We start from the raw sequence: 56620 nt of genomic DNA on the forward strand, positions 1-56620 counted from the left end.
CACACCCGTCGCCTCGGCGATGTCCTGCAGACGCGGCCGGCGCCGAGGGGCGCGGGGACCCGCCGGAGGCTCACCGTTGCTCATGTCCCGATGGTAGTGCCAACGATGACATGCCTCCCGGCCCCCGGGAGGCCGCGGTCAGGGGCCCGCGAGGAACACCGCGGGCCCCCAGCGACGCTGAGGGCCCGCGGTGTGCATGGGGTGCCGCGTTGCGATCAGCCGCCCGGCCGCCCGGGCGTTCCTACACTGGTGCGATGCCGATGACCCGCGCCGAGCTGGAGGCGTTCCGCGGCGTCCCGCTGCCGGACGAGATCGGACCTGGCGTCCGGCTGTTGTTCGTCGGGGTCAACCCGGGCCTCCGGAGCGCCGCGGTCGGGGCGCCCTTCGCGAACCGTGGCAACCGGTTCTGGAAGGCCCTGCACGCTGCGGGGATCACCGGCCAGGTGTTCGACACGAGCGCCGGGTTCGCCGCGGCGGACCGTGACGAGCTGTACGGCCGGGGTGTGGGGCTCACGACGCTGGTGCCGGGCGCGACTGCCCGTGCCGACGAGCTCGCCGACGACCAGCTCCGTGCGGGTCGCGCGGAGCTCGTCACGAGGGTGACCGCCGTGCGGCCGGCTGTCGTCGCGATGCTCGGCATCACCGCGTTCCGGATCGCGTTCGACCGCCCGCGCGCGGTCCCCGGCGAGCAGCCGGACCCGATCGGACCCGCGCGGCTCTGGGTGGTGCCGAACCCGTCCGGCCTGAACGCCCACGCGACCGTGGAGTCCCTGGGCACGGCGTACCGCGCGGCTGCGGCCGCTGCGGGGGTGCCGCTCCTGACACCCGAGGGGCCGCCGCGACCGCCGTCAGGACGACCGCCGCGACCGCCGTCAGGACGACCGCCGCGACCGCCGTCAGGACGACGGCCGTGATCGGGCCGGCCCTCAGCGGTCCGCGAACCCGCCGAGCATCCCCGAGATGAACCGCTTCTGCAGGAAGAAGTACAGGACCACGATCGGCAGCGCGACGATCACCCCCGCGGCGGACAGCAGCGAGTAGTCCGTCAGGTGGGCACCCTTGAAGAACGCCAGGCCGAGGGGTGCGGTGCGGTGGTCCTCGCTGGTGATGAGCACGAGCGGCAGCAGGAACTCGTTCCACGTCCACATCGTGATGAGCAGGGCCATCGTCATGATCGGGGCGATGGCGGCCGGCACGATCACCTGCCAGAGGAGTCGCACGTCGCGCGCGCCGTCGAGTCGGGCGGCCTCGATGACCTCGCCCGGGAAGGACCGGAACTGGCTGCGCATCCAGAAGATGCCGAAGGCCAGGGACTGCGCGGTCTGCGGCAGGATCAGGCTCGTGTAGGTGTCGGTCAGCCCGACCGATCGCAGGTTGAAGTACAGCGGGATGATGAACGCCTCGGCGGGGAGCATCAGGCCGGCGAGCATCACGAAGAAGATCACGTTCGAGCCGAAGAAGTCGAGCCGACCGAACGCGAAGCCGGCGAAGACGGCGAGCACGGTGGTGAGGACGACGACCGACACCGTGACCAGGACGCTCGAGAGCATGTACGACGCGAAGTGCCCCTGGTTCCACGCGGCGCCGAAGTTCCCGAGGTCGATGGTGGTCGGGACGCTGAAGCCGCCGGAGTTCTGCGCGGACGGGGTGACCGAGGACAGCAGCACCCCGATCAGCGGGATGATCGCGAACAGGGCGAAGAGCGTCAGGATGACGTAGTTGACGGTCTTCTCGCGGACGGAGATCCTCATGCGACGTCCTTCGGCTGAAGGCGGTTGATGAGGGCCGTGACGATCATGATCACGATGGTGAGGGACACCGCGACGGCGGCGGCCGAACCGACCTGCCCCGTCTGGAACGCCCGGTTGTAGGCCTCGAACGCGGGGACCGACGTCGAGTTGCCGGGCCCGCCGCTGGTCGTCACGTAGACCAGGTCGAAGGTCTTCAGCGCCGACACCACGGTCAGGGTGAGCGCCGCGGCGATCTGCCCGCGGAGCGAGGGGAGCGTGATCGAGAAGAACTCCCGCACCGCGCCGGCACCGTCGATGCGGGCGGCCTCGAACAGGCTCGGGTGGATGTTGCCCACGCCGGAGAGGAACAGGACCAGGCACAGGCCGACGTTCAGCCAGGTGCCGACGAAGCCGATCGCGGGCAGCGCGGTGTCGTACCCGCCGAGCCAGACCTGCGCGAGGTGCCCGAGTCCGACCAGCCGCAGCCCGTCGTTGAGGAGGCCGTCCGCCGAGTAGATCGAGACCCAGATCGTGGCGACGACGACCGACGCGATGACCTGGGGGAGGAACAGCACCGTGCGGAAGAACGACATCCCTGGGAGGCCGTTGGCCCGCGAGATGAGCGCCGTCAGGAAGAGCGCCACGACCACGGGCACCGCGGCGTAGAACACCATGAGCACGAGTGCGTGCCCGAACGACGCCCGCAGCTGCGCGTCCGCGAACACGTCGACGTAGTTGGAGAACCCGGCCCACGTCGCCGCGGACAAGCCGTCCCAGTCGTAGAACGAGTACTGGATGCTCTGCAGGAACGGCACCCCGAGGAACACGGCGAACACGACGAACGCCGGGAGGACGTAGAGGTACGGGACGAGGCTGCGGCGGCGCTTCCGGGCGCCGCCCGCCGTCGTGCCGGCCCGCCCACGGCGGGTGCTGCGGTCGGCAGCACCCGCCGTGGTTCCGGTGAACTGGGTCACTGGGGAGCCCTCGCTACTTCTTCACGAAGCCGGAGTAGTCGTCCTGGAGCGTCTTCGTGTACTGCTCCGGGGTCGCCTTGCCCGCAACCAGGTCCTGCATCGCCGCCGTGATCGTGTCGTAGAAGGTCGGCGTCGCGTAGTCCAGGTACGGGGTGATGCTGTTGGCGCTGGAGATCGTCTTGTAGTTGCTCGTGATGTCGCCGGCGATCGTGCCCGACGCGGGGGTGTCGTCGTCCGGCACGACGGTCGGCAGGTTGCCCTTGTCGACGAGTGTCTCCGCGGCCTTCGCGTTCGTCACGAAGTCGACGTACGCGGCGGCCGCGTTCGCGTTCTTCGTCTTCGAGGTGATGGCCCATGCCAGGCCCTCGCCGCCCATCGTGACGGGGGAGTCCGCGCCGGCCGGGGTCAGTGCGGTGAAGCCGATGTCCTTGGCGCTCGCCGCGGCCTCGAGGGTGGCCTGGTACCAGGTGCCCGTGATGAGGAACGCCGACTGGCCCTTGCCGAACGAGGCGACGGCGTCGTCCCGCGAGACGCCGTTCGCGCCGTCGGTGACGTAGCCCTTGTCGACCCAGTTCGTGATGGTCTGCGCGGCCTTGACCTCCTCGTCACCGGTCCAGCTGCCGGACTTGCCGGCGACCAGGTCGTTCACGGCGTCGTGGCCGGCGAGTGCGGAGAGCACCAGGCCGTACAGGTGGATGCCCGGGCTCTTCTCGACGTCGCCGTAGCTCAGCGGGAGCGACCCGGCCGACTTGACCTTCGCCATGTCCGCGGTCAGCTCGGCGACGGTGGTGGGCGGCGCGTCGATCCCGGCCTCCTGGAGGACCTCCTTGTTGTAGTAGAGGCCCACGAGCTCGCCGGTCTGCGAGACGCCGTAGAGCTTGTCGCCCTGCCAGGTGCTGCCGTCGGAGGAGAAGGAGTTGAGCTTGAGCAGGCTCGACGGGTAGTAGTCGTCCCAGCCGTAGAGCTTGGAGTAGTCGTTCACGGGGCGCAGGAAGCCGGCCTTCACGAAGGCGCCCATGTCCGGGTAGCCCTGGTTCGCCTGCACGACGTCCGGCGGGTTGTCACCGGAGAGCGCGAGCTTCAGCGTGGTCTTGAGGTCGGCGAAGGACCGGGACACCCGCTTGATCGTGATGTTCGGGTGCGCCTTCTCGAACTCGTCGTTGAGCACCTGCTGCGCGTCGTTGATGCCGGTGTCGGTGTTCTGGTCCCAGACGGTCAGGGTCGTCTTGCCCGAACCGACGTCCTTCGACACCGGCCCGAGGCTCTGCGACGCGGCGGGGGCAGCCGAGCCGCCCGGGGTGCACGCGGTCAGCCCGAGTGCCAGGGCGGCGGCGACGCCGATGACCATCGTCGCCTTGCTGGAGTGCTTCATGGTGGTCCAGTCCTTCGAGTGGGTGGAGGGGGAGTCAGGAGGTCAGGGCGGCCGCGTCGAGGAACGACCAGTCGCCGGGGGCGGCCGTGCGGCGGAGGAAGGCGCGGAGCTGGTCGGGGTGCGGTGCGCTCGCGGCGCCACCGAGACCGGTCACGGCGTACGCGGCACTGGCGGCGGCGAAGCGCAGCCGCGTCGCCAGGTCCCAGCCGTGGTGGCCGCCGGCCATGAAGGACGCGACGAACACGTCGCCGGCGCCGGTCGGGTCGACGACGTCGACCGGGATGGTCTCGGCCGTGACGACGACCCCGTGCGCGGAGTCGACCGCGATCACGCCCGACCCGCCGCAGGTGACGACGGCCAGCGGGACCCGCTCGGCGAGGGCCTTCGCGGCGTCGAGTGCCGAGTCGGTGCGCGTGTACCGCATCGCCTCGACGTCGTTGGGGACGAAGACGTCGATCTCGGCGAGCCGGTCGAGCACCCCGCCGGACCACTCGCCGGTGTGGTCCCATCCGACGCCGCCGACCACGGTCGTGCCGGTGGCGCGGAGCTCCGCGACCCATCCGGGCAAGGGGTGGGCGATGCCGACGTGGGTGGACGCGACCGCGCCGAGGTCGTCGGGGACGCTCAGCGCGTCGAGGTGCTCCTCGTAGGTGATGAAGCTCCGGTCGTCCGGTCCCGTGAGTGCGACGGACACCGAGCTCTGGTGCCCCGGGACGACCTCGAGCAGGCTCGTGTCGAGCAGTGGTTCGGCGGTGAGCGTCGCGTACACGTGCGCTCCGAGCACGTCGTCGCCGAGGCGGCTGAGCAGCATGGTGGGAGCGCCGGCGCGGGCGGCCGCCACGGCGCGGTTCGCGACACCGCCGGGGGTGACGGTGAACGCGTCTGCGTAGACCTCGGCGCCCTGCTCCGGCGCGGTGACGCCGGCGAAGACCAGGTCGCAGAACACGTCCCCTGCGAACAGCAGTGCGGTCACGGCTTCTCCTCATCGTTGCGGATCGTCCCGTCGCAGGTGTGCGCAATCCCGGGGCGGTACCGCTGGTGATGCTCAAGCCTGCGTGCTTGGTGTTGCGAGGACGTTACTCGATTGCGCCAGATTTGTTAAGTCTGCGCAGAACGCAAACTGCACTGCACGAGTTTGCGTGACAGTGCGCGAGTTCGGATACAGTGGCGCCATGATCCTGCGAGAGCGGCAGAACCGCATCATCAAGGCGCTGCGCGTCGAGGGCGCCGCCTCGGTCCAGGAGCTCGCCGACGCCCTGTCCGTGAGCGCAGCGACGATCCGCCGCGACCTCGAGATGCTCGACCGCAACGGCGAGCTCGTCCGCACCTGGGGCGGCGCCGTGCTCGCGCCCGGCCAGACCGCGCAGGACGGTGACGACGGCGAGCCGATCGAGACCCCGTTCGAGCAGGCCGGCGACCTCGACCTCAAGCGCCGGATGGCGGTGGCCGCTGCCGCGATGGTGCAGGACGGCCAGGTCGTCATCCTCGACATCGGGACCACCACGCCGCAGATCGCCGAGCTGCTCCGCGGCCGCGACATCACGGTCATCACGACGAACCTCGCCGTGTTCGACGTCCTCCGCGACGACGAGGCCGTCCGCCTGGTCCTGCTCGGTGGCGTCGTCCGCCGCAACTACCGGACGCTCGTCGGCTCCCTCGCCGAAGCGGCCCTCGAGCACGTCAGCGCCGACCTGCTCTTCCTGTCGTGCACGGGCGTCCGCGCCAACGGGCACGTCGTGGACAACATGGCGGTCGAGGCCCCGATCAAGCAGTCGATGATCGCCGCCGCCGAGCGGGTCGTCCTGCTCGCGTCCGAAGCGAAGTTCCCCGGGACCGGGGCCCTCCGGCTCTGCTCCCTCACCGATGTCGACACGCTGATCACCACGACCGGCGCCCCCGACGAAACACTCGCACACAGCCGGAACGCCGGCGGAGAGGTCATCACCACATGAAGCTCTGCATCCTCGGAGGCGGCGGGTTCCGCACGCCGTACGTGTACCAGGCACTGCTCCGCGACACCGGCTCGCCGCGCGTGGAAGAGGTCGCGCTCTACGACGTGGACGAGGCCCGGCTGCACGCGATGGTCGCGATCCTGACCGAGCTCGCCGCCGACTTCCCGGACGCCCCGGTGCTCAAGCCCACGACCGACCTGCACCGCGCGGTCGAGGGCAGCGACTACGTGTTCGCCGCCCTGCGTGTCGGCGGGCTCGAGGGGCGCCGTTGCGACGAGCACGTCGCGCTCGACCTGGACGTCCTCGGGCAGGAGACCACCGGTCCCGGCGGGTTGGCCTACGCCATCCGTACCGTGCCCGTCATGGTCGAGGCCGCGAAGGTCATCCGCGACCTCGCCCCGAACGCGTACGTGATGAACTTCACGAACCCCGCCGGCATCATCACCGAGGCGATGCAGACCGTCCTCGGCGACCGCGTGCTCGGCATCTGCGACACCCCGTCCGGCCTCGGTCGCCGGGTGGCCGGCATGCTCGGGCTCGACCACACCCGCGTCCAGATGGACTACGTCGGCCTGAACCACCTCGGCTGGATGCGCCGCGTGATGTACGACGGCCGCGACGTCCTGCCGGAGTTGATGGCCGACGACGAGCGCCTCGGGGCGATGGAAGAGGGACACGTCTTCGGCCTGGACTGGATCCGTTCGCTCGGCTCGATCCCGAACGAGTACCTCTTCTACTACTACTTCAACCGCGATGCCGTGCGCTCGATCGTCGGCTCCGGCAAGACCCGCGGTGACTTCCTGGCCGAGAGCCAGTCCGCGTTCTACGACCGGGCCAGCGCGGCCGGCAACGGCGTCGCCGACCTCTGGCGGGAGACCGTCGCCCGCCGCAGTGCGTCCTACATGGCCGAGGCCAAGGGCGGCACGCAGGACGAACCGCTCGACCCGAAGGAACGCGAGACCGACCCGTCGCACCAGGGCTACGCGGGCGTCGCGCTCGGCGTGATGGCAGCGATCAGCCGCAACGAGCGCCAGACGATGATCCTCAACGTCCGGAACAACGGCACCATCGCCGGGCTCCCGCGCGACGCGGTGGTCGAGGTGCCGACCATGGTCGACGCGAACGGCGTGCACCCGATGACGACCGACCAGCCGGACCTGCACCAGATCGGCCTGATGAGCCAGGTCAAGGCCGTCGAGCGGCACACCATCGCCGCCGCGCTCACCGGCTCCAAGGACGAGGCCCTCAAGGCGTTCGCCCTGCACCCCCTGGTCGACAGCGTCACCGTCGCGCGGGACCTGGTGCGCGGGTACATCGACGCGATCCCGGAGGTCGCAGCGGTCCTCACGAAGTAGCGGCGGTTCCCGTCGGGTCGATACATCGTCCACCCGACGGGAAACCTGGGGGTCTGGTAACGATCGTTGCGAACGCATGCGTACGCTCGTGACGGATCAGACCCGAGGGCATCACCGTCGATGTGCCACCACCGCACATCGAAGGACGACAATGCCCCTGCCAGCCCGCGCCCCGCGGACCCGCACCCCCGAGGACCGCAGCGCCTACGAGCCCGGCATCGAGACGACGCACATCCCGGTGCTGCCGCCGGACGCCCGCGCGCGGAAGCGCTTCGTCCGCGTCGTCGCCGCGGTCGCCGCAGTGGGCGGAGCGCTCTTCGGCTACGACACCGGCGTGATCTCCGGCGCGCTGCTCTACGTGTCCTCGGACTTCGACCTCGGCGTCTTCGAGGAGGGCATGGTCACGAGCGTGCTGCTCATCGGCGCCGCGGTGGGCGCACTGGCGGGCGGCCGGGTCGCCGACCGCGTCGGCCGCCGGCTCGCCCTGGTGCTCGCCGGTGCGGTGTTCATCGTCGCGACGATCGGGTGCGCCTTCGCCCCGGACTACGCCGTCCTGCTGGTCAGTCGCGTGGTGCTGGGGCTGGCGGTCGGGGTGTCCTCGATCATCGTCCCGCTCTACATCGCCGAGATGGCGCCGTCGGACATCCGCGGACGCCTGGTCTCGCTCAACTCGCTGATGATCGTCACCGGGCAGCTGCTCGCCTACCTGGTGAACGCGTGGCTCGCGCAGTACGGCGCGTGGCGCTGGATGCTCGGGCTCGCGGCGGTCCCGGCCGTGGTCCTCGTCGTCGGCATGTTCCTGCTGCCCGACACCCCGACGTGGTACCGGATGCGGGACCGCGCGGGTGACGCACTGCAGGTCCTCCGCCGTACCTACCCCGAGCGTGAGGCGCACCGGGAACTCCGCACCATCCGCCAGGCGCAGGAGTCGCAGTCGTCCGAGAGCCAGGGGTGGAGCGGGTTCCGGCAGCCGTGGATCCGGCGCTCCGTGCTCATCGCCGTCGGGGTCGCGATCCTGCAGCAGGCGACGGGTGTCAACACCGTGATCTACTTCGCACCGACCCTGTTGGTGGACACCGGGCTGCCGTCGTCGACCGCCGTGGTCGCGACGATCGCGATCGGTGTCATCAGCGTCGTCGCGACGCTCGTCGGGTTGCGCCTGGTCGACCGGGTGCCGCGCAAGAAGCTGCTGATCGGCGGCTCCCTGGGCGGGGTCGTGTCCCTCGTCGCGCTCGGTGCCACCTTCCCGCTCACGGAGCGCGGTCCCGGCTTCAGCTACCTGACGCTCGGCGTGATGGTGCTGTTCCTGGCGTTCCAGCAGTCCGCGGTCGCGACGACGACGTGGCTGATCATCTCCGAGCTGGTGCCGTCAGCGGTGCGCGGCATCGGCATGGGCGTCGCCGGGGTGTTCCTGTGGCTCGCGAACTGGGCGGTGTCGCTGGCGTTCCTGCCGGTGGTCCACGCGATCGGCGGGTCCTGGACGTTCATCGCCTTCGCGGTCATCGGAGTGGCCGGCGTCGTGTTCGTGTGGCGCGCGGTCCCGGAGACCGGCGGCAAGTCGTTGACGGACATCGAGCACGAGATGCAGGACGCGACGGCCTAGGACGTCGGCCGGCGGCTCGCGACGTCACCAGCAGACCGGCCTGGAGGCTCGTGGCGGGGCCGCCACGAGCCTCCCGGCCGTCATCTGGTCACCGCCCACCCGTGGAGACCCACGCGCCGAGCGGTGCGTCCGGAACGTCCTCGTCGCTGTGTGCGGTGTCGCAGAGGACGAGGCCGCGGGCCTCGTAGTTCGGGCGGGCCGCCGGTCCGTCGAGGTCGCACGTGTGCACCCAGACGCGCACCGCGTCGGGGAGCGACCAGGCGGTCGCGATCGCGTGTTCGAGGAGCGGGCCGCCGAGCCCGCGTCCGAGGCCGGGCGCGGCCAGGCCGAAGTAGCGGATCTCGACGTGGACGCCGTCGTCGTGCGGGACGGGCTGGAGCTGGACGTAGCCGAGGGGGACGCCGTCGGCGCTCGGGAGCAGGAACACCGTGCCGGGGACCGCGAGCTCCTCCGCCCACTGCTCCCGGGTCCAGTCGAGCCGATCGGTCCACCGCCAGGCGCCGCCGACGTACCCGTAGAGGAACCGGGCGTACTCGGGGTCGACCGCACTCGTCCGGTCGAGCCGCACCGGAGCCGGGACGGGCCGGGGCGGAGCGGTCGGAGGTGTGCGCGACTCGAGGGTCCAGGTGACGACGTCCATGCGTCCGATCCTGCCGCACACAACGGGACGGGCCCCTCGGCTGCTGCCGAGGGGCCCGTCCCGTGTCGTGGTTCCGGTCAGGCGGCACCGTGACTCGCCCGGGAGCGACGCGAGAGCGAGTCGATGATGACCGCGAGGAGCAGGACGGCTCCGGTGACGATGTACCGGGTGTAGTCCTCGAAGTTCAGCAGGTTCAGGCCGTTCGCGATGGACTGGATGACGATCACGCCGAGCAGTGCCGACCAGATGTTGCCGCGGCCGCCGAAGAGGCTGGTGCCGCCGATCACAGCCGCAGCGATCGCGTTGAGGTTGACGTCACCGCCGCCCGAGCTGAGGGTCGCGGCGGACAGGTGGGCGGACGCCAGGAGCCCACCGATGACGGCGAACACCGAGCAGAGCATGAACACCGAGATGTACACGAGCCGCACCTTGATGCCGGACCGGCGAGCGGCCTCGACGTTGCCACCCACGGCGTAGATCGACCGGCCCCACTTCGTGCGCTTCACGAGGTAGTTCATGATGACCACGAGCAGGACGAAGAACACGAAGGACGTCCCGGTGCCGCGGTCGGTCGAGAGGTACCAGCCGATCGCGGAGAGCCCGACGAGGAGCAGCACCGCCTTGGTGATCACGAGCGACTTGGCGCCCGTCGACAGGCCGGCACGGCTCCGCCGGGCATCGCGACGGAGGTCGGCGAACAGCGTGCCGCCCGCGGCGAGCACCGCGAGTGTGTAGACGAGCCACGGCGGCAGGTAGGAGAAGAGCGCGAACTGCACGATGAACGACTCGGTCGGCAGGTTGATCGAGCCGTTCTGGCCGAGGACCAGCAGCTGCACGCCGAGGAACGCGAGCAGCCCCGCGAGCGTGATGACGAAGCTCGGGACGCCGAACCGCGTGTACAGCAGGCCGTACAGCAGGCCGATGAGTGCACCGACGCCGAGCGCGACGGCGATCACCGCGATCAGCGGCCAGTGCAGCTGCGTGAGTCCGACTCCGAGGATCGCCGCGGCGAGGCCGCTGACGGAACCGACGGAGAGGTCGATCTCGCCGAGGAGCAGGACGAGGACGATGCCGATCGAGATGGTGCCGGCCGCCGCACACTGCACGGCGAGGTCGACGAGGTTCGTCGCGTAGAGGAAGCTCCCCCCGGGTGTCAGGATCCCGAACGCCACCCAGATGACGACGAGTCCGACGACGACGGGCAGACTGCCGAGGTCGCCTGCGCGGACCCGACGGGTGAAGCTGGTGACGGCACCGCGGATGCCTTCTTCGCGGAGGAGCCGCTCGTCCTGGAGGTCCGCTGCAGCGCGGGAGGTCGGCGTGCTCATGGTGACGGGGTCAGGAGAGGTGCCTCGTGGCCGCTTGCTCTGGCGGGTGCTGCTCATTGGTCGGTCTCTCGTTCGGATTGCGCGGCGGCGCGACGGGTGACTGCGTTGTCTGTGGCACCGGTGATCGCGGCGATGATGTCCTCGTAGCTCACGTCGGCGACGGCGAAGTCGCCGTTGTTGCGGCCGAGGCGGAGCACGACGACGCGATCCGCGACTGCGCGGACGTCGGCGAGGTTGTGGCTGATGAGCACCACACCGTGCCCTCGGTCACGGAGACGTTCGACGAGGTTCAGGACCTCGGCGGTCTGCGCGACGCCGAGGGCGGCGGTCGGTTCGTCGAGGATGACGACCTTCGGGTCCCCGATGAGTGATCGGGCGATCGCGACGGTCTGTCGCTGCCCTCCCGAGAGCGATGCGATCGGGATGCGCACCGACGGGATCCGCGCCGACAGCTGTCGGAGCAGCTCCCACGACTTCGCCTCCATCGCCTCCTCGTCGAGGACGAAGGTCGAGATCTCGCGCCCCAGGAAGAGGTTGGAGACGACGTCGAGGTTGTCGGCGAGTGCGAGGTCCTGGAAGACCGTCGCGATGCCGAGCGACTGCGCAGCGGCCGGGGAGCCGATCTGCACGTGTTCGCCTTCGAACGTGATCGTGCCTTCGTCCGGGGTGTAGACGCCGGCGAGGATCTTGACGAAGGTGCTCTTGCCGGCGCCGTTGTCCCCGACGATGGCGACGACCTCACCGGCGTGCACGTTGAAGTCGATGCCCGAGAGGGCCTGGACGGCGCCGAAGCGCTTGCTGATGCCCTGGAGGGACATCACCAGGTCCTTCTGGACGGTGACGGGGGTGGGTTCCGCGATGGTCACGAGGACTCCTTGCATTCAGGGGAGGGGGAGTGACCCCCCTCCCGGCGGATCACTTGATGCCGTACTTCGTGCAAGCGGCGGCCAGCTGCGCGGTGCAGATGTCCTTCGCGGTGAAGAGTCCGTCCTTCACGACGGTGTCCTTGATGTTGTCGGCGGTGACGGCCACCGGTGTGAGGATCACCGACGGGACGCTCTTGCCGCTGGCGGTCTTCACGGTGCTCGTCGTCGAGGCCTTCTTGCCGGCGGCCAGTTCGAGGGCGAGGTCCGCCGCTCCCTGCGCTTCGGGCTTGAACGCCTTGTACACGGTCATGTACTGCTTGCCGGCGAGGATCCGCTGGAGCCCGGCGAGCGTCGCGTCCTGGCCGGTGATCGGCGGCAGGTCAGTGGCGCCGGCCGCCTGCATCGCCGAGATGACGCCGCCAGCGGTGTCGTCGTTCGCGGCGTAGATGCCCTTGATGTTCGTGACGCCGACCTTCGAGATCTGACCAGCGGCCCAGGCCTGTGCCTTCGCCGGGTCCCATCCGGGGGTGTCGTACTCGCCGAGCACGTCGAAGCTCGTCTTCGACAGCACGGACTGCGCGCCCGCCTTGAACTGCGACGCGTTGTTGTCCGTCGGTGAGCCGTTGACCTCGAGGACGCCGGCGTCGTCGGCGATGCCGAGGTCCTTCATGCGGTCGACGAGGGCCGTGGCCTGCAGCTCGCCCACCTTGTTGTTGTCGAAGGAGATGTAGGCGCTGAGGTCACCCGAGTTGATGAGCCGGTCGTAGGACACGACCGGGACGTTCTTCGACTTCGCGAGGCTGACGATCGAGGCGGCCGCTTCGCCGTCGAAGGCGTCGAGGACCAGCACCTTCACGCCCTGCGTGAGCATCGCCTGCGCCTGCTGCTGCTGCTTCGACGCGTCGCCCCCGGCGTTCTGGTAGAGGACCGAGCAGTCCGGGCACTTCTTCTTGATGCGCGCAGTGAAGAGCGGGCGGTCGGCACTCGCGAAGCGCGCGGTGACCGAGTCCGGCAGCAAGAGGCCGATCTTGGCGTTCGAGGCGGATCCACCACCGCCGGACGACGCTGCCTGGGAACCGTTCGAGCACGCGGAGAGCGATCCCGCGAGGAGCGCGATCGACGCAACCGCGATCGCTGCTCGAGTGACGACTTTCTTCATTGAAGGCCTCCATCTGCCACCTCCGTTGGTGGCGATAGTTCGTCGAGTTACTACTCAACGAACAAGTTGTCCGGCAAACGATACGATACGGGTGACCCTGCCGCAAGGTCTTCTTTCATGGAGTACGCACCTTCCGTTTTGTGGACACTTAGTCCGGTGTGTGAGAACCTGGGAGGAAGGCATGCCCGGGGACACTGGGCTCGACACGACGAAGGAGTCTTGATGTCTGGACAAGGACAACCGCGCGGAACACTCGAACTCCCACCGTTGACCACCGGCCCGCACCGCAAGCGGATCGGTCTCATCTCGGTCGTGGCCTGCCTCGGCGGCCTGCTCTTCGGCTACGACACCGGCGTCAGCAACGGCGCCGAGATCTCGATCCAGTCGCAGCTGGGCCTCGACGACATCGGCCTCGGCGTCGTCATCTCCTCCCTCGTCTTCGCAGCAGCGGTCGGCGGGCTCGTCGGCGGGCCGGTGTCCGACCGCATCGGCCGCCGGTCGACCATCATCGCGATGGCGGTCTTCTTCTTCTGCGGCACGCTCCTGGCCGTGTTCTCCCCGAACTTCGAGGTGCTGCTCGCCGGACGCATCACGGTCGGACTCGCGGTCGGTGCCGCGTCGATCGTCGTCCCCGTGTACCTGGCGGAGCTCGCTCCGCTCGAGATCCGCGGCATGATCACCGGCCGCAACGAGCTCGCGATCGTGAGCGGGCAGCTCGCCGCGTTCGTCATCAACGCGGTCATCGGGATCGTCCTCGGCGACGAGGGCGGCGTCTGGCGCGTGATGTTCTTCATCTGCTCGATCCCGGCAGCCGCGCTGTTCATCGGCATGCTCAGGATGCCGGAGTCCCCGCGCTGGCTGGTCGAGCACGGCCACGACGAGCGCGCCCTGGCGGTCCTGAAGACGGTCCGCAACGAGGACCGCGCCGCCGTCGAGCTCGAGGAGATCCGCAAGATCACGTCCGAAGAGCCGAGCGAGACCCGGCTGAACGGGCTCAAGGCGCTGCTCTCCAGCCGCTGGCTCATCCGCATCGTCCTGATCGGCTGCGGCGTCGCCATCGCGCAGCAGGTCACCGGGATCAACTCGATCATGTACTACGGCCAGCGCATCCTGATCCAGTCCGGCTTCGGGGCGAACGCCGCCCTGATCGCGAACATCGCCCCCGGGATCCTGGCGGTCGTCGGTGGGATCATCGCGCTCCGCAACATGGACCGCGTCGACCGGCGGAAGACCTTCATCCTCGGCCTGTCGCTCACGACCACCTGCCACATCCTGATCGGCGTCTCGTCGCTGGTGATCCCGGACGGCAACCCGATCCGGCCGTACGTGCTGCTCTTCCTCATCTGCGCGTTCGTGCTCTCGATGCAGTCCTGCCTGAACATCGCCGTGTGGGTCTGGCTCGCCGAGATCTTCCCGCTCAACATGCGTGGACTCGGGACCGGCATCGCGGCCTTCGCCGGCTGGCTGATGAACGGCGTGCTCGCGCTCTACGTGCCGTCGCTCATCGAGGGCATCGGCATCACCGGCACGTTCTTCCTCTTCGCGGTCATCGGTGGCATCGCGCTCGTCTTCATCGTCACCCAGGTGCCGGAGACCCGCGGCTGGTCGCTCGAGAAGCTCGAGGAAGAGGTGACGACCGGCGCGATCTACATCGACACGATCAAGGGCAAGGCGAAGCGGGCCGGTCGCGACGAGCGGTGACCGTGCTGCAAGATGTGGTCCATGGCTGACGACGGGTCCACGGCGACGGCACGACGCGCGACCATGCGTGACGTGGCCGAGCGGGCGGCGGTCTCCAAGTCGCTGGTCTCGCTCGCGTTCAGTTCGCCGGAGTCGGTCAGCCAGGAGCGGCTCCGGCGGATCCTGGACGCGGCCGACGCGCTCGGGTTCCGCCCGAACCGCGTCGCCCGCTCGCTGAACGGGGCGCGGGACGACTTCGTCGGGATCCTCGTCGCTGACTCCCGGAACCCGGTGTTCGCCGAGGTGGTGGACGCCGCGAGGCTCTCGCTGTCGGCGGGTGGCCGGCTCGGGCTGATGACCAGCGCGGTGCTCCCCGGCGCGGGTGCCCACCTGGACCTCGAGGCGGTCGCGATGCTCGGCGACCTGCAGCCCTCCGGGCTCATCGTGGTGGGATCGGTGCCGAGCATGGACCTCGTGGTGGAGGCGATGGGGTCCGCCCGGATCGTCATCGCCAGTGCCCGACCGGACCGGCTCGCCGGCGCCGCGACCGTGCGCGGGGACGACGAGGTCGGTGTCCGGCTCGTCGTGGACCACCTCGCCGGGCTGGGGCACCACCGGATCGGGCACGTCGGGGGAGCCGGCGGTCGGGTGGCCTCGGGTCGCGCCGATGCGTTCGTCGCCGCGATGCGGGAGCGCGGCCTCGACGCCGGGCTCGTCGCGGAGAGCGACTTCTCCGAGGCGGCGGGCTTCCGGGCGGCGCAGGCGCTCCTCGACCTCGACGAGCCGCCGACCGCGATCACCGCGGTCAACGACCTCGCCGCGATCGGCGTGACGGCCGCGCTCCGGCAGCGGGGCCTGACGGACTCGGTCGCCGTCACCGGGTACGACAACACGTACCTCGCCGCGCTCGGGGCGGTCGGACTGACGTCGGTCGACCCGGACAACGCCACGATCGGCCACCGCGCGGCCGAGCTCCTGCTCTCCGAGGAGAACCCGGGCGAGGTGCTCGTCGCACCCACGCTGCGGATCCGGGCGTCGTCCGTGCCCGCGCGCCGCTGACCGCACCGCACGCGGTTGACATCGTCGGATCGACGGTCGTACATTGAACCGGTCCAAGATTTTGGACCGGTTCAAACCAGGAAGCAAAGGAGCCCCCTGTGACAGAGAACAGCGCGCCCCGCACCGTCGGTGTCGGACTCATCAGCGTCGGGTGGATGGGGCGACTGCACTCGCGCTCCTACGCCCTCCTCCCGCTCCTCTACCCGGAGCTCGGCATCCGCCCCCGCCTCGTCGCAGCGGCCGACGTCGCCCCCGCCGGTCGCGACTACGCCGCGGACGTCCTCGGCTACGAGAAGGTCGTCTCCGACTACCGCGAGGTCCTTGCCGACCCCGAGGTCGAGGTCGTCTCGATCTGCGCCCCCAACTCCCTGCACGCCGAGATCGGCATCGCGGCCGCCGAGGCCGGCAAGCCGTTCTGGATCGAGAAGCCCGTCGGTCGTGGCGCCGCCGAGACCGAAGCCGTGGCCGCGGCCGCCGATGCCGCGGGTGTCGCCACCACGATCGGCTTCAACTACCGGCACGTCCCCGCCGTGCAGCACGCCCGCCAGCTCGTCCTCGACGGTTCGCTCGGCCGGATCACGAACGTCCGCGGCCGGTTCTTCGGCGGGTTCTCCTCGAACCCCGAGGACCCGCTGACCTGGCGCTTCGTCCGCGCGACCTCGGGCAGCGGTGTCCTCGGCGACCTGATGGGCCACCTCGTCGACCTCATGCACTACGTCCTCGGTCCGATCGGCTCGATCTCCGCCGCGACCGGCACCTACCTCACCGAGCGTCCCGGCCTGCCGGGGACGCCCGACGCCGGCAAGCTGCTCCCCGTCGAGAACGAGGACTACGCCACGATGCTCGTCCGCTTCGACGAGTCCGCGGTCGGCGCCGGTGCGATCGGCAACCTCGAGGCGTCGCGCATCGCCGTCGGTCCGCGCTCCGAGTACGCGTTCGAGGTCTTCGGCACCGAGGGCTCGGTCCGCTGGGACTTCGAGCGGCTCAACGAGCTCGAGGTCGCCCTGGCCCGCACCGGGCAGCACGTCGGCTACACCCGCGCGTTCGCGGACGGGTACTTCCCCGACTACTCCCGCTTCCAGCCGAGCTCCGGCACGAGCATGGGCTACGACGACCTCAAGGTCATCGAGGCCGCCAAGTTCCTCACCGCCGCCACCGGGGGCGAGGCCACCGGGTCCAACATCCACGACGCCGTCGCATCGGCCCGCGTGCTGAGCGCCGCCGAGGAGTCGGCGGAGTCCGGCCAGTGGGTCGACCTGCCCGTCGAACCGGGCGCGACCGCCAACGTCCGCACGAACACCACCGAAGGGGCACGCGCATGAGTCTCCGCATCGCCACCGCACCGATCTCCTGGGGTGTCAGCGAGGTGGACGGCTGGGGCTACCAGCTGCCCCCGGAACGCGTCCTCGCCGAGATGACCTCCCTCGGGTTCGAGGCCACCGAGCTCGGCGCGCAGGGCTTCCTGCCCCCGGCGCCCGAGGACAAGGCCGCCCGCCTGGCCGAGTTCGGGATGACCGCGATCGGCAGCTTCGTGCCCGTCATCGCACACCAGCCCGGCATCGACCCACTGCCCCGCATCGAGCAGGAGCTCGCGGACTACGCGGCATCCGGCGCGACCGTCCTCGTGGTCTGCGCGGACAGCGAGCAGACCGGGTACGACGCCCAGCGGGAGCCGCTCACCGACGAACAGTGGGCGACGCTCTTCGCCAACCTCGACCGCATCACCGAGGCCGCGGCGGCCGTCGGTGTCACCGCGACCCTGCACCCGCACGTCGGCACGGTCGTGGAGACGAAGGACGACGTCGACGCCGTCCTCGCCGGCTCCACCATCCCGTTCTGCTTCGACACCGGGCACCTGTTCCTCGGCGGCACGGACCCGGTCCGCTTCGCCGCAGAGCACACCGACCGCATCGCGTACATGCACCTCAAGGACGTGTCGCTCGAGGGCATGCGCCGGGTCGCGGATGGCGAGATCAGCTACTTCGACGCGATCAAGGCCGACATCCTCTACCGCCCGGTCGGACAGGGCGACGTCGACATCCGCGCGATCCTGACCAGCATGGTGCAGGCCGGGTTCGACGGCTGGATCGTGCTCGAGCAGGACAAGGTCGTGCTCGAGGAGCCGGCCGCCGGCACCGGCCCGATCGAGGACGCCCGCGCGAGCGTCGAGTACGTCCGCGCGCTGGTCGCCGAGCTCGAGGCCGCCGAGGTCGCACGATGAGGGTCGGCGTCGCGGGACTCGGTCGCATCGGCGCGATGCACGCGCGGAACCTCGCGCGGACGCCCGGCGTCGACGAGGTCGTGCTCATCGGCCGCGACGCCGGACGGACGGAGTCGGTCCGGGCGCGGCTGGCGGCGCAGCGGGACGCCGAGCAGACCACGGAGTCCGGGGCGCCCGGGTCGGACGTCTGGGCGCCGGTGTCGACCACGGTCGACCCGCTCGCCGACGTCCTGCCCTCGCTCGACGGGATCCTCGTCGCCTCGGCCACGGACACGCACGCCGAGCTCGCCCGGGTCGTCGCGGGCTCGCACACCCCGCTGCTCATCGAGAAGCCGCTCGCCCTCGGCGTCGACGAGCTGACCGAGCTCTCCCGGGACCTCGACGCGACGGGCACACCGATCATGGTCGCGTTCCACCGTCGCTACGACCCGGGCTACCAGCGGCTCCGGCAGCACGTCCTCGATGGCGACGTCGGCACGCTCCGGCTCGTGCAGGCGACGGAGAACGACCACTACGCGTTGCCCGTCGACTACATCCCGCAGTCGCACGGCATGTGGCTCGACCTGCTCGTCCACGACTTCGACATCATCCCGTGGACGGTCGGCGACCCCGTCGTCGAGGTCTCGATGATCGGCTCCGTGCTCGACGAGCCCGTCTACGGCGACCACCAGGACACCGACACCGCGATGGTGACGCTCCGCTTCGCATCGGGCGCGGTCGGCAGCATCGGCGCGCTCCGCCGCAGCGACGCGGGCCAGGACGTCCGGCTCGAGGTCACCGGCTCGAAGGGCGCGTACGGTGCCGGCTACGGTCCACGCACCCCGATCACCTCCACCGAACCGGGCGGCAGCGCACCGTCGAACCCCTACGACACGTTCGGCGACCGCTTCGTCCCGGCGTTCGAAGAGGAGATCGCCCACTTCGTCCGGATGATCCGCGGAGGATCGGAGAGCCTGACGCCCCCCGCCGCCGGACTCGTCGCCACCGCGCTCGCCGAGGCGGCCGCGGAGTCGTTCCACACCGGACGCCCCGTCCGGCCCCGCACCACCGCGTAGACCACGCGGCACAACCCACCACCCAGGAGATTGCAATGACGCAACAGACCCGGATCGGCCTCTTCGGCACCGGTCGCATCGGACAGGTCCACGCCATGAGCGTGGCCGCCATCGACGACGCGGAGCTCGCGTGGGTCTGTGACCCGTTCGTGGAGGGCGCCGAGCGCACCGCCGCCGAGTACGGCGGCAAGGTGAGCACGGACCCGGCCGAGGTGTTCGCCTCGGGCGAGGTCGACGCGGTGATCATCGCCGCACCGACCGCGACCCACGTCGACCTGATCGACGCCGCCATCGACGCCGGTGTGCCGGTGCTCTGCGAGAAGCCGATCGACCTCGACCTGGCCCGGGTGGACCGCCTCCGCGCGAAGGCCGCCGCCGCGACGATCCCGATCGTCCTCGGCTTCAACCGCCGCTTCGACCGGCACTTCACCGAGCTGCAGCGTCGCGTCAGCGCGGGGGAGATCGGCACGCTCGAGCAGGTCCTCATCACGAGCCGCGACCCCGCCGAGCCGCCGGCGGCGTACCTCGGCGCATCCGGCGGCATCTTCCGGGACATGACGATCCACGACCTCGACATGGCGCGGTTCTTCGTGCCGGACATCGTCGAGGTGACGGCCCGCGGCGCGAACACCTTCAGTGCGACGGCCCGCGAGCTCGGTGACTTCGACTCCGCCGTGGTGACCCTCCGTGGGGCGGACGACGAGCTCGTGGTCATCACGAACTCGCGGCACGCGTCCTACGGGTACGACCAGCGCTTCGAGGTCTTCGGCTCCGAGGGGCTGCTGCAGGTCGGCAACCAGACGGACACCCTCGTGCGCCGGTGGAGCGCCGACGCGGTCGAGTCCCTGGAGCCGTACCAGACCTTCTTCCTGCAGCGCTACGCGGAGGCGTACCGGCTCGAGGTCGTCGAGTTCCTCAAGGCCGTGCGCGGCGAGCCCTCGCGGAGCCCCGGGTTCGAGGACGGCCGTGCCGCCCTCGTGCTCGCGGACGCCGCGGACCGCTCCGCACGCACCGGCCAGTCCGTCGCGGTCGACCTGTCACGATGAGCCCGATAAACCGCGACCTCGTCGCCACCTGCTGGACGACCGCGGGCACGGGACTGCCCGACGGGCCCTCGGAGCGGAGCTCGTTCTCCGCCCGGGAGCGCGTCAGTGCGGCCGCGGACGCCGGCTACGTCGGGCTCGGGTTCGTCGTCGACGACCTCGAGGTGGTCCGCGACACGATCGGCTTCGACGCGCTCCGCGAGCACGCGGACCGCGTCGGCATCCGGCACCTCGAGGTCGAGCTCGTCAAGGACTGGTGGCGGGACCCTGCGGAGACCCCGTGGCGCACCCGCTGGGACCTGCTCCGTGACGCCGCCCGCGCCTTCGGGAGTCCGATGGTGAAGATCGGGCCGCCGCCCGCGCCCACGGTGGACTCGCTCGACCCGTACGTCGGGCCGTTCCGGGCGCTGGCCGACGAGGCGGCGGAGATCGGCACGCGGCTGGCACTCGAACCGCTCCCGTTCGCCGGGATCTCCTCGATGCCGCAGGGGTCCGAGCTCGTCCGCGCCGTCGACCACCCGCACGCCGGACTCGTCGTCGACTCGTGGCACGTGTTCCGCGCCGACACCTCGCTCGAGGAGCTCCGGCGCACCCTGGACCCGGCCACCGTGGTCGGCGTCGAGGTGAACGACGCCGACGCCGAACCGCAGGCCGGTCGCACGCTGTTCGAGGACACCCGGGACAACCGTCGCTACCCCGGCGAGGGCGCCCAGGACGTCGTGGGGTTCCTCCGCACGATGGCGGAGCTCGGCTGGGACGGTCCGTGGGGCGTGGAGATGCTCTCCGTCGAGCACCGCGCCAAGAGCCTCCCGGACGCGTTGGACGCGGCCCGGGACACGACGCTCCGCTGCCTCCGGCTCGCGGAAGCGGATTTCCCTACAGCGGACGTTTCGTCCATTCAGCGATAAAAGCGCTATGCTCATTCAGTCCGACGCAACGACGCAGAGAGGATCAGACATGGTCGACCCGCAGGTGCTCAAGCACGGCGCATGGGACGTCATCACCCCGGAGATCGCAGGATGGGAGTTCGTCACCTTCCAGGTGAAGACCTTCGGAGACGGCGAGACGGTCGAACTGCCGGCCGACGGCAACGAGCGGGCGTTCGTGAACCTGCACGGCGACCTCGTCCTCACCGTCGGCGGTGACGAGTACCGCATCGGCGGTCGCGACACGGTCTTCGACGGGCTCGGACACACGCTCTACGTCCCGCGGGACACCGCCGTGACGATCACCGCCACCCCCGGTGCCGAACTCGCGATCGCGACGGCCCCGGCCACCGAGCAGCACGAGGTCGTCCTCGTCACGCCGGACGACGTCGGATCCGCCACGCGCGGCGGCGGCACCGCCACGCGCCAGGTCTCGACGCCGATGTCGCCCGCGTTCCCCGCGGACCGGCTGCACATCGTCGAGGTGTGGACCCCCGGCGGCAACTGGTCCAGCTTCCCGCCGCACAAGCACGAGCACGACATCGACGGCGAAGCGCAGCTCGAGGAGGTCTACTACTACCGCCTCCGCGACCCGGAGAACGGGTGGGCGCTGCAGCGGGTGTACAGCCCCGAGCGCGACTTCGACCTCGACGTCCCCGTGCGCGACGGCGACATCTGCCTCATCCCCTGGGGGTACCACACCACCGTCGCGGCCCACGACCAGGACCTCTACTACCTCAACGTGCTCGCCGGGCCCGCGCCGGAGCGCACCCTGCAGGCCGCCGAGGACCCCGCGCTCGCACCCGCCCGTGCCAAGTGGGACGCCCTCGGCACGGACCCCCGTGTCCCGTTCGTCCCCGTCCGCCCCTGACCCACCACAGAAGGAAGTTCGCAATGGCGCAACACCCTCAGCCGACCCGCCGCCTCACGGTGGGCCAGGCGATCGTCGAGTTCATGCAGGCCCAGCACGTCGAACGTGACGGGGTCACCAGTCCGTTCTTCGGCGGCGCGTTCGGCATCTTCGGCCACGGCAACGTCGCCGGGCTCGGACAGGCGCTCCTGCAGTACCAGGACGTGTTCCCGTACTACCAGGGCCGCAACGAGCAGGGCATGGTCCACATCGCCACCGGCTACGCGAAGATGAAGAACCGCCTCGGCGCGCTCGCCGTCTCCACGTCGATCGGCCCCGGCGCGACCAACATGGTCACGGGCGCCGGCACCGCGACGGTGAACCACATCCCGGTGCTGCTCTTCCCGTCCGACGCGTTCGCGACCCGGTCGACCGGCGCCGTCCTGCAGCAGCAGGAGCACCCGTACGCGATGGACGTCACCGCGAACGACTCCTTCCGCGCGGTCTCGCGCTACTTCGACCGGATCAACCGGCCGGAGCAGCTCGCCTCGGCACTGCTCGAGGCGATGCGCGTCCTCACCAGCCCCGCCGACACCGGCGCGGTCACCATCGCGGTGCCGCAGGACGTCCAGGCCGAAGCGTTCGACTTCCCGGAGGCACTGTTCTCCGACCGCGTCTGGCACGTCGCCCGCAACCGTCCGGACCGCGCGGCGATCCAGCGCGCGGCCGAGCTGATCAAGGGCGCGAAGAACGCCGTCATCATCGCCGGTGGCGGTGTCGTGTACTCGGACGCGACCGACGAGCTCGTCCGCTTCGCCGAGTCGACCGGCATCGGGGTCGGCGTGACGCAGGCCGGCAAGGCGGGCATGCCCTGGGAGCACCGGCTCGCACTCGGCGCGCTCGGCTCGTCCGGCTCGGCGTACGCGAACTCCATCGCGAACGAGGCCGACGTGGTCATCGGCATCGGCACCCGCTACACCGACTTCACGACGGCCTCGAACACCATGTTCCAGAACCCCGACGTGGCGTTCGTGAACATCAACGTCGCCGAGGTCGACGCGTTCAAGGAGTCCGGCATCCCCCTCGTCGGCGACGCCCGCGAGACCCTCGCCGAGCTCCGCGCCGCACTCGAGGGCTTCACGCTCGACGCCGACGTCGTCGCGTCGAACGAGCAGGCCGCCAGTGACTGGCGTGCCGAGGTCGACCGCATCATCGAGGTGCAGGACAGCCCGACGCTGTCCCAGGCCGAGATGCTCGGACTGCTCAACACCTCCGCCGAGGCCGACGACGTCGTCATCAACGCCGCCGGGTCGATGCCGGGTGACCTGCACCGTCTCTGGCGTCCGGGCAGCCCCAAGGGCTACGACATCGAGTACGGCAACTCGTGCATGGGCTACGAGGTCGCGGGCGGTGTCGGCGCACAGCTCGCCGCACCGGACCGCCGCGTCCACGTGCTCGTCGGCGACGGGTCGTACCTGATGATGTCGCAGGAGATCATGACCGCGGTGCAGGAGCACCTCCGCATGACGATCGTCATCGTCGACAACTACGGGTACGGCTCCATCGCCGCGCTGTCGGAGACGCTCGGCTCGCAGACCTTCGGCACCCGCTTCAACGAGCGTGGCGAAGCACTCCGCCACGACGGCCGCCGCCTCGAGGTCGACTTCGTCGCCAACGCGGCGAGCTACGGCGCCGAGGTGTTCTCCGCCGACACCGCCGACACCTTCCGCACGGCACTCGACGACGCCCGTGCGTACGACGGCACCAGCGTCGTCTACGTCCGCGTCGACGCCCAGGGTCGCTTCGGCGGCTCCGGCGCCTGGTGGGACGTCCCCGTGGCCGAGGTCTCGACCCTCGACAGCACGAAGGACGCCCGCGCCACCTACGACGAGAAGAAGCGCGACCAGCGGCTCTACCTGACGCAGTCCGCCCCGCGCGTGCGAGAACTGGAGCACTCATGACCGACGCGACCGACGTCCTGGACTCGACAACGCACCCGGCTGCCATCGTCGCCGGGGTCCCCACGGGCCTCCTGATCGGCGGGGTGGAACGCCCCGCCTCGGACGGCGCGACCTTCGACGTCCACAACCCCGTCGACGGCAGCGTGATCGCGACCGTCTCGAGCGGCACCCGGAACGACGCGCAGGCGGCGGTCGACGCCGCCGCCGACGCGGCGGCCGACTGGGCGGCGACCCCGCCCCGCAAGCGCTCCGAGATCCTGTCCCGCGCCTACGACCTGATGATCGAGCGCGCCGACTGGTTCGCCCGGCTCATCACGGCGGAGAACGGCAAGGTGTTCGCGGACGCCCGCGGCGAGGTCGTCTACGCCGCCGAGTTCCTCCGCTGGTACGCGGAAGAGGCCGTCCGGATCCCCGGCTCGCTGCAGACGGCGCCCGGCGGCGCGAACAAGATCCTCGTCGAGCACCGACCGATCGGCATCGCGATCCTCGTGACGCCGTGGAACTTCCCCGCGGCGATGGCCACCAGGAAGATCGGGCCGGCGCTCGCCGCCGGCTGCACCACCGTCCTCAAGCCGGCGAGCGACACCCCGCTCACCGCGCTCGCGATCGGCAAGCTCTTCGAGGAGGCGGGCCTGCCCGCCGGTGTCCTCAACGTGCTGCCGAGCCGGTCCTCCGGCACGGTCGTCGAGCAGATGGTGCGCGACCCGCGTGCCCGGAAGCTCTCCTTCACCGGCTCCACGGAGGTCGGCGTGAAGCTCATGAAGCTCGCGGCGGACTCCGTCGTGAACACGTCGATGGAGCTCGGCGGCAACGCCCCGTTCGTGGTGTTCGACGACGCGGACCTCGACGCCGCGATCACCGGCGCGATGATCGCGAAGATGCGCAACGGCGGCGAGGCCTGCACGGCCGCGAACCGCTTCTACGTGCAGGAAGGCGTCGCCGCGGAGTTCTCCTCCCGGCTGGCCGAGGCGATGGGCGCACTCCGGACCGGAGACGGCCTGGACCCCGACGTCCAGCTCGGCCCGATGGTGAACGAGGGTGCTCGCGACGACATCGCGCGGCTCGTCGACGGCGCGAAGGAGGACGGGGCGACGGTGCTCACCGGCGGTGCGTCCCCGGACGGGCCCGGGTGGTTCTACCCCGCGACCGTGCTGAGCGACGTCCCCGAGCACGCCCGCATCCTCAAGGAGGAGATCTTCGGGCCGGTCGCGCCCGTCGTGACCTTCCACACCGAGGACGACGCCGTCCGGCTCGCCAACGGCACCCCGTTCGGGTTGGTCTCCTACGTCTACACGCAGGACCTCGCTCGGGGTCTGCGCGTCAGCGGACGGATCGAGTCCGGCATGGTCGGGCTGAACCGCGGCCTGGTGTCCGACCCGGCCGCACCGTTCGGCGGGATGAAGGAGTCCGGCATCGGCCGCGAGGGCGGCGCCGAGGGACTCCTGGAGTACATGGAGTCGCAGTACATCGCGGTGAGCTGGTAGCAGCACGAGCCGGCCGGCCCGCCGGGCCAGCCGGCTCGCCGGGTCAGCCGGCCCGCCGGGCCAGCCGGCCCGCCGGGCCGGTCGAGTTCAGAGCGGGGTCGTCAGTTCGCTGGCGGCCCCGCGCTGCAGTTCCGCCACCGCACCCTGCGCCGCCGCGATGAACTCGTCGGTGCGTTCCCGGACGTCCACCGACCGACCCGCGATCGACAGGCACCCGAGCAGTTCGCCGCCGGTGCCGAGCACGGGGAACGCGAGCGCCCCGATCCCGATGGTGGCGTCGTCGAGCGACAGGGTGTAGCCCTTGGACCGGGTCGTCGTCACGTCGTGGCGGAGGGCGTCGGCGTCGACGATCGTCTGGCTGGTCAGCGGCCGACGGTCCGGTCCGTCCGTCAGGTACTCCTCGACGTCGCGGGCGTAGGCGAGCACGAGCCGGCCGGCGCCACCGGCGTAGAGCGGGAGCGACCGCCCCGGCGCCAGGGTCAGCACGCCGATCCCACGGCCGGGGGCCCAGTCGATGCAGACCGCTTCGTCACCCCGCGGCACCGTCAGGAACACGGTCTGCTCGGTGGCTTCGGCGAGGGCGTCGAGGACCTGCCGTGCCGCGGACCACTCGGTCATCGCGTCGCGGGCCGCGTCGGCCAGGTGCAGCCACTTCACGCTGAGGCGCGCGCGGTTCTCGTCCGTGGTGGTCGCCATGCCGACGGCCTTGAGCCCGTCGATGAAGCGGTAGACGCTCGGGCGGGGGAGCCCGGTGGCCTCGGCGAGTTCGGCGGGGGAGAGGTCGCCGCGTTCGGCGAGGGCCTCGACGACGGCCATCGAGTTGGCGAGGACCCGCATCGGCTTGCGCTCAGCCACGACGCACCGCCTCCCCGGCGGGGGCGAGGACGCCCGCCGCGGAGAAGCCCAGGTCGGCGCTGATCTCCGCCGCCGTGGCCATCACCAGCGCCCCGAGCTCGGACTCCCGCTCCACGAGCCGCTCACGCAGCCCGCTGATCGAGACGGCGGCGACGAGCTCCCCGCGGTGGTTGAAGACCGGGCTGCCGAACGCGGCGATCCCGATCGTGACGTCCTGGTCGGACCGGGCGTACCCGCGGTCGCGCGTGGCCTGGATCTGCGCACCGAGGTCGTCGGCCGACGGCACCGGGTACGGCAGTCCCTCGGCGGCGAGCAGCTCGTCGACGACCGCGTGCTGCTCCCCGGCGGGCAGGAACGCCAGCAGGGCCATCGGCGCTCCGCCGACGTGCAGGGGCAGCGAGTCGCCGACCTGCATCGCCACCGAGCGGACGTCGTGCCCCTCGATGCGTTCGACGCACACGGCGCGGGTCCCGCGGCGGTAGCAGAGGAGGGCAGCGACCCCGGCGGTCGAGCGGAGGGCGCGCATCCGGGGCAGCGCGAGGCCGCGGACGTCGAGGGAGTCCTCGAGCACCCCGCCGATCTCCATGCACGCGAGGCCGAGCCGGTAGGTGCCGCGGGCGGGTGCGGCGTCGACCCAGCCCATCGCGGTGAGGCTCTGCAGCAGCCGGTACGTCGAGCTCGTCGGTTCGCCGACGGCGTCCGCGAGCGCGCTCACCGTCAACGCGGTCGTCTCGGCGAGTGCGTCGATGATCGCACCGGCCTTGCTGAGGATCTCGATCCCGCCGTCGTCGGCGGCGCCGTCTGCCATGCCGTCATCCTCCCATGCAACCGTCGTCCAACTAATCTCACTCAGTAGACATGTCGTTCACGGAGTGATAGTTTGTGATCCACCACCGCAGAACGAAGGAGTCGCCGTGACACGCAACGACGCGAGAGACGTCGAACACCTGGAGACCGTTGCCCGTGAAGGGCGGTGGCGCGTCCTCGAGACCGTCGCGTCCAGCGGAGCCGGGCACATCGGCGGACCCATGTCCGCGATGGACCTGATGGTCGCCCTCTACTTCCACCAGCTCCGGATCGACCCCGAGCAGCCGCACGACCCGGACCGCGACCGGTTCATCCTGTCGAAGGGCCACTCGGCGATCGGGCTGTACTCGGTCCTGGCGCTCCGCGGGTACTTCCCCGTCGAGGAACTCAGCACGTTCGACCACGGCGACTCCCGCCTGCAGGGTCACCCCGACATGAAGCTCACGCCGGGCGTCGACTCGTCCACCGGCTCGCTCGGGCAGGGCCTCTCGGCCGGCTCCGGCATGGCGATCGCCGCCAAGATGCAGGGCAAGGACTTCCACACCTGGGTCGTGCTCGGCGACGGCGAGATCGAGGAGGGCATGGTCTGGGAGACCGTCATCCACGCTCCCCGGTACGGCCTCGACAACCTCACCGCGATCATCGACCTGAACGGCCTGCAGCAGTACGGCTGGCCGTCCGGCGACCACGACCGCTACGACCGCAGCGAGCCGATGGGGCACGTCAACCTGCCCGCGGTGTTCCGCGGGTTCGGCTGGAACGTGATCGAGATCAACGGCCACGACTACGAGGAGATCCTCGACGCCTACGGCGAGGTCGACGCGGCCCGCGGCACGAGCGGCAAGCCGACCGCGATCATCGCCCACACGGTGAAGGGCAACGGCGTCTCCTTCACCCGCGCCACGTTCAAGTGGCACAACGGCGTCCCCACCGAGGAACAGCTCGCCACCGCCCGTGCGGAGCTCCTCATCGACCAGAAGACGGAGGCCCTGGCATGAAGGCACAGCGCGCAGTGTGGGGCGACACCCTCACCGAACTCGCCGAGACCGACGACCGCATCGTCGTCGTCGACGGCGACCTGGCCACCTCGACGATGGCCGTCACCTTCGCCAACGCCCACCCGGAGCGATTCGTCCAGGCCGGCATCGCCGAGCAGAACATGGTCGGCATCGCGTTCGGCATGTCGACGCTCGGGTACCGCCCGTGGCTGTCGTCGTTCGGCGTGTTCCTGACCAACCGCGCCCTCGACCAGGTGCGCATGCTCGTCTCGCAGACCAAGGCGCCGGTCCGGCTCGCCGCGGCGTACACCGGCCTGCTCAACGGCGCGAGCGGCAAGACCCACCAGGACATCGAGGACCTCTCCGTGATGCGGGCGCTGCCGAACATGACGGTGCTCGCCCCCGCGGACGAGACCGAGGCGGCGGCGATCATCCGCTGGGCAGCGGACCACGACGGTCCCGTCTACCTGCGGCTGGCCCGTGACGCCGTGGCCGACGTCTTCGACGACGGCTACGAGTTCCGCGTCGGTGCCCCGGTGCTGCTCCGCGACGGTGGCAGCGACGCTGACGTGACGGTCGTCTCGACCGGCGTGCAGACGTCCCGCACGGTCGAGGCGGTCACCGCGGTGGAGGCCTCCGGTGCGACCGTCACGCACGTGCACCTGCCGACGATCAAGCCCCTCGACGAGGAAGCGCTCTGGGCGATCCTCGACGGGGCGCGGACCGTGGTCACGGTCGAGGAGCACTCCGTCGTCGGTGGGCTCGGTGACGTGGTCGCCGCCGTCCTCGCCGGTCACGCCAGCGGCGCACGCCTGCACAAGGTCGGCCTCGCCGACTCGTGGGCCGAGTCCGGCCCGAACGACTTCCTGCTCGACAAGTACGGGCTGTCCGTCGAGAAGGTCACCGCCCGCATCCGTGACGTGCTGGGGGAGCGTGTCGGCGTATGAGCATCGTCCGTCCGACCACGTCCGCACCGTCCGGCATCCACCCCCGACCCGGCCTGGAGGCACTGCGCACCTGGGTGGCGGATGTCGCGTCCCTGACGGAACCGGATCAGGTCGTCTGGTGCGACGGCAGTGACGCCGAGAACCGCAGACTGCTCGGCGAGATGGTCACCGCCGGCTCCGTCATCGCGCTGGACGACGGGCTCCGCCCCGGCAGCTACCTCGCCAGGAGCGACCCGGCGGACGTCGCCCGCGTCGAGGACCGCACGTTCATCTGCTCCGAGCGCGAGGCGGACGCCGGCCCGACGAACAACTGGCGGGCGCCGGACGCGATGCGTGCCGAGCTCACGGACCGCTTCCGCGGCGCGATGCGCGGGCGCACGATGTACGTCGTCCCGTTCTCGATGGGCCCGGTCGGCGGCGCGATCTCGCAGGTCGGCGTCCAGATCACGGACTCGCCGTACGTGGTGGTCTCGACCAGGATCATGGCCAGGATGGGCGACGACGCGCTCGCGCAGATCGGCCCGGACAGCGTCTGGGTGCCGGCGCTGCACACCGTCGGCATGCCGCTCGTCACCGACGACGGCTCCCGGGTCGACGACGTCCCGTGGCCGTCCAACCCGACGAAGGTCATCGCGCACTTCCCGGAGAGTCGGGAGATCTGGTCGTACGGCTCCGGGTACGGCGGCAACGCGCTGCTGGCGAAGAAGTGCTTCGCGCTCCGGATCGCCTCGACCATGGCGCGTGAGGACGGCTGGCTCGCCGAGCACATGCTGCTCATCCGCGTCACGACGCCGGCGGGCAAGGTCCTGCACGTCGCTGCGGCGTTCCCGTCCGCCTGCGGCAAGACGAACTTCGCGATGATGACGCCGACCGTCCCCGGCTGGAAGGTCGAGACCATCGGCGACGACATCGCCTGGCTGCGGCCCGGCGCCGACGGTCGCCTGTGGGCGATCAACCCGGAGGCCGGCTTCTTCGGCGTCGCCCCCGGCACCGGCCCGGACACGAACCCGGCCGCGATGACCACCATCCGCTCGAACACGATCTTCACGAACGTCGCCATGACGCTCGACGGCGACGTCTGGTGGGAGGGTGCCTCGGAGACGGCCCCGAGCCACCTCATCGACTGGCGCGGACAGGCGTGGGAGCCGGGCAGCAGCACCCCGGCCGCGCACCCGAACGCCCGCTTCACCGTCGCCGCCGACCAGTGCCCGACGATCTCCGACGACTGGGACAGCCCGGACGGGGTCCCCATCGACGCGGTCGTCTTCGGTGGCCGTCGCGCGACGAACGTGCCGCTGGTGGCGGAGGCCGAGGACTGGGAGCACGGCGTGTTCTTCGGTTCGACGATCTCGAGCGAGCAGACCGCCGCCGCCGAAGGGCCGGTCGGGGAACTCCGGCTCGACCCGTTCGCGATGCAGCCCTTCTGCGGCTACAACATGGCCGACCACTGGGCGCACTGGCTCGAGATCGGCGACCAGCTGGGTTCCAAGGCGCCGCGGGTCTTCCGGGTGAACTGGTTCCGCAAGTCCGCCGACGGCAAGTACCTCTGGCCCGGGTTCGGCGACAACGTCCGCGTGCTCGAGTGGATCGCCGCACGACTCGACGGGGACGCCGACGTCGACTGGAGCCCGATCGGCGGGCTCCCCGCGGTCGGTGAACTCGACCTCGCCGGCCTCGACCTCGACGGCTTCGCGCTCGACGAGCTCTTCGCGGTCGACCCGACCGCGTGGTCCGCCGAGGCCGAGCAGCTCCGCGCGCACTTCGACCGCTTCGGCGACCGGGTCCCCGCTCGGCTGCGTGCCCGGCTCGACCAGCTGTGCCGTCGTCTCGAGGAGGCGGCGTGACCGCCACGCAGGACGCATCGGACCTGTGGGACGACTGGAACGCGCAGCTCGAGCTCGCCGAGGAGATGATCCCGATCATCGGGCGGCTGCACCGGCGGGACGGCGTCGTCGCCGGCATCCACGGTCGCCGGCTGGTGAACCGCTCGGCGATCGAGATCGTCAAGGCGCACCGGTTCGCCCGGCACGTCGACGGTGCACCGTTGCCGCTGGCGGAGTCGCTCGCGATCCTGCGGACGATCGACGCGACCGGCAGTGGTCCGGCGTCCCTCGACCTCGGCGCCCTCGCCGCACGGGTGCGTTCTGCATCCGACGCGGACGCGGCCGCGACGATCGCCGAACAGCTCCGGTCCGCGGACGGCAGCGGGCCGCTGCCGACGACGGACGTGGTGCTCTACGGGTTCGGCCGCATCGGACGCCTGCTCGCCCGGATCCTGATCTCCCACCAGTCCCGCGCGACCGGGCTGCGGCTCCGGGCGATCGTGGTGCGTGAGGCGACCGGCGCCGACGACCTCGTCAAGCGTGCGAGCCTGCTGCGGCGCGACTCCGTGCACGGCCCCTTCGACGGCACGATCTCCGTCGACGAGGACGCCCAGACGATCATCGCGAACGGCACCAGCATCGCCGTGATCCGGGCGTCCGACCCGAGCGAGATCGACTACACGGCGTACGGGATCGACGACGCGATCATCGTCGACAACACCGGCCGGTGGCGCACCGACGACGAGCTCCGGCGGCACCTGGTGGCGCCCGGCGCAGCACGCGTGCTCCTCACCGCACCCGGCAAGGGCAGCGTCCCGAACGTCGTCCAGGGCATCAACGGCGCCGACGCCGAGGACGCGGACGTCGTCGCGGCGGCCTCGTGCACGACGAACGCCGTCGCCCCGGTGCTCGCCGCGCTCGACGCCGAGTACGGCGTGGTCCGCGGGCACATCGAGACGGTGCACTCGTTCACGAACGACCAGAACCTGACCGACAACTTCCACAAGGCGGATCGTCGCGGTCGTGCGGCACCGCTCAACATGGTGATCACCGAGACCGGTGCCGCCCGTGCCGTGGCGAAGGCCGTCCCCGCGCTCGACGGCAAGCTCACCGCGAGCGCCATCCGCGTGCCGACGCCCGACGTGTCGCTCGCGATCCTGAACCTGCGGCTCGGGCGTCCGACCGACCGGGACGGCGTCAACGCGTTCCTCCGGAGCGTGTCGCTCGGCTCGGCGCTGCGGTCCCAGGTCGACTACGTCGAGTCGCCCGAGTTCGTCTCCTCCGACGTCCTCGGGTCGCGCTTCGCGGGTGTCGTCGACGGGCTCGCGACGCAGGCGAACGGCGACGACGTCGTGCTCTACGTCTGGTACGACAACGAGTTCGGCTACTCGTACCAGGTCGTGCGCGTCCTGGAGACGATGAGCCGGGCGCACCCGGCCCCCGTCCCCGAACGCGGACCACGAGAACTCGCGATCACGACCTGATCGCGACGAGCGCGCCCCTCTGCGGAGTCTCCTGTGGTGGGGGAAGGGCGTGCTCCGAGGGAGGGGACCGCGCCGCGCCCCCGCAGTCCGTCCCCTCCCTCGACACCCACTCCCCGGGCGGGCGCCTGCCCAGCGGGGCCGAGCTCAGGCGCCGGTGCTGCCGACCGTCGCGACGGGACCGGTCGGCGCGGCGGCGGCGAGGTCGGCGGCCGGCGCGTCCGGCGCCACCGGGATCCCGTTCGCACGCCGCAGACCGAGCCCGACGATCACGGCCGCACCGATCACGGCGATCCCGCCCGCGAACCAGAAGTCCGCCGCGAGGCCGAACGACGTCACCGCGACGCCGCCGAGGACCGATCCCGCGGCGATGGCGAGCTGGATGGTCGTGACGAACAGGGCGAGCCCGGTCTCCGAACCGCCCGGGGACGCCGTGGACATCCACGTCTGCATCCCGAGCGGCAGCGCACCCCAGACCAGTCCCCACACGACGAGCAGCGCGAACACGCCGACGACCGAGTGCGCCAGGAGCGGCAGGGCGATGACCGCGGCGGCGAGGACGACCTTCGACACCCCGATGGTGCCGAGCACGCTCTTGCCGAGCGTGAACCCGGCGGCGAAGTTGCCGACGATGCCCGCGACACCGAACACCAGGAGCGCCAGGGTCACCGTCTCCGGACCGACCCGCACGAGGTCCTGCAGGTACGGCGCGACGTAGGTGTACGCCGCGAACTGCGCCGCGAAGACGAACGCGGCGGCGATGAGCCCGACCCGTGCCCGCGGGACCCGGAGCAGCGCGCCGAGGGTGCTGAAGCGCACCCGCTGCACCGCGGGGATGCTCGGCAGCATCACGAGCTGGAGGACCAGGGCCACGAGGCCGAGCGCACCGCCGATCACGAACCCGAGGCGCCAGCTGGCCAGCGCGGAGACGAACGCGCCGAGCGGGAGGCTGACGACGGTGGCGACCGAGACGCCCGCCGTGATGAAGGAGGTCGCACGGATCACCGACGGGGCCGCCACGAGCCTCCCGGCGATCCCCGCCCCGATGGCCCAGAAGCCGCCGATCCCGACTCCCAGCAGCATCCGCGCGCCGAGCAGGACCGCGAAGGACGGCGCGACGGCCGCCAGGCCGTCGGCGACGACGAGCAGGACCGTCAGGGCGACGAGCACGACGCGACGGTCGAGGCGCGACGTGGCGACCGTGACCACCGGTGCTGCGACGGCTCCGACCAGGCCGGTCGCGACGACCATCAGCCCGGCGGTCCCGACGGGGACGTCGAGGTCGGTGGCGATCGCGGGGAGGAGCCCGATGGGCAGGAACTCCGAGAGCACCAGGACGAAGGACCCGAGTGCGACGGAGAGGACGCTGAGCCACCCGCGGCGCTCTGCTGACGTTGTCATGGAGGGGTCAAAGCCGCCGGGGTGACTTCCATTCCCGCGCGACGTCACGCCGCGTCAGCGTCGGCGCATGAGAGCCCGCCAGATCTGGTTCGGGCGGAGCGGCGGCCCGCCGAGCGGCTCCCGGTCCGCGCCCGGCGCACGGAAGCCGTCGAGCATCAGGTCGACCCAGCGGCGGTGCAGCTCCGGCGCGACGTCGCCGAACGTCTCGATCGTGCGGGCCATCGAGAGCTGCACCACGGCGACGTCCTCGAGCGCGGCATCGGCCCGGACCGCGCCGGCGTCCTGCGCTCGGCGGAAGAGCGACTCCAGCCCCGCCTGGATCTCGGCGCGCAGGGCGAGCAGCGTCGGGGCGCCGGTGAACCGCGTCGTCATGAGCTCGCTGAAGCCCTCGCGCCGGGCCTCGATGTCGGCGGTCCGCCGGATGAAGGTCGCGAAGCCCGCCCACGGGTCGTCCTCCGAGCGCGCGAGGCACTCCCGCATCAGGTCGAGGACCTCTTGCAGGGGTGCCTGCAGGACGGCTTCCCAGAGGGCGGCGCGCTCCGGGAAGTGCCGGTAGAGCGTGGCGTTGCCGACTCCGGCAGCCGCGGCGATCGGTTCCAGCGGGGCGTCGAGGCCGCGTTCGGCGAAGGCCGTGCACGCCGAGTCGACGATCGCGGCCCGGTTGCGGAGCACGTCCCGCCGCGGGGCCCGTGGTGTCGTCTCGCTCACGATCGGAGTGTACGACGGCAATCCGGGAATACGGGGAGTGCTGTCCGGATTGAAGCGGAGACAACTGTCCGTTTCATCTGGAGTCCCCCGTGCACATCGCAGCCGTCGTCCTCGTCCTCGTCCTCGCCGTCGCCATGCTCGGATCCGGGGTGATGAAGCTCGTCGGGGCCGCCCAGATGCGCGCGAACATGGCCACGGTCAACGTCACCCCTGGCCAGATGCGCGTCCTCGGGGTGCTCGAGGTCCTCGCCACCATCGGGCTCGTCGTCGGCCTGTGGGTCCCGGCGCTCGGGATCGCCGCTGCGATCGGAGCGGTCATCTACTTCGCCGGTGCGATCGTCGCGCACGTGCGTGCGCACGACAAGGGCCTGCAGGGCGCAGCCGTCCTGCTCGCCGTGTCGGTCGCGACCCTGGTGGTGCTGCTGCTCGCGCTCTGAACGCGCCCAGTGGCCTCCCGGCCGTCGCCCGGTTCGCCACTGCTCCGCCGGACGCTGTGCCGCCCTCAGCGCCGCACGCGGTAGCGGAGCGCCACCGCGCCGGTGGCGAAGGTCCGCGTGTCGAGCAGCTCGAGGTCGACCTGGCGTTGCGTCGGCGGGAAGTACGGGATCCCGCCGCCGACCAGCACCGGGGAGACGCGGACGCGGTACTCGTCGATCAGCCCGAGCTCGGCGGCCGCTGCCGCGAGGGTCGCGCCGCCGATCGCGATGTCGCCGTCGCCCGGCTCCGCACGCAGCCGTTCGATCTCCTCCGCGAGGCCGACCGTCGCCAGCCGGGTGTTGCTCGCGTCGACGCTCGACAGCGTCCTCGAGAACACCACCTTCGGCAACGCGTTCCAGAGGTCCGCCCACTCGCGCTCGGCGTCGTCCCACGACGTCGCCTGCTCCGGGTCCTCCCAGTAGACCATCGTCTCGTGCAGCCGCCGTCCGAGCAGGTGCACGTCGATCCCGCGGATCTCGTCGATCGAGGCGCGGAACTCCTCCGCGTCCGGCGCACCCCAGTCGAACCCACCGTCCGGCCCCACGATGTAGCCGTCGAGCGTCATCCCCATCGAGTACGTGACCAGCTTCATGGGGCGGAACCTACGCCCGCGATGCGCTCCGCGCACCTTCCTGGACCCGCACGCACCGCCGCGTGCCTACCGTCCCGCTCGTACCACGGACGAGCACCACCGACGAGAGGAAGCACCATGGCAACAGGAGTCGCAGCAGTCTGGGTCCCGGTCACCGACATGCCACGCGCCGTCGCGTTCTACCGGGACACGCTCGGGCTGGAGGTCACGAGCGAGTCCGACGACTGGAGCGAGATCGACGCGAACGGCCTGCGCATCGGGCTGAACGGCCGTGAGTCGGCCGGCCCCTCGCAGGACGGCGGCGCGGTCGTGTCGTTCCAGCCGGACGGCAGCATCGAGGACGAGGTCGCCGGTCTCAAGGAACGCGGTGCGGACATCCAGGGCGAGATCAGCGAGCACCCGTGGGGGAAGATCGTCCCCTTCAAGGACAGCGAGGGCAACGACCTGCAGCTGTACGCACCGCCGGCGAGCTGACGCACGGGCCGACCGGGCTGCGCGGGCAGCAGGGGCCGCGCATCAGCGCGTGCTCCAGAAGTTGATCGTGCGGCTCTGGTCGGCGGCCATCACCACCGTGTGCGACGAGGCGCGATCGGCCACCGGCCGGTTGCCCTCGCCGCCGTACCAGTACGACACGTACTTCCGCTGGCTCGGCGACCAGCCGACGACCTCGACCTTGTAGCGACCGGCACTCAGCACGACACCGAACAGGCCACCACGGCCCGGCGTCCAGTAGGTCATCGTGGTGTCGAAGGTGCTGCCGATGGACTCCCCGTAGACGTGCACCCGGGCGTTCGTGAAGTCGGTGTCGAGCTGCGGGTTGACGATCGCAGCGAGGGAGACGCCCTGGGTCGCGCTGCCGTCGATCCCGTCCACGACGGTCTCGGTCCGCCCGACCGCCTGGTGCGCGACCCGGACGTAGGTCCGCTCGGCGGTGCTGCCCGGGTCGCGGTGGAAGCCCCACGACAGGCTGCGGAGCGCCGGCCACGAGTCGAGTGTCTCGTCGTGCGCGTTCACCTGCACGCTGTAGTCGTCGCTCGGCAGCCCGTGCACCCAGTACTGCCCGTCGGGTGCGGTCACGGTGCGCTTGACCGTGCCGGTGTTCCAGCCGCGGACGACGACGGCTGCGCCGGACAGGTCCGCGCCGTAGGGGTTGTGTGCGGTGCCGCCGATGGACGCACCCCGTCGGACGACCAGGACCACCGCGTCGTGACTGCCGGGCGCGACGACGACCCCGGTGCGCTCGGCCGGGATGACGTCGTCGAAGCCGTACGAGCCCTCGCGCTCACCGTGCAGCGTCCAGGTGCCCGCCGGCACGTCCTCGAACGTCAGCCGTCCGCGCTGGTCGCTCGTCGCCGAGGCCTCGGTCGAGCCGTCGGCAGCGCGGAGGTCGACGGCGACGCCCTCCATCGCGAGCGGTTGCTTGTCCGGGTCGGTGAGCATCACGGTGAGCCCTCCGTCCGCCGGTGCGGCCGTCGCGGCGGTGGCCGGCGCGACGAGCACCCCGATCAGTGTCATGGCGGTCGTGATCCCGACCGTCGTCCATCGTCGTGCGGTCATGGCAGGGCCCCTGATCCCTCGCGGGGTCACCCCTGGCCCCGGTGGAGTGGATGCTAACCGGATGCCGGGCAGTGCGCCCGATCCGTTCGTGCTGGTTCGTCCCGGATCTCGACTCGAACGGGGGCGTGTGGGGCATCGATACTGCTCAGTACTGTCGACTCCGACGCGCACCGGCGCTGTCCACCCGAGAGGACTCCGATGCGCGCTCGCCGCCGCTCCCCGTTCCGCCATGCCCTGTCCGCCCGAATCGCCGCCGTCGCGGTGACCGGAGTCGTCGCGCTGGGTGGACTGCTCGCCGTCCCGACCGCCGCGATCGCCGCGCCGACGCTGCACCTCGACCAGTCCAGCGGCGAGGCCGGTCCGGGCGGCATGGCGGCCGTCGCGCAGGCCAGCCAGACCTTCGTCGCCGGCTCGAACGGTGCCCTGGCGCACGTGGAGATCTACGAGTACTGGTACGGCTGGGCGAATCAGACGCTCTCGATCTACCCGGTCACCTCGTCCGGCTCCCCGAACACCTCGGTGGCGCCGCTCGCGGTCACGCCGGTCTCCACGGGCAGCGGCTACGGCTGGGTGACCGCCGACTTCGCGCAGCCCGCGCGGCTCGTCGCCGGGACGAAGTACGCGTTGGTGCGCAACGGCCCCGGGCAGGTCGTCGCCGGCGGCAACCCCTACCCCGCTGGCAATCCGAACGTGGGCGGCGGGGACTACGACTGAGTGTTCCGCACGTACATGGACTGGAGCGCCTTCGTCAACGGCGGACCCGGCACCGTGACGGTGCCCGTCGGATCGCCGTACTCCTCGACGTTCGGCCTCTCCGGGACCCCGGCGCCGACGCTCTCGGTGACCGCAGGGTCGCTCCCGCCGGGACTCGTCCTGACCGCCGACGGCGTCAGCGGCACCCCGACGGCGACCGGCACCTACGACTTCACCGTCCAGGCGGCGAACGACGACGGCTCGTCCGTGGTGTCGTCGACGATCACGGTCCGCCCGCGCATCGCACCGGCTGCTCCCACCGCGGTCCAGGTCGTCGGAGCGCATGAGTCGGCGGTGGTCTCCTGGACCGCGGGCGCCAGCGGGGACGACGCCACCACGTTCACGGTCACCGCGGAGCCTGGCGGCGCGAGCTGCACCACGACCTCGACCAGCTGCACGGTGGAGGGGCTCGTTCCCGGCACGTCGTACGCGTTCTCGGTCGCGGCGTCCTCCGTCGCCGGGGCAGCGACGCCGACCGACTCCACGAGCACCGTCACGACCGACGTCCCGCTCGCACCCACCGGGCTCGTGACGACCGGCGTCGACGGCGGCGCGCAGCTGGTGTGGCAGCCCTCGGTCGAACGCGGCACCCCGGTCACCGGGTACCGCGTCGAGGTCCTCGACGGCGAGACCTGGCAGTCAGCGGACGCCTCGTCCGGGAAGTCTGCCGACCTCACCGGTCTGGTGAACGGCACGGACTACCAGGTGCGCGTCGCCGCGGACTCGGCGGACGGCGCGAGCGCCTGGACCACCGCGCACGTCGTCCCGGTCGGACCGGCATCGGCGCCCAGCGCCCTGACGGTCGCGGTCGGGTCCGGCTCGGCGCTCCTCACCTGGTCCGCCCCGACGGACGACGGCGGGTCCTCGATCAGCGGGTACGACGTCGAGTACCGGACCGTCGACGGCGACTGGACCCCGGCGCTGACGAGCGCGACCTCGCCTGCCACGGTGACCGGTCTGGTCGACAGGACGGCCTACCAGTTCCGCATCCGCGCCGTCTCGGCTGCCGCGGACGGCGCCTGGACGGCGGACCCGGAGCCCCAGGACGCGGCGAGCCCGTTCACGTTCACGGGATCGTTCGCCGGGACCGATGACGACTCGGTGCAGGTCGGTGCGACGGTCGGCTTCGACGCGTCGCACCTGCCGGTCGGGGCGACCGTCCTGCTCGAGCTGCACTCGACGCCGGTCGCGCTCGCGACGAGCACAGTGGGCGAGGACGGCGAGGTCCACATCCGCACGGCGCTCCCGGCGGGCGTGGAGATCGGAGAGCACCGCCTGGTCGCGACGATCTCCGGCGAGGGACTCGCGCTGCAGACGATCGCATCGGACCCGTTCTCGATCGACCTCGTTGCCACCCCCGGCCCGACCGACGGAACGGACCCGACCGACGGAACGGACCCGACCGATGGGACGGACCCGACCGGCGGCACGGACCCGACCGGCGGGACGGACCCGACCGGCGGGACGGACCCGACCGGCGGGACGGACCCGACCGGCACGGCCGGGACCACGACGGCCGGCACCACGACGACCGGGACCCGGACCACCACCACCACGGCTGCTGCTCCCGCGCCCGGCACCGCGGCGACCCGGCTGGCGTACACCGGCAGCGCCGGGACCCCGGACGCGCTGCTGATCGCCGCAGCACTGACGGCCGCCGGCGGTGTCGTGCTGACGGTCCGTCGTCGTCGCCGCGGTCGCAACTGACCCACAACGGCTGCGCTGGAAAGTTGAATCGCGCGTAGGGGGTCGGAACTTCTGACCCCTTACGCGCGATTCGACTTCCCACGCGCGATCCGACCCGGGGTCCCACCCGCGATCCCACCCGCGATCCGACCCGGGGTGCGTCGGGTGGGGGCCAGCGCCCCCGCGCGTGCTCGCCCCCACCCGCTACCGTTGGCGGCATGGTGACGGCGGGGGAGACACAGGACGACTGGTCGCGGCTGCCGGTCGGGCGCCGCGAGTACCGGCAGGACGCCCTGCTCGCCGCGGCGCTGGCCCTCGGGATGGCGGTGTCGACGATCCTCTACGGCTCCACGGGCTTCTACGACGAGCTCGCCCCGTGGTGGGTCTCCGTGCTCCTCGTGCTGGCGAACACGGCATCGCTCGCGCTCCGCCGCCGGTTCCCGATGACCGTCGCCGTGGTGGTCGCCCTGACGTTCGCGGCGATGCAGGTCCTGCACGTGCCGGAGCTCTTCTTCAACAACTTCACGCTCTTCATCGCGCTGTACACGGTGGGGGCGTGGTGCTCGGACCGGCTGCGTGCCGAGATCGTCCGGTGGGTCGTCATCGCCGGCATGTTCGTGTGGCTGTTCCTCGCGATCTCGTTCAGCTGGTCGGTGCCGAGCGCGCTGCCGAACGACGGGGACGGCCTGGTGTCGCCCGTCATCGCGAACTCGCTGATGTCGATCATCATCAACCTGGTCTACTTCGGTGCGGCCTGGTACTCCGGCAACCGGGCATGGGCGTCCGCGGTGGCGAAGCACGCGCTGGCCGAGCGCACCGCCGAACTCGCGGTCGAACGGGAACGGAACGCGGTGCAGGCCGTCGCGCTCGAGCGGGTCCGCATCGCCCGCGAACTCCACGACGTCGTCGCCCACCACGTGTCGCTGATGGGCGTGCAGGCCGGGGCGGCGCGGCGGGTGCTCGAGCGCGACCCGGCCCTGGCGGCCACCTCCCTCGGCGTCGTCGAGGACAGCGCCAGGACCGCGGTCGAGGAACTCCGGAAGATGCTCGGCACGCTGCGTGAGGACGACCGCGACGTCGACGGCAGCACGGCCGACGCCCCGAGCACCGAGGGGCTCGCCCGGATCGCGGAGCTCGCCACCGCCGCGACCGCTGCGGGTCGCCGGGCCGAGTACACCGTCGTCGGGGACGAACGCCCGGTCCCGCCGACCGTCGCGACCGTCGCGTTCCGCATCGCGCAAGAGGCGGTGACCAACGTCCTGAAGCACGCCGGTCCGGACGCGCGCGCCGACCTGCGACTGCGGTACCTGCCGGACGCGGTGGAGGTCGAGGTGACCGACACCGGGATCGGGAGTCGCGCCTCCCGTCCGCCGTCCGGAGACGGGACCGACCGGAGCCGCGGTGGCGGACTCGGCCACGTCGGGATGCGCGAACGCGTGGCTGCCGTCGGTGGCCGCATCGAGATCGGGCCCCGTGCCCGGGGAGGGTACCTGGTGCGCGCATGGCTGCCGACCCCGTGACCGTCCGCGTGGTCCTCGCCGACGACCAGGACCTGGTCCGCGCCGGCTTCCGGGTCATCCTGGAGTCGGAGCCGGGCATCCGCGTGGTGGCCGAGGCCGCCGACGGCCTCGCAGCGGTCCGCGCGGTCGAGGAGCACCGTCCGGACGTGGTCTGCCTCGACGTGCAGATGCCGGGCGTCGACGGGCTCGAGGCTGCACGACGCATCACCGCGCTCGACGACCCGCCGCCGGTCCTCGTCCTCACGACGTTCGACAACGACGACACGCTCTTCGCGGCGCTCGATGCGGGCGCGAGCGGGTTCCTCCTGAAGAACGCCTCCCCGGAGAAGCTGGTCGACGCGGTGCTCACGGTCGCCGCCGGTGACGCGCTGCTCGCGCCGGACGTGACCCGTCGCGTGATCAGCCGTGCGACCGGGTCCCAGCCGGCGGTGGTCGTCGACGACGGGCCGATCGCGGGGCTCACCGAACGCGAGACCGAGGTGCTGCGGCTGCTCGGTCGCGGGCGCAGCAACGGGGAGATCGCGCGGCAGCTGTTCGTCGGCGAGGCCACGGTGAAGACCCACGTGTCGAACGTGCTGCAGAAGCTGGGGCTCCGGGACCGCGTGCAGGCGGTGGTCTGGGCGTACGAGCACGGAGTGGTCCGGTCCGGCGAGTAGCCCGCGTCTCCGCCTCGGGACGGAGGCCCGGTGCCCGTCCGGCGTGGGAGGTCCCCGCCGCGGTTCCTCCGTAGCGTCGGTGGTGCGGTGGGAGAGCCCACCGCCGAGAGGGGAAGACCTGATGCTCAGCATCGACGGGGTGACGAAGCACTTCGGCGACCGGCGGGTGCTCGACGACGTCGCCTTCACGGTCGGCCGCGGCCGGCTCACCGGGTTCGTCGGCGGCAACGGCGCCGGCAAGACCACGACCATGCGGATCATGCTCGGCGTGCTCGACGCCGACAGCGGCACGGTCTCCATCGACGGCCAGGCCATCGGCCCCGCCGACCGCCGCCGCTTCGGGTACATGCCCGAGGAACGCGGTCTCTACCCGAAGATGCCCGTCGCCGAGCAGGTCACGTACCTGGCGCGCCTGCACGGCGTCGACCGTCGGGCCGCGGCGGCGCGGACCGCCGAGCTGCTGGAACGCCTCGAGCTCGGTGCGCACGCCGACGACCCGGTGGAGAAGCTCTCGCTCGGCAACCAGCAGCGCGTGCAGGTCGCCGCGGCGCTCGCCCACCGCCCCGAGGTGCTCGTGCTCGACGAACCGTTCTCCGGCCTCGACCCGATGGCGGTCGACACCGTGCTCGGCGTCCTCCGCGAAGCCGCCGCCGACGGGGTCCCGGTGCTGTTCTCCAGCCACCAGCTCGACGTGGTCGAGCGGCTCTGCGACGACGTCGTGGTGATCGCCGACGGCCGCATCCGCGCCGCCGGACCGCAGGACGAACTGCGCCGTGCGGCGGGTCCCGCGGCGTGGGAGCTGCTGGTCGACGGGGACGTGGCGTGGCTCCGCGACGAGCCGGGCGTGCACGTCCGGGAGTTCGACGGCGGGTACGCCGTGTTCGAGGCGTCCGGGTCCGTGGCCCAGCGCGTGCTGCAGCGGGCGGTCACCACGGGGACGGTGGGGTCGTTCGGCCCGCGGGTCCCGCGACTCAGCGAGGTCTTCCGGGAGGTCGTCCGATGAGCTCCACCACCCAGGCGGTCCGCCTCGTCACCGTCCGCGAGATCCAGGCGCGGCTCCGCAGCAAGGCCTTCGTGGTCTCGGCGCTGATCCTGCTCCTGATGGTCGTCGCGTCGATCGTCATCGGCGGCATCGTCGGCAAGTCCGCCGCCGGGAGCACCACCCCGGTCGCCGTCGTGAGCGGCGTCACGCTGCCGTCCACCGGCGGGCTCGACGTCACCGAGGTCGACGACCGTGCGGCCGCCGAGCAGCTCGTGCGGAGCGGGGACGTCGACGCGGCGATCGTGCCGGAGTCCGGTCCGCTCGGGTTCGGCGTCGTCGGGCTCGACAGCGCACCGACGGACGTCATCCAGGCGCTCAGCGTCTCGCCGAGCGTCGAGCTCCTCGACCCGAACGCGATCGCGCCCGGGCTCGTGTCGCTGATCGGGATCGCGTTCGGCATCGTCTACTTCGCCGCCGCGGTGACGTTCGGGCAGTCCATCGCGCAGAGCGTCGTCGAGGAGAAGTCCACCAGGGTCGTCGAGATCCTGATGGCGGCGATCCCCGCGCGGGCGCTCCTGGCGGGCAAGGTGCTCGGCAGCAGCATCATGGCGCTCGGGCAGGTGGTGGCGATCGCGATCGCGGCCGCCGTGACGCTCGCCCTGACCGGGCAGGACAACCTGTTCACGTTGCTCGGCCCGAGCATGCTCTGGTTCGTGGTGTTCTTCGCGGTCGGGTTCGTGCTCGTCGCGTCGCTGTTCGCGGCCTCGGCGGCGCTGGTCTCCCGGCAGGAGGACGTCGGCAGCGTGACCACGCCGGTGATGATGCTGCTGATGATCCCGTACTTCCTGATCATCTTCGCCGCGGACAACCCCACGGTCCTCGGGATCATGTCCTACGTGCCGTTCAGTGCCCCGATCGGGATGCCGATGCGGATCTTCCTCGGGACGGCCGAGTGGTGGGAGCCGATCGTCTCCCTGCTCGTCGTGATCGCCTCGGCCGCCCTCGTCGTGGTCGTCGGTGCCCGCGTCTACGAGAACGCGCTGCTCCGCACCGGCGGCCGGGTCAAGCTGGCTGACGCGATGCGGCGCTGACCGGCTCGGTCGGTGCCTGGGCCGTCCCGGCCGCGACCACGTCGGCGGGGACGGTCACGGTCCGTCCGATCCGCACCGACTCCTGCGCCGCCAGCACGATCGACAGCGTCCGCAGCCCCACCCGCACGTCGGGCTGGGGCTGCACGCCCGTCCGGACCGCGTCGATGAACGTGCCGAGCATCGCCTGGTCGAAGTCCGCGCCGTAGCGGGACTCGATCGGCAGCCCGGTCTCCGCCGCGATCCCGTGCGCGGCCGCCCCGAAGAAGTCGAGCGACACCGTGCCACCCGTCCCGGCGACGTCGAGCGTGAGGCCGCCCCACACCGGCGACGTGTCCGGCTTGCTCCACGAGCAGTCGATCGCGGCCACCACGCCGTTGTCGTACGTGATGGTGACGAGCCCGGCGGTCTCGGCCCGGGCACGTGTCGCGTGCAGGGTGCGGTTCGCGATCGCCGTGACGGTGACGGGAGCCGCCCCCATCAACCCCTCGAGCATGTCCGCGATGTGCACGACGTGGTCGACGATCGCGCCACCGCCGCTCAGCGCCGGGTCGGTGAACCAGTCGCGGGTCAGGGGCAGCATGCCGTTGTTCGCGCCGCGGACCGAGAACAGCTGCCCGAGCGCGCCGGAGTCGTGCGCGGCGCGGAGCTTGCCGAACGCCGAGGCGAAGCGGACCGGGAACGCGACCATGAGCATCACCCCGGCCGCCTCGACCGCGTCGCGCATGGCGATGCCGTCCTCCCACGTCGTGGCGAGCGGCTTCTCGCAGAGGACGTGCGCGCCGGCCGCTGCCGCCAGCTCGACGAGCTCACGGTGGCGGGCGTTCTCACTGGTGACCACGACGGCGTCGGGCTGCCAGGCGAGGAGGTCCTGGTACGAGTCCGCGTAGTCGACGCCGAGCGCGACGGCGAGGTCGCGGCCGCGCAGCTCGACGACGGAGTCGCCGGTGCTGACGCCGTCCGGGTCCGAGCCGCGCACCTCCACGCCGGGCATCGCGGCGAGGGCGGCGAGGTAGCCGATCGCGTGGGTGTGGGCGAAGGACATCACGGCGACGCGGAGGGTGCTCATGCGGACACCTCCGCAGCGACCTCGAGCTGCACCGGTTGCCCGGTCTCCAGGGACGCCAGGGCCGCGTTCGCGATCCGCACCGCCTCGACCCCGTCCGCCGCGCTCACCCGGGGTGCGTCCGCGCCGGCGAACGCCCCGAGGAACTCCTGGAGCTCCAGCCCGTACGGGTCATCGGCCGGGTCGACCTGCGGCAGGAAGCCGTCGACCGCCTCCGGCGACGCGAGGTCCGCGACGTAGTCCTGCTCGTCACGTGAGCGGTGCGACAGGCTGCCGCCGGTCCCCGTCACCGAGTACTCGGTCGAGAACGCCAGGTGCTGCGGCCCCCAGATCCCGGCGACGTGGCTGATCGCCCCGGACGCGTGGGTGAGGAGGACGTGCGCCGCCTCGACGGGCTCCGCGTCCGTGCCGGTGCGCACACCCACGGCCGACACCGTCGTCACCTCGCCGGCGACCCAGCGAGCGATGTCCAGGTCGTGGATCATCTGGTCCATGACGATCCCGCCGGAGAGCGCGCGGTCGGCGAACCAGGGGGTGCGGGTCGGGAAGGCGCCGGACCGCACGAACCGCAGGACGGCCAGATCGCCCAGGAGGCCACTGGTCACCGCCTCCTTGAGGCGCACGTACGCGGGGAAGAAGCGGACGACGTGGGCCGGGTAGAGCTGCCGGCCGGCGTCCCGCGCGCAGTCCAGCAGGTCCGCCGCGTCGGCGTCGGTCCGGGCGAGCGGCTTCTCCGACACCACGTCCTTGCCCGCGGCGAGGGCGGCACGGACCACCTCGGCGTGCGCGAACGTCGGCGTGACCACGTCCACCACGTCGACGACGTCGAGCAGCGCGTCGAGCGAGTCCACGACCGTGATCGAGGACCCGGCCGCTTCCGCGGCTCCGGCGAACGCGGCGGCGAGCTCGGGCGCACCGTCCTGGGCGTACACGGTGACCGGGCCGAGGCGCAGCAGACCGGGCATGTGCGCGTACGCGATGCCTCCGGCGCCGACGAGGCCGATCCGGGCGGGGGTGTCGGACATCAGGACTCCTTCACGGGGTGCGGTTGAACGGGGGTGCCGACGAGCAGCGCGGCGCCGGCGAGTCCGGCACCCGCCCCGACGAGCGACTGCTCGATGCTGGGGACCGGGCGCCAGCCGAGTCGTTCGGCGACGCCGGCACGGAGCGGGGCGAGCAGGCGCTCCCCGGCTTCACCGAGCCCGCCGCCGATGACGACGGCGCTCGGGTCGAGGACGGCGGTGAGCATCACGACCCCGGTGGCGAGGGCATCGATCGCCTCGGCCCAGACCCGCGTCGCGACGGGGTCGGTGCCGACGAGTTCCACGACCTCGCGGGTGCTCGCCGCGAGGGCGCCGCCGGCCGCTCGGTAGCGGCGGAACACGTTGCCGGCGGAGGCGTACACCTCGACGCAGCCGCGCTGGCCGCACGTGCACAGCTCACCGCCGGGGACGACCGGGACGTGCCCGAACTCGCCGGCACCGCCGGTTGCGCCGTGCACGATCGTGCCGCCGGTGAAGATCGTCGCCGCGATGCCCGTGCCGATCGGGATGAACACGAACTCGTCGACGGACTTGTCCGCAGCGCTCCTGGCGGCCTGTTCGGCACGCGCTGCTGCCCGGGCGTCGTGGTCGAGCGCGACGGGGACGCCGAACCGGTCGGCGAGCAGCTCGGCGACGGGCAGGTCCGCCCAGCCGAGGTTCACCGCGAGCACCACGCGACCGCGCTCGGCGTCGACGAGCCCGGGGGAGCAGAGCCCGATGCCGGCGAGGGCGCGGCCGGTGCGTGCGGCGCTCGCCGCGAGGTGGTCGACGAGCCCGACGACGGCGGCGAGCGCGGGCCCGCCGGGGCCGACGGAGTCGCCGGGCGCGCGGGTCGGTTCCGCGGCGTCCGACGGGGCGAGCACGGGGAACGTCGGCACGGTCGCCCGGTCGAGCACGGTGCCGTCGGCGTCGAACAGGGCGCCCTTCACGGTGGTCCCGCCGATGTCGACGGCGACGACCGCCATCAGCCGACCTCCGCCATGACGGCGTTGCGGGCGAGCTCGTCGATGCGCGCCGGTGCCAGGACCTCGTCGAGCGCGAGCACCACGCCGCCGCGGATGCCGGCGTCCCGCGGTGCGCGGCTGGCCCGCACCTCGAGGTCGTCGGCGACGAGCGGCAGGCACATCCGGTAGAGCTCGCTGCGGATCGCGGCGACGAGCGGCGGGGATGCCGACATCGCCCCGGCCAGCACGACCTCGCGCGGGTTGAAGAAGTTGGCGATCCCGGCGAGGACCCGGCCGATCAGTTCGCCGGCGGCTCGGAGCTCCTCGACGACCGCGGCGTCGCCCTGGGCACCGAGCCGCAGCAGGTCCCCGGTCGTGCCGACATCGTGTCCGGCAGCGCGCAGCCGGGCGGTGATCGCGCCACCGGACGCCACCGACTCCAGGCAGTTCGGCACACCGCACGTGCAGCCGATGGAGGAGACACCGTCGACCGACGTGTGCGAGACCTCGCCCGCAGCGCCACCGACCCCGCGGTGCAGGCGACCGCCGGCGATCACCCCACCGCCGATCCGGGTGCCGAGCTTCACGGCGACGAGCTGCGAGCACTCCGGGGGCAGCGCGTCGGAGCGTTCGGCGAGGGCGATGAGGTTCGCGTCGTTCTCGACCAGGACCGGGGCGTCGGTGTGCTCCTCGAACAGCGTGCCGAGTGCGGCGTCGTGCCAGGACGGTTCGAAGGCCGGCGTGACGATCCGGCCGCTCGGGTACGCGACGGGGGCGGGGACCCCGATCGCCGCGCCGCGGAAGTCGGCCATCGACAGGCCGGCGTCCTCGGCGAGCTGCACGAAGCGTCGCCAGAGTTCGGCGACGGCGGCAGCGGGGCCGTCGGCGCGGGGGAGCGGCTCGGAGACGCCGGTGTCGTCCGTGTCGGTGACCGTGCGTCCGGCGAGGTCGCTCAGCACGATGCGGGCGTGGTTCGCGCCGAGGTCGGCGGCCGCGACGAACCCGGCGGCACCGTCGAGTTCGAGCCGGCGTGCACGACGACCACCGCGGGACCCCTCGGCACCGACCTCGTGGACGAGGCCGAGCTCGACGAGCGTGTCGACGCGCAGCCCGACGGTGGACGGCGCGAGCCCGGTGGAGCGGGCGATGGTCGATCGTGACGCGGTGTCGCCCGTCCTGATGAGCCGGAGGACGTCGCCGACCGACCCGTGGACGTGCTCGACGTCCTGGTAGAGACGGTGGTTCATGGCGTCATGCTAACCCGCAGTTGCGTCGATGTTCGAACGAAGTAATGCAGAAATCGAGTGTTTACTTTTCGTCATCGACGGGCAACGTGTCGGAAACACGCCCTTCCTATCGTTCATCGCAGAACGAAGGAGGCACGATGCCGAGTGCTGTCGCAGCACCACCCAGGTCGTCACTGGAGCGCAAGGAAGGTCGAGCGGGCTACGCCCTGATCGCCCCGACGAGCATCCTGCTGGCGCTGTTCTACCTGTACCCACTCGTCCAGACGGTCGGGTACTCGTTCACGAACTGGAACCCGGCGACCGGCGTCGCGGGCAGCTTCGTCGGCCTCGACAACTTCGCCGGCCTGCTGCAGGACGACGAGTTCCTGCAGGCCGCCGGCAACACCGCGCTCTACGTGGTGATCGTCGTCCCGGTCACGATGGTCCTCGGCCTGTTCTTCGCCGCACTCCTCGCCCAGCCGTTCCGCGGACGCGGGGTCTACCGCGCACTGCTCTTCGTGCCCTACATCGCCCCGATCGTCGGCAGCGCCCTGATCTTCAGCTTCATCCTGTCGCCGCTCGGTGGCCTGGTGAACGGCGTCATCACCGCGCTCGGCGGTCCGCCGATCGGCTTCCTCAACTCCGAACCGTGGGCGCTCGTCAGCGTGATGGTGTTCTCGGTGTGGCAGGGCGTCGGCTACGCGATGATCATCTACTCCGCCGCGCTCACGAACATCCCGGCCAGCTACCACGAGGCCGCGACGCTCGACGGGGCCGGCCCGGTCCGCCGCTTCTTCACGATCTCGCTGCCCCTGGTGGCACCGACGACCGGCTTCCTCGCGGTGACCGGCGTGATCAGCGCGCTGCAGGTCTTCACCCAGGTCTACGTCCTCACGCAGGGCGGCCCGCTCGGGTCGACCGAGACGATCCTCTACTACATCTACCAACAGGGCTTCGTCTTCTTCCACGGCGGCTCCGCGAGCGCGGCGGCCGTGGTCCTGCTCCTCGTCGGCATCATCGTCGCCGTCATCCAGCTGCGGTTCATCAACCGCCGCGACCCCATCGAGCTGACCTAGGAGGCCGACGTGACCCAGATCGAAGCCGACGCCCCCACCGGCAACGTGCCCCGAGCCTCCCGTCCGGCCCCGACCGGGGCGACCCGGCCGCCGATCCGCCGTCGGCCGTTCCGTGCACGCTGGCGGAAGACCAGTCCGGCGGTCCTCCGCCACCTCATCCTGATCGTCGCGGTCGTGGTGTTCTTCGGCCCGTTCCTCTGGATGGTGCTGACGAGCTTCAAGTCCTCGGCCGAAGCGCTGTCGTTCCCGCCGACGTTCTTCCCGCGGGAATGGCGGTTCGACAACTACACGCAGGTGTTCGAGGTCGCGCCGTTCGGGATCTACTACCTCAACTCCACCATCGTCGCCGTGCTCACCACGGCGGGGCAGATCGTCACGAGCCTCGCGGCCGGGTTCGCGTTCTCCCGCCTGCACTTCCCGGGCAAGAACATCGTCTTCGTGATCCTGCTCGCCGCGCTCCTGGTGCCGTTCGAGGTGGTGTTCACGCCGCTCATCAGCCTGCTCTCCTCGCTCGGCTGGCTGGACAGCTACCAGGGGCTGATCGTCCCGAACATCCCCTCGATCCTCGGGGTGTTCCTGTTCCGGCAGTTCTTCACGTCGTTCCCGGCCGAGATCGAGGACGCCAGCCGGGTGGACGGCGCGGGGGTCTGGCGGCGGATGTGGTCCGTCGTGGCACCGATGGCGACACCGATGATCGGCTCCTTCGCGGTGCTGTCGTTCGTCTACAACTGGAACAACTTCTTCTTCCAGTTCCTCGTCGCCTCGAAGACCGAGTTCTTCACCGTCTCCGTCGGGTTGACGCAGCTGCAGTCCGCGAACGCGGCCGAGAGCTTCAACCTCCTGATGGCCGGTTCCACCCTGGCGATCCTGCCGGTGTTCATCGTGTTCCTGATCTTCCAGAAGCAGATCGTGTCGGCGATGGCCGGCGGTCTGCGCTGAAGCGCACCACACCACGCACCACTTCCCTGCACTTCTCCCCGAGGTCCGGAAAGGACATCCCATGCGTTCACGAATGCTCGGCGTGGCAGCACTCGCCGTCGCTGCCGCCGTCTCCCTGTCGGCCTGCGCCGGCGGCTCCGTCACCGGCAACAGCGGCGACTCGAACGGCAAGACCCAGATCACCGTGTGGCACAACTACACCGGCGACCAGGCGAAGGAAGCCAAGAAGCTCATCGAGGAGTACAACGCCTCGCAGGACAAGATCGAGGTCACCGCGCAGTACGCCGCGCAGAGCGACCAGTTCGACGCGAAGCTCATCAACGCGCTGAAGAACGACACCGGTCCGAACATGGTCCTCGGCGACAGCACGCCGCAGAAGATCGGCCAGGTCGTCGAGACGGGCAAGGTCGTGCCGCTCGAGAAGTACCTCTCCGCCAGCGACTCCACCATCACCACCGACAGCTTCACCGAGGGCATGCTCGCCACCGGAAAGTTCGAGGGGAAGACCTACACGCTCCCCACCGACATCGGCGACTACGCCGTCGTCTACAACAAGGACATGTTCAAGGCGGCCGGCATCACGGACACCCCGACCACGTGGGCCGAACTGCAGGCGGACGCGAAGAAGCTCACCAAGGGCACCACGCAGTACGGCATGTACCTGCCGATCGGCACCGGTGAATGGCCCGTCTTCACCTACCAGTCGATGCTCTGGAGCGCCGGCGGCGAGTTCATGAACGCGGACAACACCAAGGTCGAGTTCAACAGTGACGCCGGCGTGACCGCGCTGAAGGCCTGGACCGACATGCTCAAGGACGGCTCGGCGTACCCGCAGTCGCTGATGACCTCCACGTCGAACGGTGGCACGCCCGCCATGACGGCGAAGAAGGCCGCGATGGCGATCACCGGCGCGTACGACCTCGGCACGCTCGACGAGGCGCTCGGCAAGGACAGCGTCGGCGTCTTCCCGCTCCCCGGCATCAAGCAGAACGCCGCGAACCTCGGGACGAACAACTCGTACCTGCTCGAGGGCACGAAGGCCGAGAAGGACGCCTCGTGGGACTTCATGCAGTGGTGGCTGAGCCCGAAGACGGAGGCGAAGTGGGACATCGCGACCGGCCTGCTCCCCGCCAACACGGCGACGAACGACGACGCCACCTGGAAGAAGCACCTCGCCGACAACCCGCGCCTGCAGGCGTTCGCGGACGAGCTCGCCTACGCGAAGTCCCGTCCCTCGATCGTCGCCTACGGCGAGGTCAGTGAGGCGCTCTCGAAGGAGCTCGAGAAGGCGATGCTGCTGAAGGAGGACCCGGCGGACGCCCTCGAGACGGCGGAGAAGAAGGCGCAGGCGGTCCTGGACGCGGCCGACTGAGCCAGGGCTGCCGGGGCTGCCCGGGCGCTGAACCATCGAGTGCGCAGACGATGCGTCCGACCGACGTCGTGGCCCACATCGTCTGCGCACTCGATCGCGCACGCGGGCCGGCCGACCACGCTGACGGCGCTCAGTCCTGCTGGTCGGCCTCCACCGCCGCGCTCAGCCGCTCCAGCACGTCGGGGACGGCCGAGCGGACGCGGCTCCAGCTCGGGATGAACGGCTTGTCGTTCGGGCGGGCGGTGAAGGCCGTGCCGGCGTCGAGGACCGCCTGCGTGAAGAGCTCGACCGCGGCCTCCTCCGCGTGCTGGTCGAACCCGAGGCCGTTCATCTCCGCCTCGTGCCGGTAGATCTCCACGATGTCGAGCGCGTTCCGGTAGTACGTCGCCTTGAGCACCCGGAACGAGTCGGACGTCAGCGGGACGCCCATGGTCGCGAGCTTCCGGAGCAGCGACTGCACGATGTCGTTCCCCATCCGCGCGAGCCCACCGCTGCCGTCCGCCTCGGCGAGGGGCTGGTGCTTGTGGTCGTACGCGTCCGCGATCTCGACCTGGCACACCTGGCGGGTGGCGTAGTCGCGGTACACCTCGGACAGCATCCCGATCTCCAGGCCCCAGTCGCCGGGGATCTTCAGGCCGTTGAGGACGTGCGCGCGCATCGCGAACTCGCCGGAGAGCGGGTAGCGGAAGCTGCTGAGGTACTCCAGGTACTCGGACTCCCCGTAGACCTGGCGGAGCGAGCGGAGCAGCGGGCCGACCAGCAGCCGCCCGACGCGTCCGTTGATCCGGCCATCGGCGACCCGGGCGTAGTAGCCCTTCGAGAACTCGTAGTCGAACGCCGGGTTCGCCAGCGGGTACAGCATCCGGGCGAGCATGCCGCGCTCGTAGGTGGTGATGTCGCTGTCGTGCAGGGCGATGCACTCGGCGCGCTCGGACGCCAGCGCGTAGCCCGTGCAGTACCAGACGTTCCGGCCCTTGCCGGGTTCGCCGGGCGCCAGACCCTCCCGCTCGAGCTCGGCGTCGAGCTCCCGGAGTCGCGGCCCGTCGTTCCAGAGGATCCGGTGCCGCTGCGGCAGTCGCGCGAAGAACTCCCGCGCGTGCTCGAACTGCGCGCGGTCGGCCCGGTCCAGCCCGATCACGATCTCGCTGAGCCAGTCCGCCTCGGCGAGCTCGTCGACGATGCGGTGCAGCGCCGGGCGCTCGAGCTCCGAGTACAGGGCGGGCAGGATCAGGCTCATCGGCCGCTTCTCCGCGAAGCGTCGGAGGTCGTCCTCGATGCTCGCAGCGCTGCGACGGCTGAGGTCGTGGAACGTCGTGATGACGCCGTTCTGGTGGAAGTCGCTCATCGGTCGCTCCTCAGGAAGTGGGTGATGCCCTCGGTCCACCCCTGCGGGCCGGGGGACGTGGTGCGGTACACGCGCTCGGGACGGTCGTCAGCGAGTGGTCCCGGGGTCGGGCCGAGGCCGCGGACGACCACGGCGAGGTCGACGGCGTCGAGCAGCGCGGTGTCGTTCGGGCCGTCGCCGAGGCCGATCGTGCGCGGCGTCCGGCCGGTTCGTCGCTCGTGGTCGGCGACGAGCATCCCGACCGCTGCCCCCTTGTCGCGCCCGGTCGGCAGCACGTGCCAGAACCGGCCGCCACGCACGAGGTCGAGTCCCGCCGCCGCGAGGCCCGTGCGGAAGTCGTCCGCGCGGTCGTCGTCCTCGGCGTGCCAGAGCAGGACCTCGGACGCCGCACGCCGACGTGCCGCGGACGCGGCACCGACGTCCAGCCCGGTCCAGGTCGCGACGACCTCGTCGGAGACGCCCGAGAACGTCCCGAAGTGCAGGTCGAGTGCGTCGCGCAGGTCGCCGAGCACGTCGAGCACGTGCGCCAGGCCGTCGTCCGCCGGTCCGACGAGCACCCTGCCCCCAGGGGCGACGACGACCGCGCCGTTCTCCGCGACGAACGCTTCGCCGAGCAGTCCGGTGCGCTCCTGGAGCGCCGTGATCTCGGAGGTGGTCTTGCTGCTGCAGAACACCACCGGCACGCCGTCCGCCCGGAGCCGGTCGAGCAGCGGCAGGGCCGCGTCGAACGAGTAGTCGTGGTGGTCGAGGAGCGTGCCGTCGAGGTCGGTGACGACCATCAGGTCGGGTGGTGGCATCGGTCTCCGCTCGCGGCTGGCTGGGCTGCGGGCGGCGACGCCCCGCACCAGCCTCCCACGTGCTGGTGACGGGGAGGTGAACGGACGGCGAGGGCAGTCGGAGCCCCACCGGGTCCGAGTGCGCAGCAGATGTCGTGTCGAGCCGCTTCAGGAGCGTCTTCTGCGCGCTCGAATGTGACGGACGGGAGGCTCGGTGCCAGCCGGCACCGAGCCTCCCGTCCGTCATCGGGTGCGTCCGGTCAGGCGGCCGCTTCTTCCAGGACGGCTTCCGCCCGCTCTGCGCTGCCCTCGGCCAGACCGCGGTCGATCCGACCGCGCGATGCCAGCCAGATGACGACACCGGCGAGGAAGACCAGGATCTCGGTGATGGTCAGGGCCCAGATGATGCCGGCGAGGCCGAACCACAGGTTGCCGAGCAGGACGATCGGGATGAAGAGGATGCCCTGCGCCATGGACATCGCGATCGCCGGGGTGGCGAGGCCAGCGGCTTGGAACAGCGAGGTGAACAGGCCGGTGAAGCCGTTCACGATGGTGGCGACGAGCTGGGCGACCAGGATCGTCAGGCCGATCGCCAGGACGGAGTGGTCGGAGGAGAAGATCGTGAAGACCTGCTCGCGGAAGACGAACACGGTGCCCGAGAAGATCAGCACGATCGCGCCGACGGTGAGTGCCGATGCCTTCAGCGCCGAGTTGAGGCGGGCTCGGTCGCCCTTGCCGTAGGCGTAGGCCAGGAGCGGCAGCACACCGATCGTGACGCCCATCACCAGGAACTCCGGCACCTGGGCGATGCGGACCGCGACACCCATCGCGGCGAGCGGGTCGTCGCCGTACTGCGCGGCGAGGTTGTTGAGCACGAGGGTGGTCACGATGAGGAACCCGGCCTGCAGCAGCTCGCTGACGCCGATGCCGAACACCGGCTTGAGGACGGCGGGACGGAGCGTGAACCAGCGGAGCGACAGGGAGACGTTCTCGCTGTGCTTGCCGAGCCACAGCACCCAGTAGACGATGCTGACCGCGTTGGCGAGGCCGACCGCGAGCGCGGCTCCGGCGACGCCCCAGTGCAGCACCAGGATGAAGAGCACGTCGAAGACCAGGTTCCCGATCGTCGACAGGATGAGGCCGATCATCGCCTGGCGGGCAGCGCCCTCGGCGCGGACCATCTGCTCCAGGCAGAACGCGGCGGCGAGGACGGGGACGAAGGCGAGCATCACGCTGACGTAGGCACTCGTGGCGGGGACGGCTGCGGCGTCAGCGCCGAGTACGCCGACGAGGGGCTGCAGGAGCAGGAGTCCGATGCCGCCGAGCACGATGCCGGTGATCACGGAGCCCCACACCGCGAACGACGCGACGTGCTTGATCTCGCCGGCCTTGGCGGGGTCCTTCTCGGACGCGCCGAGCAGGCGGGACATCAGCGCGCTGCCGCCGACGCCGAACACGCCGCCGATCGCCATGATGAGACCGAGGAGCGGGGTGCCGAAGGTGATCGCGGCGAGGAGCGAGGTGTCGTGCTGCGAGCCGATGAAGCCCGCGTTGATGACGTTGTAGAGGGCGCTGACGACCATCGCGGCGGCCATCGGGACGCAGAGGTGGACGAGGGCCCTGGCGATCGGGGCGGCGGAGAGGTACCAGCGGTTCTTCTGTGCGGCGGTGAGGGCTTCGGTGGTCATGGTGTGCTCCTTCCCTCCCGGTTCCGGGCAGGGTCGAGCGCGCGCCGACGGACGCCGGCACGGCGATGGTGTGTGTGGGAGTGGGGGCGCCCGGGTGGGCGGTGGTCTACCGGGTGGGCTCGTCGAGCTCCGCGGTGACCTTCAGCAGCAGGGTGCGGAGGGTGTCGCGTTCGTCCGTGGTGAGCGGCGCGAGGAGGGTGTCGTCGAGGGCGAGCATCGCGTCGGTGAACCCGGCGATCAGTTCGATGCCGGCCGGTGTGGCGTGGACGAGCTTCGTGCGGCCGTTGGCTGCGTCCGCTCGGCGTTCGATCAGGCCGCGCTTCTCGAGCCCCTGCAGGAGGCTCGAGACGCTCGCGGCGCTGGTCCGGGTCATCTCGGCGATGTCGCGCTGGATGGCGCCCGGGTTCTGCTGCAGGTAGCCGAGCACGAAGCTCTGCTCGTGCGTGAGGTCGCGGTCGCGCACCCACTCATCGGCGGCCTTGCGCTGCGCCCACCCGATCCAGCGCATGAGCTGGAGTGGGGAGTCGAAGTGCGGTGCCTGCTGCGTCATGATCAGAACTCTAAGTGTTCGATCTCTAACTGTCAACCTTCGAACTGACCGCGGCGAGCGCAGGCGACGCAGGCGGCGTGTGCGGCGGCGGGCTACGCCTCGTCGAGGGCGGCGCGCGCAGCGCGGACGACGTCCGCGTCGGTCACGAAGTGCGCGGAGCCGTCGTCGGCACCGCCCATCGGGACGCCCGCGTGCGCGCTGTCCGGCGCCGGACGCTTCGCGGAGAGGTGGACGGCAGCTGCTCCCGTGGCGACGAGCGCCGGGACGTCAGCGGGGATGACCCCGGCGCCTGCCATCACCTGCACGGGCCCGGCGGCCGACACCATCCGGGCGATCGTCGCGGCTCCGGCGAGGGCGGTGGGCTGGCCGCCCGAGGTCAGCACGCGCGTGAACCCGAGGTCGGCGAGCGTCGCCGCAGCCGCGACCGGGTCGGCGGCGTGGTCGATCGCCCGGTGCAGGGTGACCTCCACGGAGTCGCGGACGGACCGTGCGGCGTCCACGAAGCGACGGAGGACGTCGTCGTCGAGGGTGTGGTCCGGGCGCAGTGCCCCGACCACGACGCCGGCGGCCCCGGATCGGAGCACGGCGCGGAGTTCGCGCTCCATGAGCTCGATCTCGGCGGCGTCGTAGACGAACCCGCCCGGCCGGCTGCGGATGAGCGCGTGCGCGGGGATGCCCGTCTCGTGGGTGGCCTCGACGAGGGCCTGCGACGGGGTGAGCCCACCGAGTTCCAGGCCGACGCAGAGCTCGACCCGGTCGGCGCCCGCGTCCCGCGCGACGACCGCGCCGCCCGGCGAGGTGATGGCGATCTCGAGCGAGACGGATGGGGCAGTGCTCACGCGATGGCTCCGAGTGGTTCGTTCGAGGACGGGATGATCCGGGCGCGCAGGTCGGGCGCGGTCGGGAAGACCCGATCGTACGGGAACATCGGTCGCACGATCCTGTGGTGCCCGAGCCGCTCGAGGTCCTGGTCGACGCCACCGGGGGTGAGCGCGAGCATCCAGTC

At 71.2% G+C, this 56620-nt stretch carries 54 protein-coding genes (2 of these 54 cut by a window edge); 29 read left to right on the plus strand and 25 right to left on the minus strand.

Annotation, left to right across the window (positions count from 1 at the left end; translation table 11 throughout):
• Window positions 1-84, minus strand: partial view of a LacI family DNA-binding transcriptional regulator gene (locus EDF24_RS03580; protein WP_123655228.1) — the beginning only. The gene continues 945 nt to the left of window position 1, outside the view; 84 of the gene's 1029 nt are visible here — the first part of the coding sequence; the start codon lies at window positions 82-84; its stop codon lies beyond the left edge, outside the window.
• 170 nt (window positions 85-254) lie between these two features.
• On the opposite strand from EDF24_RS03580, the gene EDF24_RS03585 reads away from it, so the two are divergent.
• Window positions 255-914: a mismatch-specific DNA-glycosylase gene (locus EDF24_RS03585; RefSeq protein WP_123701118.1), complete on the plus strand. Its 660-nt coding sequence runs from the start codon at window positions 255-257 to the stop codon at window positions 912-914.
• 12 nt (window positions 915-926) lie between these two features.
• On the opposite strand, the gene EDF24_RS03590 is transcribed toward EDF24_RS03585, so the two are convergent.
• Genes EDF24_RS03590 through EDF24_RS03605 form a run of 4 tightly spaced genes read right to left on the minus strand, consistent with a single transcriptional unit; the run spans window position 927 to window position 5049 of the window.
• On the minus strand, window positions 927-1751 hold the full coding sequence (locus tag EDF24_RS03590) for a carbohydrate ABC transporter permease (RefSeq protein ID WP_123655232.1): 825 nt from the start codon (window positions 1749-1751) through the stop codon (window positions 927-929).
• A complete protein-coding gene (locus tag EDF24_RS03595) occupies window positions 1748-2704 on the minus strand; it encodes a carbohydrate ABC transporter permease (protein WP_123655233.1) in 957 nt (318 codons plus the stop codon). The genes EDF24_RS03590 and EDF24_RS03595 overlap by 4 nt, the downstream gene beginning before the upstream one ends.
• 13 nt (window positions 2705-2717) lie before the next feature.
• Window positions 2718-4076 (minus strand): extracellular solute-binding protein, encoded by a 1359-nt coding sequence (locus tag EDF24_RS03600; protein WP_123701119.1) that lies wholly within the window; start codon window positions 4074-4076, stop codon window positions 2718-2720.
• Window positions 4077-4110: 34 nt separating this feature from the next.
• Entirely contained in the window at window positions 4111-5049 is a 939-nt protein-coding gene (locus tag EDF24_RS03605) for a carbohydrate kinase family protein (RefSeq protein WP_123701120.1), read from the minus strand.
• A gap of 199 nt (window positions 5050-5248) precedes the next feature.
• On the opposite strand from EDF24_RS03605, the gene EDF24_RS03610 reads away from it, so the two are divergent.
• The 3 genes from EDF24_RS03610 (at window position 5249) to EDF24_RS03620 (ending at window position 8986) form a co-directional block, all read left to right on the plus strand.
• On the plus strand, window positions 5249-6028 hold the full coding sequence (locus tag EDF24_RS03610; protein ID WP_123655236.1) for a DeoR/GlpR family DNA-binding transcription regulator: 780 nt from the start codon (window positions 5249-5251) through the stop codon (window positions 6026-6028).
• Window positions 6025-7383: a 6-phospho-beta-glucosidase gene (locus EDF24_RS03615; protein WP_123701121.1), complete on the plus strand. Its 1359-nt coding sequence runs from the start codon at window positions 6025-6027 to the stop codon at window positions 7381-7383. Before EDF24_RS03610 ends, EDF24_RS03615 begins: the two co-directional genes overlap by 4 nt.
• Window positions 7384-7534: 151 nt before the next feature.
• Window positions 7535-8986, plus strand: a complete 1452-nt coding sequence (locus tag EDF24_RS03620) for a sugar porter family MFS transporter (RefSeq protein ID WP_123701122.1) — start codon at window positions 7535-7537, stop codon at window positions 8984-8986.
• 88 nt (window positions 8987-9074) lie between these two features.
• Here EDF24_RS03620 and EDF24_RS03625 read toward each other — a convergent pair whose 3' ends face one another.
• The 4 genes from EDF24_RS03625 to EDF24_RS03640 all read right to left on the minus strand — a co-directional run bounded on the left by EDF24_RS03625 (window position 9075) and on the right by EDF24_RS03640 (window position 12979).
• Complete coding sequence (locus tag EDF24_RS03625) at window positions 9075-9626, minus strand: GNAT family N-acetyltransferase (protein WP_123701123.1); 552 nt, start codon at window positions 9624-9626, stop codon at window positions 9075-9077.
• 77 nt (window positions 9627-9703) lie between these two features.
• Window positions 9704-10954 (minus strand): sugar ABC transporter permease, encoded by a 1251-nt coding sequence (locus EDF24_RS03630; RefSeq protein ID WP_123655245.1) that lies wholly within the window; start codon window positions 10952-10954, stop codon window positions 9704-9706.
• Window positions 10955-11007: 53 nt separating this feature from the next.
• A complete protein-coding gene (locus EDF24_RS03635) occupies window positions 11008-11772 on the minus strand; it encodes an ATP-binding cassette domain-containing protein (protein ID WP_243698218.1) in 765 nt (254 codons plus the stop codon).
• A gap of 97 nt (window positions 11773-11869) precedes the next feature.
• Window positions 11870-12979: a sugar ABC transporter substrate-binding protein gene (locus EDF24_RS03640; RefSeq protein ID WP_123655247.1), complete on the minus strand. Its 1110-nt coding sequence runs from the start codon at window positions 12977-12979 to the stop codon at window positions 11870-11872.
• Between the two features lie 222 nt (window positions 12980-13201).
• On the opposite strand from EDF24_RS03640, the gene EDF24_RS03645 reads away from it, so the two are divergent.
• The 10 genes from EDF24_RS03645 to EDF24_RS03690 all read left to right on the plus strand — a co-directional run bounded on the left by EDF24_RS03645 (window position 13202) and on the right by EDF24_RS03690 (window position 25258).
• On the plus strand, window positions 13202-14680 hold the full coding sequence (locus EDF24_RS03645; RefSeq protein ID WP_123655248.1) for a sugar porter family MFS transporter: 1479 nt from the start codon (window positions 13202-13204) through the stop codon (window positions 14678-14680).
• A gap of 21 nt (window positions 14681-14701) precedes the next feature.
• The gene (locus tag EDF24_RS03650; protein WP_165931322.1) at window positions 14702-15718 is read left to right on the plus strand and encodes a LacI family DNA-binding transcriptional regulator; all 1017 of its coding nucleotides are present in this window, start codon (window positions 14702-14704) and stop codon (window positions 15716-15718) included.
• Window positions 15719-15816: 98 nt separating this feature from the next.
• Window positions 15817-17040 carry a Gfo/Idh/MocA family protein gene (locus tag EDF24_RS03655; protein WP_260233344.1) on the plus strand — a complete coding sequence of 408 codons (1224 nt, stop codon included), beginning with the start codon at window positions 15817-15819 and terminating at the stop codon, window positions 17038-17040.
• On the plus strand, window positions 17037-17939 hold the full coding sequence (locus EDF24_RS03660; RefSeq protein ID WP_123655250.1) for a sugar phosphate isomerase/epimerase: 903 nt from the start codon (window positions 17037-17039) through the stop codon (window positions 17937-17939). Before EDF24_RS03655 ends, EDF24_RS03660 begins: the two co-directional genes overlap by 4 nt.
• Window positions 17936-18994, plus strand: a complete 1059-nt coding sequence (locus EDF24_RS03665) for a Gfo/Idh/MocA family oxidoreductase (RefSeq protein ID WP_123701125.1) — start codon at window positions 17936-17938, stop codon at window positions 18992-18994. The genes EDF24_RS03660 and EDF24_RS03665 overlap by 4 nt, the downstream gene beginning before the upstream one ends.
• Before the next feature lie 35 nt (window positions 18995-19029).
• Window positions 19030-20040, plus strand: a complete 1011-nt coding sequence (gene iolG / locus EDF24_RS03670; RefSeq protein WP_123701126.1) for an inositol 2-dehydrogenase — start codon at window positions 19030-19032, stop codon at window positions 20038-20040.
• Window positions 20037-20945, plus strand: a complete 909-nt coding sequence (locus EDF24_RS03675; protein ID WP_123701127.1) for a sugar phosphate isomerase/epimerase — start codon at window positions 20037-20039, stop codon at window positions 20943-20945. The genes iolG and EDF24_RS03675 overlap by 4 nt, the downstream gene beginning before the upstream one ends.
• Window positions 20946-20994: 49 nt before the next feature.
• The gene (gene iolB / locus EDF24_RS03680) at window positions 20995-21834 is read left to right on the plus strand and encodes a 5-deoxy-glucuronate isomerase (protein WP_165931320.1); all 840 of its coding nucleotides are present in this window, start codon (window positions 20995-20997) and stop codon (window positions 21832-21834) included.
• A 23-nt stretch (window positions 21835-21857) separates the two neighbouring features.
• Entirely contained in the window at window positions 21858-23774 is a 1917-nt protein-coding gene (gene iolD, locus EDF24_RS03685) for a 3D-(3,5/4)-trihydroxycyclohexane-1,2-dione acylhydrolase (decyclizing) (RefSeq protein WP_123655255.1), read from the plus strand.
• The gene (locus tag EDF24_RS03690) at window positions 23771-25258 is read left to right on the plus strand and encodes an NAD-dependent succinate-semialdehyde dehydrogenase (RefSeq protein ID WP_123701129.1); all 1488 of its coding nucleotides are present in this window, start codon (window positions 23771-23773) and stop codon (window positions 25256-25258) included. Before iolD ends, EDF24_RS03690 begins: the two co-directional genes overlap by 4 nt.
• 87 nt (window positions 25259-25345) lie before the next feature.
• Here EDF24_RS03690 and EDF24_RS03695 read toward each other — a convergent pair whose 3' ends face one another.
• Complete coding sequence (locus EDF24_RS03695; protein ID WP_123655257.1) at window positions 25346-26113, minus strand: IclR family transcriptional regulator; 768 nt, start codon at window positions 26111-26113, stop codon at window positions 25346-25348.
• Window positions 26106-26921 carry an IclR family transcriptional regulator gene (locus tag EDF24_RS03700; RefSeq protein WP_123655258.1) on the minus strand — a complete coding sequence of 272 codons (816 nt, stop codon included), beginning with the start codon at window positions 26919-26921 and terminating at the stop codon, window positions 26106-26108. Before EDF24_RS03700 ends, EDF24_RS03695 begins: the two co-directional genes overlap by 8 nt.
• Before the next feature lie 106 nt (window positions 26922-27027).
• Here EDF24_RS03700 and EDF24_RS03705 point away from each other — a divergent pair, with 106 nt between their 5' ends.
• The 4 genes from EDF24_RS03705 to EDF24_RS03720 are packed head-to-tail and all read left to right on the plus strand — an operon-like array spanning window position 27028 to window position 32172.
• Window positions 27028-27918, plus strand: a complete 891-nt coding sequence (locus tag EDF24_RS03705; protein ID WP_243698176.1) for a transketolase — start codon at window positions 27028-27030, stop codon at window positions 27916-27918.
• Window positions 27915-28865, plus strand: a complete 951-nt coding sequence (locus EDF24_RS03710; RefSeq protein ID WP_123655260.1) for a transketolase family protein — start codon at window positions 27915-27917, stop codon at window positions 28863-28865. Before EDF24_RS03705 ends, EDF24_RS03710 begins: the two co-directional genes overlap by 4 nt.
• Window positions 28862-30709, plus strand: coding sequence for a phosphoenolpyruvate carboxykinase (GTP) (locus EDF24_RS03715; protein ID WP_123701130.1), 1848 nt, complete (start codon window positions 28862-28864; stop codon window positions 30707-30709). Before EDF24_RS03710 ends, EDF24_RS03715 begins: the two co-directional genes overlap by 4 nt.
• Window positions 30706-32172, plus strand: a complete 1467-nt coding sequence (locus tag EDF24_RS03720) for a glyceraldehyde-3-phosphate dehydrogenase (RefSeq protein ID WP_185021543.1) — start codon at window positions 30706-30708, stop codon at window positions 32170-32172. Before EDF24_RS03715 ends, EDF24_RS03720 begins: the two co-directional genes overlap by 4 nt.
• A 144-nt stretch (window positions 32173-32316) precedes the next feature.
• Here EDF24_RS03720 and EDF24_RS03725 read toward each other — a convergent pair whose 3' ends face one another.
• Entirely contained in the window at window positions 32317-33570 is a 1254-nt protein-coding gene (locus tag EDF24_RS03725) for an MFS transporter (protein ID WP_123655262.1), read from the minus strand.
• Between the two features lie 54 nt (window positions 33571-33624).
• A complete protein-coding gene (locus EDF24_RS03730) occupies window positions 33625-34278 on the minus strand; it encodes a TetR/AcrR family transcriptional regulator (RefSeq protein WP_148070783.1) in 654 nt (217 codons plus the stop codon).
• Window positions 34279-34367: 89 nt separating this feature from the next.
• On the opposite strand from EDF24_RS03730, the gene EDF24_RS03735 reads away from it, so the two are divergent.
• Window positions 34368-34715 carry a DoxX family protein gene (locus EDF24_RS03735; RefSeq protein WP_123701132.1) on the plus strand — a complete coding sequence of 116 codons (348 nt, stop codon included), beginning with the start codon at window positions 34368-34370 and terminating at the stop codon, window positions 34713-34715.
• Between the two features lie 65 nt (window positions 34716-34780).
• Here EDF24_RS03735 and EDF24_RS03740 read toward each other — a convergent pair whose 3' ends face one another.
• Window positions 34781-35347, minus strand: a complete 567-nt coding sequence (locus EDF24_RS03740; RefSeq protein WP_123701133.1) for a dihydrofolate reductase family protein — start codon at window positions 35345-35347, stop codon at window positions 34781-34783.
• 117 nt (window positions 35348-35464) lie between these two features.
• On the opposite strand from EDF24_RS03740, the gene EDF24_RS03745 reads away from it, so the two are divergent.
• Window positions 35465-35821 (plus strand): VOC family protein, encoded by a 357-nt coding sequence (locus EDF24_RS03745; RefSeq protein ID WP_123701134.1) that lies wholly within the window; start codon window positions 35465-35467, stop codon window positions 35819-35821.
• A 42-nt stretch (window positions 35822-35863) separates the two neighbouring features.
• On the opposite strand, the gene EDF24_RS19010 is transcribed toward EDF24_RS03745, so the two are convergent.
• Window positions 35864-36904 carry a carboxypeptidase-like regulatory domain-containing protein gene (locus EDF24_RS19010; protein ID WP_185021544.1) on the minus strand — a complete coding sequence of 347 codons (1041 nt, stop codon included), beginning with the start codon at window positions 36902-36904 and terminating at the stop codon, window positions 35864-35866.
• Window positions 36905-37102: 198 nt separating this feature from the next.
• Between EDF24_RS19010 and EDF24_RS19015 the strand changes: the two genes are divergently transcribed.
• The 6 genes from EDF24_RS19015 to EDF24_RS03775 all read left to right on the plus strand — a co-directional run bounded on the left by EDF24_RS19015 (window position 37103) and on the right by EDF24_RS03775 (window position 43592).
• Complete coding sequence (locus tag EDF24_RS19015; protein ID WP_185021545.1) at window positions 37103-37618, plus strand: hypothetical protein; 516 nt, start codon at window positions 37103-37105, stop codon at window positions 37616-37618.
• Window positions 37619-39364 carry a fibronectin type III domain-containing protein gene (locus EDF24_RS03755; protein ID WP_123701135.1) on the plus strand — a complete coding sequence of 582 codons (1746 nt, stop codon included), beginning with the start codon at window positions 37619-37621 and terminating at the stop codon, window positions 39362-39364. It abuts the gene before it with no gap.
• A gap of 197 nt (window positions 39365-39561) precedes the next feature.
• Complete coding sequence (locus EDF24_RS03760; protein WP_123701136.1) at window positions 39562-40863, plus strand: sensor histidine kinase; 1302 nt, start codon at window positions 39562-39564, stop codon at window positions 40861-40863.
• A complete protein-coding gene (locus EDF24_RS03765) occupies window positions 40845-41519 on the plus strand; it encodes a response regulator transcription factor (RefSeq protein WP_123701137.1) in 675 nt (224 codons plus the stop codon). Before EDF24_RS03760 ends, EDF24_RS03765 begins: the two co-directional genes overlap by 19 nt.
• Window positions 41520-41640: 121 nt before the next feature.
• On the plus strand, window positions 41641-42522 hold the full coding sequence (locus tag EDF24_RS03770) for an ABC transporter ATP-binding protein (protein WP_123655280.1): 882 nt from the start codon (window positions 41641-41643) through the stop codon (window positions 42520-42522).
• Entirely contained in the window at window positions 42519-43592 is a 1074-nt protein-coding gene (locus tag EDF24_RS03775; RefSeq protein ID WP_123701138.1) for an ABC transporter permease, read from the plus strand. The genes EDF24_RS03770 and EDF24_RS03775 overlap by 4 nt, the downstream gene beginning before the upstream one ends.
• On the opposite strand, the gene EDF24_RS03780 is transcribed toward EDF24_RS03775, so the two are convergent.
• From EDF24_RS03780 to EDF24_RS03795, 4 genes are read right to left on the minus strand one after another with little or no spacing between them, the layout of a single operon-like run.
• A complete protein-coding gene (locus EDF24_RS03780; protein WP_123701139.1) occupies window positions 43564-44658 on the minus strand; it encodes a Gfo/Idh/MocA family protein in 1095 nt (364 codons plus the stop codon). The two genes, EDF24_RS03775 and EDF24_RS03780, sit on opposite strands and share 29 nt — an antisense overlap.
• Entirely contained in the window at window positions 44655-45680 is a 1026-nt protein-coding gene (locus EDF24_RS03785; RefSeq protein WP_123701140.1) for a Gfo/Idh/MocA family protein, read from the minus strand. The genes EDF24_RS03780 and EDF24_RS03785 overlap by 4 nt, the downstream gene beginning before the upstream one ends.
• Window positions 45680-46663, minus strand: a complete 984-nt coding sequence (locus tag EDF24_RS03790; RefSeq protein WP_123701141.1) for an ROK family protein — start codon at window positions 46661-46663, stop codon at window positions 45680-45682. The genes EDF24_RS03785 and EDF24_RS03790 overlap by 1 nt, the downstream gene beginning before the upstream one ends.
• Complete coding sequence (locus EDF24_RS03795) at window positions 46663-47889, minus strand: ROK family protein (protein WP_123701142.1); 1227 nt, start codon at window positions 47887-47889, stop codon at window positions 46663-46665. The genes EDF24_RS03790 and EDF24_RS03795 overlap by 1 nt, the downstream gene beginning before the upstream one ends.
• A 137-nt stretch (window positions 47890-48026) precedes the next feature.
• Between EDF24_RS03795 and EDF24_RS03800 the strand changes: the two genes are divergently transcribed.
• The 3 genes from EDF24_RS03800 to EDF24_RS03810 all read left to right on the plus strand — a co-directional run bounded on the left by EDF24_RS03800 (window position 48027) and on the right by EDF24_RS03810 (window position 51255).
• Entirely contained in the window at window positions 48027-48944 is a 918-nt protein-coding gene (locus EDF24_RS03800; RefSeq protein ID WP_123655286.1) for a carbohydrate ABC transporter permease, read from the plus strand.
• A 9-nt stretch (window positions 48945-48953) separates the two neighbouring features.
• Window positions 48954-49883, plus strand: coding sequence for a carbohydrate ABC transporter permease (locus EDF24_RS03805; RefSeq protein WP_123701144.1), 930 nt, complete (start codon window positions 48954-48956; stop codon window positions 49881-49883).
• A gap of 61 nt (window positions 49884-49944) precedes the next feature.
• A complete protein-coding gene (locus tag EDF24_RS03810; protein ID WP_123701145.1) occupies window positions 49945-51255 on the plus strand; it encodes an ABC transporter substrate-binding protein in 1311 nt (436 codons plus the stop codon).
• A gap of 130 nt (window positions 51256-51385) precedes the next feature.
• On the opposite strand, the gene EDF24_RS03815 is transcribed toward EDF24_RS03810, so the two are convergent.
• The 6 genes from EDF24_RS03815 to EDF24_RS03840 all read right to left on the minus strand — a co-directional run.
• Entirely contained in the window at window positions 51386-52600 is a 1215-nt protein-coding gene (locus EDF24_RS03815) for a glycosyl transferase (RefSeq protein ID WP_123701146.1), read from the minus strand.
• Window positions 52597-53397: an HAD-IIB family hydrolase gene (locus tag EDF24_RS03820; RefSeq protein WP_123701147.1), complete on the minus strand. Its 801-nt coding sequence runs from the start codon at window positions 53395-53397 to the stop codon at window positions 52597-52599. Before EDF24_RS03820 ends, EDF24_RS03815 begins: the two co-directional genes overlap by 4 nt.
• A 239-nt stretch (window positions 53398-53636) precedes the next feature.
• Window positions 53637-55064: an MATE family efflux transporter gene (locus EDF24_RS03825; protein ID WP_123655293.1), complete on the minus strand. Its 1428-nt coding sequence runs from the start codon at window positions 55062-55064 to the stop codon at window positions 53637-53639.
• A 106-nt stretch (window positions 55065-55170) separates the two neighbouring features.
• A complete protein-coding gene (locus tag EDF24_RS03830) occupies window positions 55171-55614 on the minus strand; it encodes a MarR family winged helix-turn-helix transcriptional regulator (protein WP_207909549.1) in 444 nt (147 codons plus the stop codon).
• 92 nt (window positions 55615-55706) lie between these two features.
• Window positions 55707-56453, minus strand: a complete 747-nt coding sequence (locus EDF24_RS03835; protein WP_123701148.1) for a copper homeostasis protein CutC — start codon at window positions 56451-56453, stop codon at window positions 55707-55709.
• On the minus strand, window positions 56450-56620 hold the 3' end of the coding sequence (locus tag EDF24_RS03840) for a M81 family metallopeptidase (RefSeq protein ID WP_123701149.1). The gene runs 1374 nt beyond the window's last position; the window shows 171 of its 1545 coding nt (coding positions 1375-1545); its start codon lies off the right edge, out of view — the gene reads right to left on this strand; its stop codon occupies window positions 56450-56452. The genes EDF24_RS03835 and EDF24_RS03840 overlap by 4 nt, the downstream gene beginning before the upstream one ends.

Origin of the sequence: Curtobacterium sp. PhB130, from assembly GCF_003755165.1 — a bacterium.
GTDB lineage: Bacteria > Actinomycetota > Actinomycetes > Actinomycetales > Microbacteriaceae > Curtobacterium.

Coding starts and splice junctions, on each gene's coding strand:
- EDF24_RS03800 (WP_123655286.1), top strand. CDS start 48,027: ATGCCGAGTGCTGTCGCAGCACCACCCAGGTCGTCACTGGAGCGCAAG.
- EDF24_RS03640 (WP_123655247.1), bottom strand. CDS start 12,979: ATGAAGAAAGTCGTCACTCGAGCAGCGATCGCGGTTGCGTCGATCGCG.
- EDF24_RS03660 (WP_123655250.1), top strand. CDS start 17,037: ATGAGTCTCCGCATCGCCACCGCACCGATCTCCTGGGGTGTCAGCGAG.
- EDF24_RS03760 (WP_123701136.1), top strand. CDS start 39,562: ATGGTGACGGCGGGGGAGACACAGGACGACTGGTCGCGGCTGCCGGTC.
- EDF24_RS03740 (WP_123701133.1), bottom strand. CDS start 35,347: ATGAAGCTGGTCACGTACTCGATGGGGATGACGCTCGACGGCTACATC.
- EDF24_RS03820 (WP_123701147.1), bottom strand. CDS start 53,397: ATGCCACCACCCGACCTGATGGTCGTCACCGACCTCGACGGCACGCTC.
- EDF24_RS03650 (WP_165931322.1), top strand. CDS start 14,702: ATGGCTGACGACGGGTCCACGGCGACGGCACGACGCGCGACCATGCGT.
- EDF24_RS03775 (WP_123701138.1), top strand. CDS start 42,519: ATGAGCTCCACCACCCAGGCGGTCCGCCTCGTCACCGTCCGCGAGATC.
- iolG (WP_123701126.1), top strand. CDS start 19,030: ATGACGCAACAGACCCGGATCGGCCTCTTCGGCACCGGTCGCATCGGA.
- EDF24_RS19010 (WP_185021544.1), bottom strand. CDS start 36,904: ATGACCGCACGACGATGGACGACGGTCGGGATCACGACCGCCATGACA.
- EDF24_RS03700 (WP_123655258.1), bottom strand. CDS start 26,921: ATGGCAGACGGCGCCGCCGACGACGGCGGGATCGAGATCCTCAGCAAG.
- EDF24_RS03765 (WP_123701137.1), top strand. CDS start 40,845: ATGGCTGCCGACCCCGTGACCGTCCGCGTGGTCCTCGCCGACGACCAG.
- EDF24_RS03770 (WP_123655280.1), top strand. CDS start 41,641: ATGCTCAGCATCGACGGGGTGACGAAGCACTTCGGCGACCGGCGGGTG.
- EDF24_RS03810 (WP_123701145.1), top strand. CDS start 49,945: ATGCGTTCACGAATGCTCGGCGTGGCAGCACTCGCCGTCGCTGCCGCC.
- EDF24_RS03635 (WP_243698218.1), bottom strand. CDS start 11,772: ATGTCCCTCCAGGGCATCAGCAAGCGCTTCGGCGCCGTCCAGGCCCTC.
- EDF24_RS19015 (WP_185021545.1), top strand. CDS start 37,103: ATGCGCGCTCGCCGCCGCTCCCCGTTCCGCCATGCCCTGTCCGCCCGA.
- EDF24_RS03665 (WP_123701125.1), top strand. CDS start 17,936: ATGAGGGTCGGCGTCGCGGGACTCGGTCGCATCGGCGCGATGCACGCG.
- EDF24_RS03625 (WP_123701123.1), bottom strand. CDS start 9,626: ATGGACGTCGTCACCTGGACCCTCGAGTCGCGCACACCTCCGACCGCT.
- EDF24_RS03710 (WP_123655260.1), top strand. CDS start 27,915: ATGAAGGCACAGCGCGCAGTGTGGGGCGACACCCTCACCGAACTCGCC.
- EDF24_RS03825 (WP_123655293.1), bottom strand. CDS start 55,064: ATGACCACCGAAGCCCTCACCGCCGCACAGAAGAACCGCTGGTACCTC.
- EDF24_RS03590 (WP_123655232.1), bottom strand. CDS start 1,751: ATGAGGATCTCCGTCCGCGAGAAGACCGTCAACTACGTCATCCTGACG.
- EDF24_RS03645 (WP_123655248.1), top strand. CDS start 13,202: ATGTCTGGACAAGGACAACCGCGCGGAACACTCGAACTCCCACCGTTG.
- EDF24_RS03790 (WP_123701141.1), bottom strand. CDS start 46,663: ATGGCGGTCGTCGCCGTCGACATCGGCGGGACCACCGTGAAGGGCGCC.
- EDF24_RS03690 (WP_123701129.1), top strand. CDS start 23,771: ATGACCGACGCGACCGACGTCCTGGACTCGACAACGCACCCGGCTGCC.
- EDF24_RS03745 (WP_123701134.1), top strand. CDS start 35,465: ATGGCAACAGGAGTCGCAGCAGTCTGGGTCCCGGTCACCGACATGCCA.
- EDF24_RS03830 (WP_207909549.1), bottom strand. CDS start 55,614: ATGACGCAGCAGGCACCGCACTTCGACTCCCCACTCCAGCTCATGCGC.
- EDF24_RS03630 (WP_123655245.1), bottom strand. CDS start 10,954: ATGAGCACGCCGACCTCCCGCGCTGCAGCGGACCTCCAGGACGAGCGG.
- iolB (WP_165931320.1), top strand. CDS start 20,995: ATGGTCGACCCGCAGGTGCTCAAGCACGGCGCATGGGACGTCATCACC.
- EDF24_RS03815 (WP_123701146.1), bottom strand. CDS start 52,600: ATGAGCGACTTCCACCAGAACGGCGTCATCACGACGTTCCACGACCTC.
- EDF24_RS03600 (WP_123701119.1), bottom strand. CDS start 4,076: ATGAAGCACTCCAGCAAGGCGACGATGGTCATCGGCGTCGCCGCCGCC.
- EDF24_RS03780 (WP_123701139.1), bottom strand. CDS start 44,658: ATGAGCACCCTCCGCGTCGCCGTGATGTCCTTCGCCCACACCCACGCG.
- EDF24_RS03610 (WP_123655236.1), top strand. CDS start 5,249: ATGATCCTGCGAGAGCGGCAGAACCGCATCATCAAGGCGCTGCGCGTC.
- EDF24_RS03715 (WP_123701130.1), top strand. CDS start 28,862: ATGAGCATCGTCCGTCCGACCACGTCCGCACCGTCCGGCATCCACCCC.
- iolD (WP_123655255.1), top strand. CDS start 21,858: ATGGCGCAACACCCTCAGCCGACCCGCCGCCTCACGGTGGGCCAGGCG.
- EDF24_RS03620 (WP_123701122.1), top strand. CDS start 7,535: ATGCCCCTGCCAGCCCGCGCCCCGCGGACCCGCACCCCCGAGGACCGC.
- EDF24_RS03725 (WP_123655262.1), bottom strand. CDS start 33,570: ATGACAACGTCAGCAGAGCGCCGCGGGTGGCTCAGCGTCCTCTCCGTC.
- EDF24_RS03585 (WP_123701118.1), top strand. CDS start 255: ATGCCGATGACCCGCGCCGAGCTGGAGGCGTTCCGCGGCGTCCCGCTG.
- EDF24_RS03785 (WP_123701140.1), bottom strand. CDS start 45,680: ATGTCCGACACCCCCGCCCGGATCGGCCTCGTCGGCGCCGGAGGCATC.
- EDF24_RS03795 (WP_123701142.1), bottom strand. CDS start 47,889: ATGAACCACCGTCTCTACCAGGACGTCGAGCACGTCCACGGGTCGGTC.
- EDF24_RS03615 (WP_123701121.1), top strand. CDS start 6,025: ATGAAGCTCTGCATCCTCGGAGGCGGCGGGTTCCGCACGCCGTACGTG.
- EDF24_RS03675 (WP_123701127.1), top strand. CDS start 20,037: ATGAGCCCGATAAACCGCGACCTCGTCGCCACCTGCTGGACGACCGCG.